The organism is Nostoc sp. TCL26-01, assembly GCF_013393945.1.
Lineage (GTDB): Bacteria > Cyanobacteriota > Cyanobacteriia > Cyanobacteriales > Nostocaceae > Trichormus.
In genome coordinates this window covers 1,978,771-2,033,501 of record NZ_CP040297.1, presented here as the reverse complement: position 1 = coordinate 2,033,501, position 54,731 = coordinate 1,978,771, and the positions used below count along the sequence as shown (strand labels likewise).

The window sequence follows — 54,731 nt, the reverse complement described above, 5'->3', positions numbered from 1 at the left end:
GACAGTTAATTGCCAAGATTTGCAGTACTTGGCTACTTTGATTCGGTTGTTGTAATGCTAAGGTGGCGATCGCTAATGTTAACCCAATTTGCGTGATTATTAACCAACCCCGTCTAGCACTCAACAGTGGTGGGACAAATCTATCTAATAAAGGCGACCACAAAAATTTGAGAGAATAGGGCAAAGCCAATAACCCAAACAATGTAATTTTGCCAATATCCACCTTGGCATCCTGCATCCACAACTGTAATGTTCTACTGGTTAAGAATAAAGGCAGTCCAGACGCAAAACCCAGCAGTAGTAGCGCCCCCATTTTGCGACTTTGAAAGGCTCGTCGCAGTGCTTGCAATTCCCTCATTATTTAAATTAATCCTTCTCACCAGAGCGAATTTATCTTGGCATAATTCGTAATTCTTAATTCGTAATTAAGAAAATCTCTTTTTATCTACGTCTGTGAACATTGAAAATTACTTAATCTTCCTTAATTAAATAAACTTCATGCCCTCTAATTTCTACACCATGAGCAGCTAGGCATTTTTCCCAGCCTGCACGAGTCCCAATTTCACTTTTATCCTGAAGCAATCCTAATTCTTGTTCTTGTTGGGTGAGTTTAGCAAATTGTTCGTAAAGCGGGTAGTTGGTGGTAACAAAAGTTTCTTTACGATGCAGCACGGGGGGATTTGCTCTGGTGCTGTAGTCTCGGTGGGTGACATAGAGAGTTTTTAAGTCAATTGTGATACTTGCTTGCAAGGCTGGATGGGGGTCTGTGTCAAAATCCGGATAAAATAAATAGGATATTTGCGGTTTGTCAGTGTAATATTTAATCAATGTAGCTCCATCTACACGTCCAATCGTCCGGCTAGCGCAACCTTCGTAAATTCGCAGCAAAGGGTCGATAGCAGGTAAGGCGGAAACATGGACGTAAAGTGCGCCACGTGTGAGTTTACCTATTTTGCTTTTTTCGCAAGCAGTTTGTACTACTTTTGGTCTACCTAAACTAAACAGTTTTTGGTCAGCGACGTTACAAGCTTCGTCATAACTACCAAAGAAGGCTTTGATGTCATGGCGAATTTCTGGTGCTAGTTGATGGAATTTGGGACGTTGATCAAAGTGGGTGAGGGCAAGGTAAACTTGGATATCCAATGAACGACGATAGGCGATCGCATCCCATTCTGCTTCATCAGTGGCTTGCAACACAACGGCGAAAGCCCGGCGAAAGTTGCCAAATTCCCCTAGTAATTCTGCTTCATTGGCTAATTCCCCTTTGCTGGGCAGTCTACCGCGCTGGGTGAAAAATTCCATCAGGGGTGTAAGTTGTTCTTGATAGTCGGCAAACCGCTTGCTGGGAATGCGGACTCGCGGTGTAGAGGTGCGAGAAAAAAACCTGATGGCTTTGAAACTTTCTTTTTCAGCTTCATCTCGAAAGACAAAGTAAACTCCCAACGCCACGGGAACTGCATCTACATTTAAGACTTGATCAATATAGGTTTTCAGCTCTGCTTGTTCGTAGTATTTTTGAAAAGTATTCCGGCTGGTAACAATCCCATCGTTGTAGGCTAATTGAGCTTTACTAGGGGCATTAATTAATATTTGAGCTGCCACAATTAAAACTTGACGGGTGATTTCCCACGCTTGGATGAGACTTTGATGGCGTTCTTCTGTATCTTCAATGACATTGAGGACATAACCCAAGTTGACGACATCGGCGGGAGTAATTGCTGCATCCGGATAGTAATAAGGGTCCCAACCTGCGCTAGTGTAGCCAAGATTAGCTACACGCTGAACATCCCCTCCATAACCACAGCCATAGTCAAAAAAACTCTTGTCTGGGTTAAGGATTGCCCATTCTATAGCTAATCGTACAGGACGTGAGATTTCAGTGCGAGCGATCGCTGCTCTATGACGCTCGATTTCTAGCGTTTCGGACATGAGAATAATTCGTAATCCGTAATGCGTAATTAAGAAACCTATTACTAAACATTTTTTCCATCTTTTAGGGCGATGTCGATTAAATCTTCAATTTTCTTGATATTTGGATCACCTGCTAAATAACCAATACCACGATGTAAATGTAGGCGAAATTGAGTTACTAAGGTTTCCTGGTCTGTAGAATAACCATCATTGTGACAGCGTTGCTTGAGGGCGAGGAGGAGAATATCAGACATTTCCCCACCAAAAACACGCCAAGTCATCTCCACATTGCTATCTTGAGGAATTGGTACGGGTGAAGGTGGAGTTTGTTCGGCGAGGGAACGACAAAAAGCCCAACGACAGAGAATATTCCATTGGTCAATTTTGGTGTTACGTCGCAGTTTTAATAATTGGTCTTTAGCCGTTTGAGAAAGTTTAATTCTTTCGATAGGAAATTCCATAGTAATTCGTAATTCGTAATTCGTAATTGGTAATTATTTTTTTTAGAGCAAGACTTTTGTTTTACTTAAGGATTTGGGAAAAATATAAGTTATGACTTAGAAGAAAATTATGGTGACTAACATTAGTATTACTGATATAACTAAAAGTTTTGCCATTAGAATTGTTAAAGCTTGTCATTTTTTAGATGAAAGACCTGGAGTTTATCGCATATTGTCTAAACAGTTGCTTCGTTCTGGGACTTCAATTGATGCAAATGTGCGAGAAGCACAATCTGCACAGTCTCATAAAGATTTTATCAATAAATTGGAAATTGCTTTAAAAGAAGCACGAGAAACCCAATTCTGGTTAGAAATCTTAATTGAATCAGAACTAGTAGAAAAACAAAAATTTCAGCTACTTCTCCAAGAAGCCAACGAGATTGGCAAGATTCTAGTTACATCTACAAAAAAACTCAAATATAGGAATCCGACGTGATAATTCAAATTACTTGATTAAGTAAACAACAGGATCATAAGTGGCAAATCGCACTTAGATTTCATGCGTAAACTCAGTCTAAATTACGAATTACATAGGTGCAAGCCTACTCTTCGAGAACGCCTTACGGCGAACCCGTACGGTATTACGAATTACGAATTACCAAAAGTATTTGTTTTCTACTACCGTTGTTTGACGAGTAGCTGAATTATATTTTAAGAGATACTCACGAGCGATCGCTTCATTTTCTCGGAGTGTTTCTACTTCTTGTTTACCAATTTCAGTGTCGGTGGAAAGGAGAATTACTTGATGACTAGCTGATGGAAAGTAACGTTCTATTAAGTTTTGGCGGTGAGAAGAGTCCAGTCTACCAAGAGGTGTATCGATAGCTACTGGTAAACGCAGTCCAGAAACTTTGGCGAGTCCCCAAAGAAAAGCGATCGCCAAGAGTTGTTTTTCTCCTGCTGACAAACGATGTTTAGGAACTGGTTGACCCTCAAAATCGAATAAAGATAGAGCAAAGGTCTTAGTATCAATAGCAACGCGAAATACTAAGTCAGATTTATGTAGTAAGTAGAGGAAACAATTCTTCACTTCCTCCTCTAATTTATTGAGTTTTCGTAGGGTTAATTTTTCTCGAAAAACTTTAAGTGTTTCTTGGACTTTAGAGGCTGAGTTAATAATATGCTCTCTATTTTTATGGTCTATATTTTTATCAGTAAAATCTTTTAATTCTTTTTTCGTTATTTCAATTGTATCCGTTAATTTTGCTAATTTTTGGTGAGTTATTTCATAATTTGCTTTAGCTTGTACAACTTCATTTTGTGCTGTGTCCACAGCATCGCGCAGCTTTTGATAAGCTTCTGGTTCTGCTGCTGTCTGTACTTGTCTTTCTAAGGTAATAATTTCTTCTTCTAGATTCTTGAGATTATCTAACTTCTGTTTTGCTATATTGCGAGCATTTTGTAAATGATATCTCACATTATCTAATTGACTTAAACTTTCCTCATCAGCTAATAGCCAAGGTGCTTCGGCTTGGGAAGAATCTGTATATAAACTATCAAGATCATCAACTAAAAAAGATTGGATTTTATCAATTTTTGTGGGGGCGATCGCTAATTGCCTCAGCCAACTTAATAAACGTTGATCTCGCTCTAATAAAACATCTCTAGCTAATTGTATCTGTTGATTCCGAAATTCCTTTGTTCCCTGTGCTTGTACCTGACTTAATAAATTAGGAATTAACGCTAAAGGTAAAATATCAGCAGCTAATTCACACAACGACTGCCGAACTATTTCTAATGCAGTAGTTTTTTCCTTTTGTTTTTCTTCTAACTGACTGCGTTCAGCAGCAATTTTACCACCATCAGATACGAATTTATCTAAAGCTACTTGTTGAATAGTCTCTAATTCAGCAATTTGATTTTTAAAATTAGCTAATTTCTTTTCTGTTGACTGATAATCTTCTTGCTGTTGTAATAACTTTTTTTCGATTTCGTCTAAGTTAGCTAAATCTTTAATATCAGCCATCTCTTTCCGCTTGCGATTGACTAAAACCTCCAAATCAATTGCTAATTTATCTGCCAATTCTAGCCCTAAAAGCCCCCGAATAGCTTCAATAACTATTTGTGGTGGTAATTCTTGCTCCGCCAGTTCCTTAACTTGCTCACCATCAAATAAAAATAAATTAGAAATCCCTAAAGGCAGGAGATTTTCTATATAGTCATCCCAAATATTTACTAAAGACTCTGGCCATGTATCATTATCCCCTAAAATTCCTAGTGTATCTTTACCATCTTTAGGATTTTTTTCCCAATAGCGTACAATCCGATATTTAATTGGCTTATCGTTTTCGATATGTTCAAATAGTAATTCAATTCGGGTTTTCTCAGCAGGATTTGCTTTACTGTTAACACATTGATTTAAAAAATCACTATAGCTCAAATTACCACGAGTAGAGCATTGAGCGCGTTGTCCATATAATGCCAGACGAATAGCATCCATCAAAGTAGTTTTTCCGCCACCATTCATACCACCTAACAGAATAATTGGGCGAAGATTTTCCTCGGTTCTTGGGTCAAGATTGATTACTTGTTTGCCACAGTAAGGGCCGAAATTTTCTAATACGAGTTCTAGAAATATCATTTGTCTTTATAGATAAAATATGGGGGCAAAAGGTATACTTCTAACTTGCACATTTTGGAAGTGGGAGGCTCATATGTTGCACTAGGCGACTGGAAGTCGCGGCTACACAGGCAAAACCCGCCTGCGCGGGTTTCAAACCCTTGATTTTGTGTTAGTCCGCGTAGACGGCCTACCCTCCGGGTTCCGCCTTAGCGGTACGTTTGTATAGCCAAGCCACTGCGTTGTGAAGACACTGCGTTGTGGGAGTTCCCCCCATTGTCGCAAGTGGCGTGCGATTTCTAATCGCTAGGGCTAGGTGTAAGATGTGAGTATGGGCAATCATTCCGGGTGAATTTTATTCGCCTTTACGTTGGTGTCAGGTAAATTTAATTCCCATGTAGAAATAACAGATTTTTGTTGATGATGAATAGCCTGATTCCTGATATAGTGAGCAACATTATCAATCGCATCATAACTAACTGTAAAAGCCGCATAACTACCTTGCCATTTAAAAAAATCACTAGTTTTAACTTCATTGTTTATAAAGTGAGAAGAACTGCCCTTAATCTGCTTAATTAAATCAGACACGCTAACAGTTACCGGAAAACCTATTAATAGATGAATATGATCTTCAATGCCACCAATCGCAATAACAGTACATTTTAACTGTTCACATTCTCGAATAATTGCTGCATAAACTAACCTTTGAATCTCAGGTGTGATAAGAGGTAATCTATCCCAAGTTGCCCAGACATAATGTAAATAAAGTTGCGTGAAATTTGCTCTCATTTCTCTTCAATCTCTCAAGATGAGTTTTCAACTCATTTATCTTCAACCCGCGCAGGCGGGTTTTGCCTGTGTAGCCGCGATTTCTAATCGCCAGAATATTAATTGTCCATCGATTTTATCTTCAACCCGCGCAGGCGGGTTTTGCCTGTGTAGCCGCGATTTCTAATCGCCCGGTATATTTGTTGAAATATGACGAATCAAAATACTCATAACTTCACCACGGTTAGAACTAGGTAATAAAGGACTCCATTCATTAACTTCGGCAAAACCAAGTTTGTATAAAGTGAGAATTGTATTGTTAACTCCTCTTTTGGAACCATAAATTACTACTTTCACAGACTCTCTATCTGGCGTTGTTTCTCTGGAATCTTTGCTGGAAACAAGCAGTGCGGTTGTTTGAGAATTCTCTGCTAAAAAGCTTGTACTCATTGAAATCTACCTGTTTGTTGGTAATCTGTGTTGTTACCTATTGGCAACAACACTATCTTACACCTTTAGTTACCGATGGGTAACATTTACTCTGTTATAAGCCTTTGACACAATCAAAGGCATGGGAAAAGCAGGAAAAGCACTCAAACAAGTGTTAGAAATCTACGGCATTAGCCAAAACAAGTTAGCAGTGACAATGGGAACAGGACGGCCAAACGTTCACCGTTGGGTGAATGAAATTAGAGATCCTGTTGCTGATACACTGTTAGAAATTCGTGATGCACTCAAGAAAATTAATCCCGCAGCAGCAGAGGAGTTTATCAGGTTGTACTTAGGAGATGCCAAAGATGATAATGAGCAAGCTTAAAGCTTTGTCTGTTTATTTTTAAATTTCACATTTGCCCACGTCTTTGCATTGTCATCAGATTTTGTAGTATTTTTTGTATCAATTTGTGTATTAGGTGTACTTATTTGTTCCTCTGGGACAACAAAATCTGCTAAAGTTAGCTGTCTAACTTTTTCTCTAACTGTTGTAATATCACCTTGACTAACAGCTTCTCTTAAATCACGTTTTAAATGAGCATTTTTAATTGCTTCTTCAGCAGAACGGGAACTAGTATTAAAACATTTTTCTAAGGTGTCGTAGATTCCTACACGCTTTGTTTTCTTACGAAATTGCCATTCTGTGCTTAAAAGTTTTGACACAAGTTCCAAGTGCATATTATCATCAGCACAGATTTCTTCTAACACAGCCCATTCATCGCTACCCAACAAATTAAGGTCTGCACCGGGACGCGGGTCTTTAAATTTTTCACCAGTTACTTCTTGATAAATGCGTGGTAAGCTGTCATCAAACTCATGTCTTTCTTCTAGCCAGATGCGGCGAATTTCGCTAAGTTCTTCTGTAGAAATCAGAGTAATATCGCGCATATTTTCTGGTGCTGTTTGGCGGATTTGTTTTTCGACTCTCAGTAATTTTCTCAGCCAATCTTCCCGCGCTTCTTTAAGATAGGGGCCAGGAATTGGTTCAATAGATATTTCACTCTCTAAGTTACGTTCATACAGTTGAACATCTCCATTTCTGCGGCGAAAATCACGGCGATCGCGTGTTTCTTCTGCATCTAATTCCTTCCGAAAATCAAGTAGAGGTTGCATCCACTCTTTTTCTTCATCATTTTGAATCATAGCTGCTAGAGATTTATCCTGGCTGACTAGGGTACAAACCCAGCATCCAAAACGAGAGCTACCACAGCTTGGAGTAGAAGTATCAACTACTAAGGGACATTCATTATCAGCAGAAGCACCCCGATAAATAGCAAATAAATCTTTATTGCTATATCCCCAAGGATTTTCCCACTGCATTAAATAAATCCAAACTTCATCATTTTGCCAGTCTTCAATAGGGCTGTAAACTAGAGAGTTTGGCAAATTCATGTTAGGACTTAGGCGATCGCGTACCCGCATAGCTTCTAATTTTTTCATTCTGCTAGCGCGTCTTGTGCTTTCTGCTTTGCGAGTTCCCAGCACAACAATAGCTTCTCCACTAGCTCGAATTACATCACGTATAAAGCGATTCGAGGGATTAATTTTCAGACGTTCTGTACACCAACGGAATTTACCTCTTGGTGCTGGATAACCTTTCCCTATCAAACCCACCCAAAATGTTTCTTTAAAATCTGGCTGTAATAAATGAGGTTCAAATGGTAATCCTTGCGCTTGGGCTTCTAATTTCATTTGTTGTAGAGAATTTCGCACCCAAGCTGCAACAATAGGATTTTCTACCAGTGTGTCTGTAGTAATGACGTAGATTGTTTTAGTCCGTTTTTCTGGTGAGAGTCCAGCGATCGCATTCCAGATCAGCTGTAAAGTCGCCGTGCTATCCTTACCACCGGAATAACCAACAACCCAGGGTATTGCATCTAAACAATACAATTCTTGAATTTCAGTGGTAAGAACTTGGATATACTCTACCAACTCTGCTACAGTACGTGTCTGCTGACCTTTATTTTCTGGTTGTTGTGCTTCAGTCATTGCTTCTTACCTCTGGACATTTGGGCGTTACGGCTTTTTTACCTCAGCGTATGGAATGCGAGGGTTCCCAAAAAGTTTTTAAAAACTGATTTATTAGTATCTAACTTTTTGGATAATATAGCTACCTTACAAGACCAAGTTTTTAAAAATTAATATGAGAGACATTTCATCTGGACCAACTGCTGATATTGCTAGAGAGTACCTAGAGAGAGAAAACACGGAAAAAGAGGTACTAGCTTTACTTTTAGAGAAATTTTTAGAAAAGAAAGACCAAATTCTTGTACAAAAAACTGAGATGGGTGGAAGTGAAGCTTATGTAGGTTCTGTCACCTTAGAATGGTTTGCAGGCCGAGTTCATTTTGCTTCTGGTTTACCTCTGCTACAAAAAAAGTACAATCCTGAGACTGGTAACATCGAAATTGATGCGGATAGTATCGATGAAATTCAACAACGTCCTGTTGACTGGTCGCGTCAAGCACCCTTGGTTCAGTATTTAGCTGCGAGAAAAAATCATAAGTTTCCAGCAGTGCTAGTAGTAATTAACCAACCTTGGGTGGATAACCCTAAAGCATCTGAGTGGGATAGTGAAGAACGCGCCACAAAATCTACTACAGATTTTACACCTCTAGATAAAGATGGTAAGGTCGGCTTACTCAATATTTCTGAAGAAAATGTCACCATTTATGCCCTAGATGGTCAACATCGGCTGATGGGAGTTCAAGGTTTAATGGAGTTAATTAAAACTGGTAAACTCCAGCGATACAAAAAAGATAAAACTGCTGATGATAGTTTTATTACGATGTCAGATTTATTAGAGCAATATCAAGTAGATCCTACTTATTTACAAAGCTTACCTAAAGAAAAAATTGGTATTGAGTTTATTTGTGCAGTGAACGCTGGGGAGACTCGCAACCAAGCTAGAAGAAGAGTCAGGTCGATTTTTGTCCATGTCAACTTGATGGCTGCACCTTTAACTAAAGGTCAGTTAGCACAGTTAAATGAAGATGATGGTTTTGCGATTGTAGCTAGAAAAATTGCTGTGACTCATCCACTTTTGGAACAGCGTGCAAATCGTAACCCGCGTGTTAATTGGAACAGTGCAACTGTCGCGGCAAACTCTACAGTTTTGACGACACTGCAAGCGCTACAAGATATGTCTGAGCGATATTTAGGTCAAAAATTCCCACACTGGAAACCATTGGAAAAAGGTTTAATTCCTATGCGTCCAGAAGATGAAGAAATTGAGCAGGGAATTGAGGAATTTAAAAAGCTTTTTGATAATTTGGCTAATTTGCCTAGTTATAAAATTTTAGAACATGAAGATACCCCTGTTTTGCGAAGATTTAGTTTTGAAAAGGGAGGCGGTGAAGCAAATATACTTTTCCGTCCTGTAGCCCAAGTTGCTTTAGCACAAGCTTTAGGATTTTTAGTATTTAAAAAAGGTTTTTCGATCACCAGTGTTTTTAAAAAGTTGCGAAAGTTTGACCAACAAGGCGGTTTTACTGGTATGGAATATCCTCAATCTCTTTGGTATGGGGTTTTGTATGACCCTAATAAAAAGCGAGTGCAGGTTTCTGGAAAGGATTTGGCAGCAAAGTTATTAATTTATATTTTAGGTGGGATTGAAGATTCAATGGAACGTGCTGAACTTCGTAAGGCTTTAGCTAATGCTAGAACTGTGGAAAATAAAACAATTAGCTTTGATGGTGAATTTGTCGATGCAAAAGTTGTAGGGCTTCCACTGCTGATATGAGTTACAGACTCTAACAAGAAAATTTCATTAGGGTTTTCACTGATTACAAACCGCTTAAAAACAGCATAGTATAATAAATACTTGGCTTAAATTATACAGACGCTTTTATGGTTAACGTAAATCAGGATAGTGCTAATACCGTTTCACCAGAAATTCAAGGTGGATTTACTGCTTCTCTTGAACCTGTTTTTTCTAAATATCATCGTGAGCGCTGCTATCCAGCGCTAATTTTTAGGCAGGGCAAGCGTACTATGTTACAAATAAATGTACCTGCTGGCGATTTTCCAGCGCTTTTAGTAGCAAAACCTGCTACTGACGATGATCCCGAATCAGGTAAACAACGTCCAGAAATTCCAGGCCATGCTGATGACATCAAAAACTATATTATAGAGCAAGTCCAAAAGAACAAAATTCTGAACTTCAAGACAATGATGTAGAAATTTTATCTAATGCTTTAGCTAATTGTCTCAATAAGTTTTTCTTTGAGTGCAATGATACAAGGTATATTTCTGAAGCAGATGTAAATACTTTAACTTCTAGCGAGTTAAAGAGATTTAAAGATGAATGTCTATTAGGTGTAAGTGTTGGACTCGAAGTTCTGGGTCGTTTGCTTCACTTTACTTATGACAAAAATAGAAATTATTTTGATGAAGCAAAAATTTCTCAACTCGCACAGATAGGTTGGACTAAAAATAACGAAATATGGGTAAATAATTTAATTAGGTTAGACCAGAATCCTAAAAATCCGAATAAGCCTTACAAACTTTCTACTGGTGCAAATGCAGTGATTGATGGAGTGAGAAGAGTAAAAGATAAATTAGGATGGGTATAAAAATACTCCTATTAAAAATAGTCTAATTCTAAGAGAGGAATTTTGTGAGATCAAATTCCTCTTCTTTTTCATCTTTGTGAGTTCGTTCATAACTAAGAAATAATAAAATTCGCTCTAAATAATCAACGGCTCCACGTAATTCATTTTGTAATATCTCTAGCCCTCCATTAGCATATTCTTCAAAAACTTGGTTACGTAAAGTTTCATATTCTTCTTCATAAATAGATAAGATATTGATATCCTGAGTTTCTGTCATTCCTAATAATTTAATCACAACATCATTTCCTACTGAAGCAAAATATTCTAGCCTGATTGGCGATGGTTCTCGTTTAGAAATTTCCCCCAAAGATACACGCTTTTTATGCTTTGCGCCTAAAGCTGCGGCAAATACAATCACATCAGCGAAGGTTTGAAAAGGGCCTGTACCACCATCGGAAGAGGTTAACGCTTTCACTAAATCTGCTTTATCTTTAGCAACCCTGATTCTGCCAGTTTCAGCCATTGACTTAAATATATACTTTGTAGTTATGATACCCGAAAGCCGCAAGCGATCGCACCTTTACACCGCATCATTTTATACTAGTAACAACAAACAACTGCACTCTGTTGACTATTCACAGAGTCAACAGGGTAAATAAATAATGCAGTCATCATCAGTAGTAAAATTCTGTGTAGTGGTTCTGAAAACTAACGAGAAAACATGGCGATCGCTCGTAAAAGTTGATAAGATTCACTCTTAATCAGTATGGAGCATCCCAACCAAATTAAAACTAAGGGAAAGACTTTACGACCATAGCGTGCTAAAACGGGAGCCATCAGAGGATTTCGAGTCATATTGTATGACATGAAGCACCATACACCCACTGTCAAATAGCAGACACACAAAATTACACCCAAACTTGGGAGATTGCTACTAGCAAACAATGGTACATAAATCCCAATATTATTACCACCATTGGCAATAGTAACGGCGGATACACGGTAAGTTTGTGGATCGCGTAGAGTTGCCCACAAAGATTTACGATGGCGATAAGATGTCTGAGAACCAGGAAAGTCTACTGTTACCGCTTGTACTGTATCTTCTTCTTGTTCTCGTGTCAGCAGATGATTGATCCCAATAGCGATAGGTAGAAAACCTAGCAACCCCACCCAAGCAGTCGGTAATATTAACCCACCTAAAAAACCAGGCAGGCTAGCAACTACTAATGCAGTGAATCCAATAAACTCACCCAGAATCACATTCATGGGACGAAAGTGACGATTGACTTTGCCAAAAAAAGCAGTCAAATATAAGTTGTCATCAAAAGTAGTGGCAAAAGCTGTAGAGATGCCAATAATAATTGTAGTAGTTAGCCAATTCATGTTCGTTGCTTAAGGTAATAAATGCCCCAATGTCAGGAGAACTCAGAGGGAATTGCCATCAATAAAATTGATGTTGTTTGTTTGCAAGTAAGGTACCTTAGCCGCGCATGAATTAGATATTAATACTGACTACCCAATAAAATCAAATCTTCTTTTTTCTTAAAACGATAAATAAAATTTATGATGCAGAGCAATCAACTCAACTACGAGCATAGACGAAAACTCTATGCTATTTTTAGATGTCATGAACTCGAATGCAGATATTCTTAGCGATCGCCTGCCCATTATTACAACAAACCAAAAATCCCCAGTCAAAAGTAAGAATACTTAATATTATGTACTTTTATTTCATTTCCCAGCATTAAGAAATCGACTACGAGATATCTGCGGTTGAATCATAAATCTAGAGGCTGGTATTTTTACGGTTTAAAACTCCGTGACACTCATCGCATCCATCACTTACCTTTAGAGGGTGTTGGAAAAGTTTCAGTAGGTATAAAAATGTCATTCTGACTGGAGCGGAGCGTCAGGAAGAATCCAGGTTTTGTGGCACATACCGTGATGTTTCATTCCGCTACGCTGCATTCAACATGACAAAGAAACAGACTTTTCCAACGTCCTCTTAGATGGTTTCACAACTCCTGATCATTAATCAAAATTAGGGGGAGTATTTTTGCCTAATACTTTAGATATAAAAGCGAGAAAATCAGAATCCATCTTACGTCTAGATTTATCTCAACATCCTCACAAATTATCAGCAACTTGTGCTTTAAATCAACATTCTCTAGAAATTTAGTGAGATAATAGAATCGTGAGGAAAAGAACGGACGCTAATTAACTAGAAAGGGGAAAAATTATGAAACTCAAGCTATTAGCAGCTCTAGCCTTAGCAACTCCCCTATTTTTGGCTAACTCAGTGAAAGCTGGGAATCCGCAAGACCTACAAAGGTTATTATCAACTGGGGAATGTATTGGGTGTAATCTATCAGGCATGAACCTCAGTGGCGCTCATCTAATTGGTGCTGATTTACGAGGCTCAAATTTGGCTGGGGCTAACCTCTCTGGTGCTAACCTCGAAGGCGCTGACTTAACAGACGCTAACTTAAAACGTGCTAACTTAACTTCAGCCTACCTAACCAACGTCAACTTTAAAAAAGCTAATCTGAATGGGGCAAACTTGACTCGCGCCCATGTATACGACTCCAACGTTTATGGTGCATCAATGGAGGATCTCAACATCACCGATGCAGAAATTTACAACACTGCAATTGGTATTGGTGGCGAAGATGGTCAACAAATCCCTGACTGGGATTAGGCTGAACTAATTAAGCTCTCTTTGAGAAACACAAATGGGGTGGGTAAGTTTTAGTGATCAAAAGTTGGGTATTAACACCCACCCCAAAAAATATTGAGATAGCACCTGATTTGTAAAAAGTTTAAAGATGAAAAACCCCGACTCCTCGCTGAAGTCGGGGTTTTGCTTTCTTACCTGAGGATGATAGGAGATGATTATTCTGCATACCTATTGAGATATCAAAAAATGTAAAGTAATATTTACAACGATTCTCATACCTGACTCAACAAAAGTGACATCTCAACAAATTTTCATCTGGAGTAAAAAGTTTAAAACTTCACAACTACCAATTCTCTTAACAGATAGCCTCACTATTTTTTGGGGAGATTGGTTAGATTTACGGGTGCGAGTAGCCCAAGTAGCTGCTTCTGGATTAATATCTCCACTGATATATATATTGGCTTTCGGTCTAGGTTTGGGTAACTCAATTAGACCTGGTTCTGCTATCAGTGGGAATTACGATAACTATTTAGAATTTATCCTACCGGGTATGGTAGCATTATCATCCATGACCATTAGCTTTGGTGGGACGACATTCTCCATTTGTGGAGATAGATTATTTAGCAAAACCTTTGAAGAATTATTACTCACACCCATACATCCTTTAGCGCTGCACATTGGGAAAATGCTGGCGGGAGTTGTCAGAGGGTTAATGACTTCAGGTTCAGTAATTTTAGTAGCCCTACTATTAACAGGCAATTGGCACTTTCTTCATCCCTTGTTTTTACTTTTACTAGTATTAAACTGTGCAGTATTTGCCGGATTAGGTGTAATTGTTGGGTTATCAGTGCGATCGCTCGAATCAGTGGGACTGTACAATAACTTTGTGATTATCCCTATGTCCTTTTTAGGCGCGACATTCTTTGACCCCAGTACACTACCACCAGTATTCAAAGTCGTAGTTTACTTATTGCCACTAACTTACACCAGTATAGGCTTACGTGCTGTCGCACATTTACCCTTATCTCAATTTCCTTGGTATAGCATACCTATATTGTTAATTGTAGCGATCGCCCTTTCTTTATGGGGTAGCGATAAATTTGCCCACCAACAAGACTAGCAACAAACAAAGATTTTCAAAGTTTCTCTCTTCCTCGTCCCACAAAACGTTAATCTGACTGGGTAAGTGGATAAAAACCAACAATGACTCAGACTTCTAACATTCGCCAGTTGTTAACCGATGTCAAACTAGGGTTACTACCTCATCTCGACCAACGCTTAAAAGACATCGAAGCCACCCTTAAACAGCAAGGAAATCTCCAACTACTGCCTTATGATGTCCAATTTGGCGACTGTAATACTGTAGCAGCCAACGAACCCAGACCAGCAATTACCCAGTCAATCTCTCTGAGATTTTTTCTCATTGGTAGTATTCAAGATAAATTAGAACTTTTACTTATCGCTTCCGAACTCCAAAACGACATCGATGCCATAATTTTCGGCTGGAGTAACCGCGAATGGCATCAGTTTGAGAAACCCTTAAAGCGTCCAGTCACAAAAATTACAGGCGGCTCAAATTATGCAGTCCTAGAAGATCCTGTTGATTCCTGTCGTATTACTCTTTACCGAGAATTTGACTTAATCTACCCAGTCAGCTTTTGAAAAGTAAATAAGTAGTTGGACATAATTAAATTCTTATGTAGAGATAGGGAACAGGTTACAGGTTACAGGAAATAACTTGTGTAATTAATTCTGTCTGATTACTTATAGCAATTCCCAATTACAGATGTCTACTCTAGCTTTTCCTTGCGTTTCCAGAACTTATGCTGATTCGTTCTGCTACACCAGCTGATGTCCCCGCAGTATTACCAATGGTTGCTAAAATTTGTGCATTACATGAATCTTGGGATGCTGCCAAGTATGGTTTTCTCACTCATCCAGAGAAACGTTATGAAAATTGGTTAACAAGATTAGCAAATCAAGAACGCAGTGTATTTCTAGTCGCTGACAATCAAGGACAACTAGTAGCTTTTGTCGCGGCGACAGTCGAGCAAGAAATACCCATTTATCGGACAAAAGAATTTGGATTTATCCACGATATTTGGGTTGAACCGGAATATCGTCAACAAGGAATTGCCAAGCAAATAGTAGAAATGACAATCACTCGCTTTGAAGACATAGGAGTTCAGCAAATTCGTTTAGATACGGCTGCTGCTAACGAAGCCGCCCGTAAATTATTTACAGCTTGTGGTTTCCGACTCAGTACGATGGAAATGCTCATCGAATTACCAAACTAACTTTTGGCGTATTCAATCAAAAAATTAGACGATCGCCCCTTGCTAAAAATTTCGCCAAAGCGATCGCCTAAAATTGAGTAATGAGTCATGAGTGCTGAGTGCTGAGTTGTGATTTTTCTTCTCTCCCCAGTCCCAAGTCCCCAAACTACACAGCCTGATATGTAGCCGAGAGAGTAGCTGTAAGCGGTTGCCAACGGAAAGTGCGATCGCCGCCTCTTTCCACTACTACTTTCACTTTTGGTTCTAAGCTAGGTAAGTTGGTCAAAAACTCAACTTCTTGATCAGACAAGATATGTCCTTCAATAATCCACAACACCAACCCTTTAGACTTGGGTGGTAATTGTGCTAGCTGATAGCTAACAATTGGGGGTAAATAATACACTTCACCCACAGCTGCGCCACTACCAGTACTTTTTTTACCCAAATGGGGAGGTCTTACACCATGAACTCCTGTGAGATAAGCCGCAACATCGCCTAGTCCTCTAGCAGTGAATTGCACAGTTGTATAACCAGCCGCCCGCAACCGCCGCCGATATCGACCTTCAAAACCCCCTTCCAGAGGTACAAAAACGCCTAAAGATCCAAATTTCTCTAGATCGCGAATCAACCCGTTACCAGTGGTAATTAGTGCCATAGATTTTTTTGGATTTTTGTCCTATCCCACTTCGATATCTCTATTATTGACCCTGGAGTGATAGATTAAGTTAGCTCAAGATACTTATGCTTGAGATAAACTCTACTCAATCGTGCCAAATTCAGCATCTATCACAAAAGCCCAAAATTATTCTCTAGATATTATAGACAGCTACTACTAGATGGTTTATAATTTTAGATTGTGACCAAAATAGCTGATTAGCATATAGACCAGCACCTCAGTTGGTGTCAGCCTCAAGAACTGACAAACTAATTTCTAGCAAGAAATTAATTTAACTGAAACTGTGCAAACACTGCTAAACTAGAAAAGCTTTTTGGTCAAACAAGTGTTGATGGACAAAACAAGAGTCCATCATCCCGTGGCTATAATCACTCCTATAGTCGTGAAAAAGCAATTCAAGCCTGAGAACAATCGGTTTGACTTGTAGAGTGAAGTAGAAACTGAGCAGTGATGTTGGTTTAATAGCATTGAACTAGCCTCGGTTACAGGATACTGAGTAGCAAGAGCTGCTTAAGTCCACTACAATATGGCAGTAACCCAGAATCGGGATACCCGTTAGCGTTATTGCTACCAGAAAGTGCCTAAGCGATCGCTTGGACGAAGCGACGTTGCACAAAGCGCAAAGCTCTAAAGCATTGCCTTAACAGCAAAAGTTATTCCTTCAACAGAAGGTACTTATAGCTGTTCTGGTGACTAAGTGAGTCCAACTAAATAGATTCACAAAACAGTAAAGACACCGCCTGTTGTGTCCGGTATATCTGTGAGTGGCTATTTCCGCTTGCAGATTCCAGGTTTCGTCCGTACTTCACCGGAATTACGCAGTGTGTCACAAAAGCCCATTTCCAGGTCAGCAAGTAGAAAGGAGAGCCAGTTATTGTGTCTGTAGGCATTCTCGGCACCAAGCTGGGCATGACCCAAGTCTTCGATGAAGCAGGAGTCGCCATTCCTGTCACAGTCGTCCAAATAGGGCCATGCGTTGTTACACAAGTCAAAACAAAGCAAACCGACGGTTACGCCGCCATCCAAGTTGGTTATGGCACAGTCAAACCAAAAGCGCTCAACAAGCCCTCACTTGGTCACTTAGCCAAATCATCAGCGCCCCCACTGAAGCATTTGCAAGAGTATCGCACAGCTAGTTCTGGCGATTACACTCTCGGTCAAGAGATTAAAGTAGATATTTTTAGTGCAGGTGAACTGGTAGACGTAGTCGGTACAAGTATCGGTCGTGGCTTTGCAGGTAACCAAAAACGCAACAACTTCGGACGTGGGCCGATGTCACATGGTTCCAAAAACCATAGAGCGCCCGGTTCCATCGGTGCAGGGACAACACCAGGTCGTGTCTATCCAGGTAAGCGGATGGCAGGGCGTTTGGGTGGTACTCGTGTCACCATTCGCAAATTAACCGTAGTCCGTGTCGATGCGGAACGTAACTTATTACTAATTAAAGGAGCTGTTCCTGGTAAACCAGGGGCATTACTCAGTATTGTACCTGCCAAAAAAGTTGGAAAGTAGTCAAAAGTCACCAGTTAATACTCCAGTGTTACTGACAAATGACAACCGACAACTAACAACTGACAAAGGACAAAAAAATGGTTGAGAGTGTAGTAAAAAATTGGCAAGGAGAGCAAGTCGGACAAAAGCAGTTCGAGTTGAAAGTTGCCAGAGAAGAAACGGCGGCGCATATTGTACACCGCGCCCTAGTTAGACAGCAGACAAACGCTCGTCAAGGAACTGCCAGCACCAAAACTCGTTCAGAAGTGAGAGGTGGTGGACGTAAACCTTGGAGACAAAAAGGTACTGGTCGCGCCCGTGCGGGTTCCATTCGTTCACCCCTATGGCGTGGTGGTGGTGTGATCTTTGGCCCCAAACCCAGAGATTTTAATTTAAAACTGAACCGCAAAGAAAGACGTTTAGCACTGCGGACAGCATTTGTCAGCCGGATAGACGACTTAATTGTGGTAGAAGAATTTACCAACGAGCTAGCCCGTCCCAAAACTAAAGACTTAGTTGCAGCCATGACTCGTTGGGGCGTTGAACCAGAAAGTAAAGCGCTGTTAATTTTGGCAGAGTTTCCCGAAAACGTGTATTTATCAGCCCGTAACATCGAGAAACTCAAACTGATTGCGGCTGACCAACTCAACGTTTACGATTTGCTCCACGCTGACAAAATTATCGTCACCACATCAGCCCTAGAAAAAATTCAGGAGGTCTACAGTGACTAGGTTTGACCCCCGCAACCTGCCCGATTTAATCCGTCGCCCCATCTTGACAGAAAAAGCGACAATCCTGATGGAGCAAAACAAATACACATTTGAAGTCACTCCCAAGTCTAGCAAACCGCAAATTAAAGCGGCCATTGAAGACTTATTTCAGGTGAAAGTTGTCAAAGTCAATACAGCCTTACCACCACGTCGCAAAAAGCGTGTCGGTAAATTCATTGGCTTTAAGCCCCAATATAAAAAAGCGATCGTCACCATCGCCCCTGGGGATGTAGAGAAAGTCAGACAAGTCCTATTCCCAGAGGTATAAAATATCATGGGTACTCGTTCTTATCGCCCTTATACCCCCAGTACTCGCCAGGTTACCATTTCTGACTTCGCAGAAATTACCAAAACCGAGCCAGAAAAGTCACTGACGGTATACAAACACAGGGCCAAAGGTCGCAACAACCAAGGTAGAATCACCAGCCGCCGTCGTGGTGGTGGTCATAAGCGACTGTATCGGATTATTGACTTTAAAAGAGATAAACGCAGTATTCCCGCAGTAGTCACTGCCATAGAATACGATCCGAACCGCAATGCGCGGATTGCCTTACTGACCTATGAAGATGGGGAAAAACGGTACATCCTCCATCCCAATGGCATCAAGGTAGGAGCCAAGATTCTGGCTGGACCAGAATCGCCCATTGAAGATGGTAATGCCTTGCCCCTAGCAAATATTCCCTTGGGTACAAGCGTCCACAACGTAGAATTAACTGCTGGTAAAGGCGGTCAAATTGTGCGGGCTGCTGGTGCAACCGCCCAAGTTGTCGCCAAAGAAGGTAATTACGTCACCCTGAAGTTACCTTCCGGAGAAGTGCGGATGATCCGCCGGGAATGCTACGCCACCATCGGTCAAGTCGGCAACACTGAATTCAGAAACTTGAGTGCAGGTAAAGCCGGTAGAAATCGCTGGAAAGGTCGCCGCCCCAAAGTTAGAGGTAGCGTCATGAACCCAGTAGACCATCCCCACGGTGGTGGTGAGGGTAGAGCGCCCATTGGGAGATCCGGGCCTGTCACACCTTGGGGTAAACCAACTTTGGGTGCGAAAACACGCAAACCCAAGAAAGCTAGCAGCAGGTTAATTGTGCGCCGTCGTCGTAAATCTTCTAAACGTGGACGTGGTGGACGGGAGTCTTAATTAGTGATGAGTGATGAGTGATGAGTAATGAGTAGCATGACTAAACTTAAAGCTCGAAACTCCCAACTTCAACTCAAAATGTAAACTCAAAACTTTCTGAATTATGGGTCGTTCTCTAAAAAAAGGTCCTTTTGTAGCCGATCATTTACTCAGCAAAATTGAAAAGTTAAACGAAAGAAACGAGAAGCAAGTGATTAAAACTTGGTCACGAGCTTCGACAATTTTGCCTCAAATGGTGGGTCATACTATTGCCGTTCACAACGGCAGACAACACGTGCCAGTTTTTGTCAGCGACCAAATGGTAGGACATAAGCTGGGAGAATTTGCTCCTACGCGCACCTACAGAGGCCATGGCAAATCTGATAAGAAAGCAGGTAGATAGTCAACAGTCCAAAGTCAAGAGTCAACAGTCTCAAGTAACAACTAATGACTAATGACTATTGACTATTGACTAAAGGAGAAAATTATGGCTACTGACACTAAAGAAGTAAAAGCGATCGCTCGGTTTATCCGGATGTCTCCCTTTAAAGTGCGTCGTGTACTTGACCAAATCCGGGGGCGTTCCTACCGTGAAGCGCTCATAATCTTGGAATTTATGCCCTATCGATCCACTGAACCAGTTTTAACTTTACTCCGCAGTGCTGCGGCTAACGCCGAGCATAACGCGGGTTTAGATCGGACTGAATTAGTGATTACTCAAGCCTTTGCTGATCAAGGTCCCGTCCTCAAACGGTTCCAACCCAGAGCGCAAGGTAGAGCCTACCAAATTCGCAAACCAACGTGTCATATCACCTTGGCTGTGGCTGCTAGTGCCGACGCTAAATAAGTCCTAGACAAAAAATTACGTAAAGTAAGAAATTTTAGAGGCAGCATTTGTGGGACAGAAAATTCACCCAGTAGGCTTTCGCCTGGGAATTACACAAGAACATCAATCGCGTTGGTTTGCCGAACCTAGCCGCTATCCAGAACTACTACAAGAAGATCACAAACTTCGTCAATATATAGAACAAAAACTGGGTAGACTCGCGCAAAATAACGCAGGTATTTCCGAAGTCCGCATTGAGCGTAAAGCAGACCAAATCGATCTAGAAGTCCGCACGGCTCGCCCTGGTGTCGTTGTCGGTCGGGGTGGACAAGGTATTGAAGCCTTACGTACAGGACTACAAACGCTTTTGGGTGGGACTCGCCAAATCCGCATCAACGTAGTTGAAGTGCAACGAGTTGATGCTGATGCCTACTTAATTGCTGAGTATATTGCTCAACAATTAGAACGCCGGGTTTCTTTCCGGCGAGTTGTCCGACAAGCAATTCAACGCGCCCAAAAAGCTGGTATCCAAGGTATCAAAATCCAAGTTAGCGGTCGCCTCAACGGTGCAGAAATTGCCCGGACAGAGTGGACAAGAGAAGGTAGAGTACCTCTACACACCTTACGAGCTGACATTGACTACTCTTACTGCACAGCCAAAACCGTTTACGGCATTCTGGGGATTAAAGTTTGGGTATTCAAAGGAGAAATCATTCCTGGACAGGAAGTGGCTACACCCCAACCTACAGGACGTGAACGTGAACCACGTCGTCGTCAACAACAACGCCGCCGTCAGCAGTTTGAAGACCGTTCTAATGAAGGGTAATAGCTCATGGGTAATGGGTAATAGGAAAAAACACTAATTACCAATTACCAATTACCAATTACCAATTACCAATGACAAACCATGTTAAGTCCTAGAAGAACTAAATTCCGCAAACAACAACGCGGACGGATGGGTGGACTCGCCCATCGTGGCAGCACCCTCAACTTTGGAGATTTTGCCCTCCAAGCCCAAGAGCCAGCTTGGATTACCTCCCGCCAAATCGAGGCTTCCCGTCGGGCTATGACTCGTTATATCCGCCGGGGTGGCAAAATCTGGATTCGGATTTTCCCAGATAAGCCAGTCACCATGCGCCCAGCAGAAACTCGGATGGGTTCTGGTAAAGGTTCCCCAGAGTTTTGGGTAGCTGTGGTTAAGCCAGGCCGGATTTTATTTGAAATCGCTGGTGTAACCGAAGAAATTGCGCGAGAAGCGATGCGTCTTGCAGCATTCAAGCTGCCGATCAAAACCAAGTTTGTTGTACGTTCTCAAGTAGAGGAGCAAGAGTAGATTATGCCTCTTCCCAAAATTTCAGAAGCAAGAGAACTAACTGACGAGAAACTAGTTGAGGAAATAGTTGCTGTCAAAAAACAACTGTTTCAGTTGCGCTTGCAAAAAGCCACTAGACAATTAGAAAAACCTCACCTATTCCGTCACGCCCGTCATCGCCTAGCCCAACTATTAACAGTAGAAGGAGAACGGAAACGGGCAGCAAGTCAACAGCCTCAAGAAGAAAAGTAGGAGCTTATGGCAATCAAAGAACGAGTTGGCTTGGTAGTGAGCGACAAAATGCAAAAAACTGTGGTAGTTGCCATAGAAAATCGCTCTCCCCATCCCAAATACGGCAAGATTGTAGTTAAAACTCGGCGCTATAAAGCCCACGATGAAGAGAATAAATGCAAAGTGGGCGATCGCGTCCGCATTCAGGAAACTAGACCCCTGAGTAAAACTAAGCGCTGGCAAGTTGCAGAAATTCTCAACACCAAAGCCACAATTAAATAGTTGTTATTTTTGTAACAACTGTACAAGGGAGACCAATTGTGATTCAACCCCAAACCTATCTCAATGTCGCTGATAATAGCGGCGCTCGTAAACTGATGTGTATCCGTGTCTTAGGTGCGGGTAATAGACGGTACGGTTTCATTGGCGACAGAATTATTGCTGTTGTCAAAGATGCTACCCCCAACATGGCTGTAAAAAAATCCGATGTTGTGGAAGCTGTGATTGTCCGCACCCGCCATCACATCGGTCGTGATAGCGGTATGAGTATCCGCTTTGATGATAACGCCGCCGTCATCATCAACAAAGACGGTAACCCCAGAGGCACACGGGTATTTGGCCCAGTAGCCCGGGAACTGCGCGACAAAAACTTCACCAAAATCGTTTCTCTGGCTCCGGAGGTGCTGTAATGGCAGGCAAAAAGGACGAACCCAAATTTTACAAAATGCACGTCAAAACTGGTGACACAGTGCAGATTATTGCTGGCAAAGACAAAGGGAAAGTTGGTGAAATCATCAAAGCTTTACCCCAACTAAGCAAAGTCATTGTCAAAGGTGTCAACATTAAAACTAAGCACGTCAAACCCCGTCAAGAAGGGGAATCTGGACAAATTGTGACCCAGGAAGCTCCCATTCACAGTTCCAACGTCATGCTTTACTCCACCAAGCAAAACGTCGCTAGTCGTGTCTGCTACACCTTCACCGCAGAAGGGAAGAAAGTCAGGAAACTCAAGAAAACTGGGGAAATTCTTGATAGTTAAATGAAAAAGCAAAAGGCAAAAGGCAAAAGTAAAAGTAAAAAATTATTTTTGGATTTTGAACTTTGAATGGAAAATAAAGTTTCCCTGACCAAGACCAGGGAGGATCAGGACTAAAAACTATGGCGACAACAAGACTCAAAAGCTTATATCAAGAGACCATCGTCCCCAAACTGATCAATCAGTTCCAGTACACTAACGTGCATCAAGTGCCGAAAGTGGTGAAAGTAACTGTGAACCGAGGTTTGGGAGAAGCGGCTCAAAATGCTAAAGCCTTAGAAGCATCCTTAAACGAAATTGCCGTGATCACTGGTCAAAAGCCAGTAGTAACACGGGCGAAAAAGGCGATCGCTGGCTTTAAAATCCGTCAGGGTATGCCAGTTGGCATCATGGTCACTCTGAGAGGAGAGAGGATGTATGCCTTCCTTGACCGATTAATTAGCCTCGCACTACCGAGAATTAGAGACTTCCGTGGCATCAGCCCTAAGAGCTTTGATGGTCGCGGTAACTATACTCTTGGTGTGAGAGAACAGTTAATTTTTCCAGAAATCGAGTACGACAGCATCGATCAAATTCGTGGTTTAGATATTTCCATTATCACCACAGCAAAAAACGACGAAGAGGGCCGCGCCTTACTCAAAGAATTGGGAATGCCCTTTCGCGATCAATAAGTTCATCTAAAGAGGGAACGATGGCGGCTAACGACACAATTGCAGATATGCTGACGCGCATCCGCAATGCCAATATGGCAAGGCATCAAACAACACAAGTGCCAGCCACAAAAATGACTCGCAGTATTGCTAGAGTACTTCAGGAAGAAGGCTTTATTGCTGAATTCTCTGAGGACGGAGAAGGTATAAAACGTAACTTGGTTATTTCCCTGAAATATAAGGGTAAAAATCATCAGCCCCTAATTACAGCTCTCAAACGAGTTAGTAAGCCTGGTTTGCGTGTTTACGCCAACAGAAAAGAATTACCAAGGGTACTGGGCGGTATTGGCATTGCCATTATTTCCACATCTGGTGGGATCATGACCGACCGCGAAGCACGGCGGCAGAACCTGGGTGGTGAAGTACTTTGCTACGTCTGGTAGTTGTCAAGAGTCAGCAGTCAACAGTGAGATAGTGCGTTCCTGTCGCCTTGCGTCGGAAAGCAACTATTGAACCCGCAAGGGTCAACAGTCAACAGACTATGGACTATTGACTATGAACTTTAGACAAATAACAAAGGATAAAAACTTATGTCTCGTATTGGTAAACGTCCAATTACTATCCCTACCAAAGTGCAAGTGACAATCGATGGCACAAAGGTTGTGGTGAAAGGCCCCAAAGGCGAACTGTCCAGGGATCTCCCCCCTAACGTTTTAGTTTCTCAAGAGGGAGAAATTTTGCAAGTCACCCGGCGGGATGAGACTCGCACATCTAGGCAATTACACGGTTTAAGCCGGACTTTGGTTGCCAACATGGTGGAAGGAGTGTCTCAAGGTTTTCAACGTCGGTTGGAAATCCAAGGTGTAGGTTATCGGGCGCAAGTGCAAGGGCGGAACCTCGTTTTAAATATGGGTTATAGCCATCAAGTCCAAATTGAACCACCCGAAGGCATTCAATTTGCAGTGGAAAATAACACTAACGTCATCGTCAGTGGCTATGACAAAGAAATAGTAGGTAACACAGCAGCCAAAATTCGTGCCGTTCGTCCACCAGAACCCTACAAAGGCAAAGGTATCCGCTATGCCGGTGAGGTGGTCAGACGTAAAGCTGGTAAGACTGGTAAGGGTGGTAAGAAATAAACATGAAACTTACTCGTAGAGAATCAAAACAGCGTCGTCGTAAACGCATTCGTGGTAAAGTTTTCGGTTCCTCAGACCGTCCACGTTTGGCTGTGTTCCGTTCTAATGAGCATATTTATGCTCAAATCATCGACGATACACAGCATCACACATTGGTCGCGGCATCGACTCTAGAGCCAGATTTGAAATCTACTTTAGCTTCTGGGGCTAACTGCGAAGCATCAGCACAAGTTGGCAAATTAATCGCCGCGCGATCGCTAGAAAAAGGCATCACGAAAGTCGTGTTTGATCGCGGTGGTAACTTATACCACGGTCGCATCAAAGCCTTAGCTGAAGCCGCACGCGAAGGTGGTTTAGATTTTTAAACAGTCAACAGTCCCAAGTCAAAAGTCAAAAGTAATTGACTATTGACTATTGACTACTGACTACTGACTATTGACAAACAGAGAAGAAGATTATGGCAACTGGTCGTCGTAAAGCTAACCGGACAAAAAAAGAAGAAACCAACTGGCAAGAGCGCGTCATTCAAATCCGACGAGTCAGCAAGGTGGTAAAAGGTGGGAAAAAACTCAGCTTCCGAGCGATCGTTGTTGTCGGTAACGAACGCGGTCAAGTTGGTGTAGGAGTAGGCAAAGCCTCTGATGTTATTGGCGCTGTGAAAAAAGGTGTCGCTGATGGTAAAAAGCACCTGATTGATATCCCCATCACCAAATCTAACTCCATTCCCCATCCCATTGATGGTGTCGGTGGCGGAGCTAAAGTAATTATGCGTCCAGCCGCACCCGGTACTGGGGTAATTGCTGGTGGTGCTGTGCGGACTGTCTTGGAATTAGCAGGAGTCCGTAACGTTTTAGCCAAACAACTTGGCTCTAACAACCCTCTGAATAATGCCAGAGCAGCCGTCAATGCCTTATCCACACTGCGTACCTTTGCTGAAGTCGCTGAGGACAGGGGTATTGCCATAGAAAAACTTTATATCTAAGTAGTCATGAGTTCAACTCACAACTGACTACTCACAAATTACACCCTGTAACTTTTAGCTTATGAGACTCAACGATGTTAAGCCCCAAAAAGGCTCAAAAAAACGCCGCCGCCGTGTAGGTAGAGGTATCTCGGCTGGTCAAGGTGCTAGTGCTGGTTTAGGGATGAGAGGTCAAAAATCTCGTTCTGGTAGCGGTACTAGACCGGGTTTTGAAGGTGGTCAGCAGCCATTGTACCGCCGCGTACCCAAGCTCAAGGGCTTTCCTGTAGTTAATCGGAAAATTTACACTACGATTAATGTAGAGAAGTTATCCTCTCTTCCTGCCAATACAGAAGTCACATTGGAATCTTTGAGAACAGCAGGTATTTTGACTGCTGTCAAGGGCCCATTGAAAATTTTAGGTAATGGGGAATTAGGGGTGGCGCTCAATGTCAAAGCGGCAGCTTTCACCGGACAAGCTCGGAGCAAAATTGAGGCCGCTGGAGGCAGTTGTCAAGTTTTAGAGTGAGAGCCACGACAGCGCACTTAAATGCCAGCCAACTTGCTTTCAGCGCCTGGTTCACGATAAAGGTAGCACTCTATGATCAGTCGAGATAAAGCCCCAACGGCTCAAGAAACTTTTATGCAGATGGCACAAGCAGCTGGCCTCAGAGGTAGGCTGCTTGTTACTGTCGGTATTTTAATTTTGGTTCGCCTGGGCATTTTTTTACCAGTACCAGGGATTGATAGAACTAGATTTGCCGAAGCCATTTCGGGCAATAATTCCATATTCGGTTTGTTGGATATATTTTCCGGGCGGGGTCTTTCCACTTTGGGGATCTTTGCTCTAGGGATTTTGCCCTTTATTAATGCGTCAATTATCATCCAATTGCTGACGGCAGCAATACCATCTTTAGAAAATTTACAAAAAAACGAGGGTGAAGCTGGTCGGCGGAAAATTTCCCAAATTACCCGCTATGTGTCCTTGGGTTGGGCCATTCTTCAGAGTGTGGCTTTTTCGGCTTTGTTCCTGCAACAATTTGCCTTAGAGCCAGGGCCAATATTTGTGGCAGAAACAGCGATCGCTCTCACGGCTGGTTCTATGTTTGTGATGTGGGCATCGGAACTGATCACAGAACGAGGTATTGGCAACGGTGCATCTTTGTTGATTTTTGTCAACATTGTCGCGTCCTTACCCAAATCCTTGGGTGACACCATTGACTTGGTGCAAGTAGGCGGTCGAGAAATCGTAGGTCGTGTGATCGTCCTAGTGCTGGTATTTCTCGCCACAATTGTCGGGATTGTTTTTGTTCAGGAAGGTATCAGACGCATTCCCATCATTTCGGCGCGTCGCCAAGTTGGTCGGCGGGTGTTAGCAGAGCAACGCAGCTACTTACCACTACGGCTGATTTCTGGTGGTGTCATGCCGATCATTTTTGCTGCTGCCATCCTGAGTTTGCCACTTTTGATTGCTAACTTCACCAAAAACCCAGAATTGGCGAACATCGTCAATACTTATTTAAGTCCTGGTGGTTCTGGTTCTTGGGTGTATGCCTTAGTCTACCTAATTTCTATTGTTTTCTTCAGCTACTTCTATTCTTCCTTGATTGTTAACCCCGTGGATGTAGCCCAGAACTTGAAGAAAATGGGTTCTAGCATCCCCGGTATTCGTCCAGGCAAGGCAACTAGTGAGTACATCGAACGAGTCATCAATCGCTTGACTTTTTTAGGAGCCGTCTTTTTGGGACTGGTGGCAATTATCCCCACCGCAGTGGAAAGGACTTTGAATGTACCGACTTTTAAAGGATTGGGTGCTACTTCATTGTTGATTCTGGTGGGTGTGGCGATTGAGACAGCCAAACAAGTCCAAACTTATGTTATTTCTCAGCGCTATGAAGGAATGGTGAAACAATAGTGACGCGACTAATCTTCTTGGGGCCACCGGGAGCAGGTAAAGGAACACAAGCTCAAATTTTGGCAGAACATTTGCATATTCCCCACATATCTACGGGAGAAATATTGCGCCAAGCCATGAAAGAGCAAACTCCTTTAGGAATCAAAGCTCAAAGCTATGTTGATAGCGGGGATTTGGTTCCTGACCAGTTAGTACAAGACTTGGTAGAGGAACGTTTGGGTCAACCAGATGCTAAGTCTGGCTGGATATTAGACGGTTTTCCTCGGAAAGTTACCCAAGCAGCTTTTTTAGAAGCATTGCTGGAAACAACTGGTCAAGGTGGTGAAAGAGTAGTCAACTTGGATGCACCTGATGATGTTGTGGTGACACGTCTACTCTCTAGAGGACGGAAAGACGATACGGAAGAGGTAATTCGTCGTCGCCTGGAAGTATACCGCAACGAAACAGCACCCTTAATTGATTACTATGGCGATCGCCAAAAACTTCTGACCATTAACGGTGATCAATCCCCAGAAGCAGTCACTCACGAATTGAAAGAAACTCTAGTTTCATAGTCTCGGTCAGGGGATAGGGAGACAAAGAGCCAACAGAGCAGGGAGATATCAGAAAACTCATGACTCACCACTCACTACTCCCCACTCCCTGCTTTAAATAAGATATATTAATAAACTGTTGATATATTTATCCAAATATGTTCTCTTGCAGATGAGTGCTGTAACTGAACAAAAAGCTGTTGAATTGAGGAAAAAACTTGTCTAAGCAAGATTTGATTGAAATGGAAGGCACAGTTACAGAATCTTTGCCTAACGCCATGTTTCGCGTTGATCTAGATAATGGCTTTAACGTTTTGGCACACATCTCCGGCAAGATTCGCCGTAACTATATTAAGATTTTGCCTGGCGATCGCGTCAAAGTAGAATTAACCCCCTACGACTTGACGAAAGGTCGCATCACCTACCGTTTGCGGAAAAAGTGAGTATATGTAAGGAAGTCTACCATAAAACAATTTATTTGGGTGTTGCCCATTTAATTAATTGCATAAAATTTCCTAAAAATGCTATAATTTAATATTTGGAGTCAATTGTAAAAGGCATGAAAGTTAGAGCCTCAGTCAAAAAAATCTGTGAAAAATGTAACGTGATTAAACGTCGCGGTCGCGTTATGGTAATTTGCGTCAATCCCAAGCACAAACAACGTCAGGGATAATCCTCCTCAACATTGAGAGTGCAGCCCCAGCAAATTCATCACTAGCAAAATTACAGGCGTATTGAACCGCCTTTTCAGTCAGCAACTGCGAAAACATAGGGAGAAATAGATTGTGGCACGGATAGCCGGAGTAGACCTTCCACGCGATAAGCGCGTTGAAATTGGTCTGACCTACATTTACGGAATTGGGTTATCGAGGTCGCAGGCAATCTTAGCGGCTACAGGAGTTAACCCAGACACTCGGATTAAAGACCTCAGCGATGCCGATATTACGGCTCTCCGGGGAGAAGTAGAAAGCAACTATCAAGTTGAAGGGGACTTACGACGTTTAGAGGCGATGAACATCAAGCGCCTCATTGACATTGGGACTTTTAGAGGTCGTCGTCATCGCATGGGCTTACCTGTCAGAGGGCAAAGAACTCGCACCAATGCTAGAACCCGCCGTGGGAGAAGACAAACAGTGGCTGGGAAGAAGAAAGCTCCCGGTAAATAATATTTTTCTGCTTGCTCTTAAGAGCAAGTTTTACCTGAGATTAACTGAAATAATATGGCGAGACAACCAACAAAAAAATCTGGGAGTAAGAAGCAGAAACGGAACGTTCCTAACGGAATGGCCTACATCCAGTCTACTTTCAACAATAGCATTGTCACCATCACCGATCAAAATGGCGATGTCATCTCCTGGGCCAGTGCTGGTTCTAGCGGTTTCAAAGGAGCGAAAAAAGGCACTCCCTTTGCAGCTCAAACCGCAGCTGAAAGCGCAGCCCGGCGAGCCATTGACCAAGGAATGCGGCAGATTGAGGTGATGGTTAGTGGCCCTGGAGCTGGTAGAGAAACCGCAATTCGGGCTTTGCAAGGTGCAGGACTGGAGATTACACTCATTCGGGATATTACCCCCATTCCTCATAATGGATGCCGTCCACCCAAGCGCCGCCGAGTTTAGACTCAAACTTTTGACCAGTGGGAAAAAGACGTTTCAGTTGATGGCGATCGCTATTTGGCAGTTTTGTGAACAAGCTACCAAAAGCAACAAACGGGAACGAAATAAAGCGTGTCAGCTCTTCCACGAGGGAGGGCTGCTATACTCCAAATCACCCAAATATAATGAATGTCCGTCAGCTCCATTGGGGCATTAAACTCCACTACCGCAAGATATTGGCAGTTTGATACACCTAAAGGTAGCCCAGGACAATAAAGTAAATTCCAAAGGCAATGATTTTGCCTGCTAGCAGCACCTTAAATAAGGGAGGCTACTCCGTGGCGCAGTTTCAAATTGAATGTGTAGAGTCTAATACAGAGGAAAGTCGGAATCATTACAGTAAGTTTATCTTAGAACCTCTAGAGCGCGGTCAAGGAACAACCGTTGGCAACGCACTCAGACGGGTTTTACTGTCTAACCTAGAAGGTACAGCAGTTACAGCCGTCAGAATTGCCGGGGTTTCTCACGAGTTTGCCACAGTTCCAGGTGTACGAGAAGATGTCCTAGAAATCCTCATGCGGATGAAGGAAGTAATTCTGAAAAGTTATTCTTCTCAACCCCAGATTGGCAGATTATTAGTCAACGGCCCAACCACAATCACCGCCGCACATTTTGATTTGCCTAGTGAAGTGGAAGTAATTGATCCTACTCAGTATGTTGCTACCATAGCTGAAGGCGGCAAACTGGAAATGGAATTTCGCATTGAGCGTGGCAAAGGCTATCGCACTGTCGAAAGAGGACGAGAAGAAGCCACATCTTTAGACTTTCTGCAAATTGACTCGGTATTTATGCCAGTCCGGAAAGTCAACTACAGCGTTGAAGAAGCCCGTGGAGATGGGTCGATTACCAAAGACAGACTCCTCATAGAAGTTTGGACAAATGGTAGTCTCTCTCCCCAAGAAGCACTATCTTCAGCCGCCGGCATTCTAGTAGAGCTATTCAATCCCCTGAAAGACATCTCACTAGAACCTACAGACACAAGCTCTGATATTCCAGACGATCCCACAGCGCAAATTCCCATTGAAGAGTTGCAGCTTTCTGTACGAGCATACAACTGTCTCAAACGGGCGCAAGTTAACTCTGTAGCGGACTTATTGGATTACACCCAAGAAGACTTGTTAGAAATTAAAAACTTCGGTCAGAAGTCAGCAGAAGAAGTCGTTGAAGCTTTACAACGACGTTTAGGCATTACCTTGCCACAAGAAAGAAGTTCTAAACACAATTAGAGCAAAACCGTTCATAGTTCACAATAGATTCCTATGCGTCACCGTTGTCGAGTCAAAAAACTGGGTAAACCAGCAGATCAACGTCGCGCCTTATTACGAGCGTTGACAACTGAGTTAGTCCGTCATGGGCGGATTACAACTACTTTAGTGCGAGCAAAAGTGCTGCGAAGTGAAGTAGAAAAAATGATTACCCTCGCCAAAGACGGCTCATTAGCATCCCGTCGAACAGCGCTAGGTTACATTTACGACAAACAACTAGTTCATGCTCTGTTTGAGCAAGCACCAACTAGGTATGCTAATCGTCAAGGTGGTTATACGCGCATTCTGCACACCATTCCTCGCCGAGGAGATAATGCGGAAATGGCGATAATTGAACTAGTGTAAGTAGGAGGCTAGGGAGCAGGGGAGCAGGGGAGCAGGGGAGAGAAGAAAAATCACAACTCAGCACTCATAACTCAGCACTCAGCACTCAAATTCTATGTTAGATAGCCACCAGCCTACAGAAACTCAGCGAGTAGCCTTAGTAATTCAATACCTGGGTACTGATTTTCACGGCTGGCAAAGACAAAAGCAGCACCGCACAGTCCAGGAAGAGATCGAAATAGCGATCGCCAAAATCCTCGGACATCATGTAACATTACATGGCGCTGGCCGCACTGATAGCGGCGTTCACGCGGCTGCTCAAGTGGCTCATTTTGATGCCACAGGAGCAATCCCAGCACACAAGTGGGCTTCAGTTCTTAATAGCTATCTACCAAAGGATATATTAATCAAAGCTTCAGCAGGTGTAGGCAACCGTTGGCACGCACGCTTTAGCGCCGCTTACCGACGGTATCGCTACACCATCTACACTGAAGATCGCCCAAACTTGTTCGTACAACCCTTCAGTTGGCATTATTATTATGCACCCCTGGATGAATCCCTCATCCAAGCTGCCCTCAAACCCCTCCTGGGAAAACATCACTTAGCTGCTTTTCACCGAGCAGGGTCAAAGCGATCGCATTCTTGGGTAGAGGTGCAAGCAGCAGAGTGTCATCGCAGTGGGCCGTTTATCCATATTGAAATTCAAGCAGATGGATTTTTATATGGCATGGTGCGACTGTTGGTAGGGATGCTAACACAGGTAGGTTCTGGGCAAAGAACTCTGGCTGAATTTACCGAACTCTGGCAACAGCAACGCCGAGAAGAAGTAAAACACGCTGCTCCCTCACAAGGTTTATGCCTGTTGCGGGTCGGCTATCCAGATTTTCCCTTTACACCCGATGTTTGGTATGACACCATGCCAAAGTTAGTTATTAATCAAGAGTCAATAGTCAAGGGTCAACAGTCAAATGCTTTGGCTATGGACTACGAAAAAAAGTGACAAAGGACAAATACAAATGAGTAAAACATACCTACCGCCTCAAGCATCCCTTGAGCATGATTGGTACATAGTAGATGCTACAGACCTCCGCCTGGGTCGCCTAGCCAGCGAAATTGCCATGATTTTAAGAGGCAAAAACAAGCCTCACTACACTCCCCACATGGATACAGGTGACTTCGTTATCGTTGTCAACGCCGAAAAAGTAGCAGTTACAGGTAAAAAACGTACCCAAAAACTCTACCGTCGTCACTCCGGTCGTCCTGGTGGGATGAAAACAGAAACCTTCGCTAAACTACAACAGCGTTTACCAGAAAGAATTCTCGAACACGCTATCAAAGGTATGTTGCCGAAAAATAGCTTAGGTAAACATTTGTTCACCAAACTGAAAGTTTACGCCGGGCCAACTCATCCCCATGCAGCCCAACAACCCAAAGAACTGAAAATTAATACAATTCCTGGAGCAGAAAGTTAATGGTAGTAGCAGAAGCAAATAGCGGGCGTGCTGTGTACTGGGGTACTGGTCGCCGTAAGTCAGCAGTGGCCAGAGTACGTTTAGTTCCTGGGACTGGTCAATTTACTGTCAATGGCAAGCCGGGAGATTTGTACTTCCAGTTCAACGCCAATTATCTGGGAGTCATCAAAGCTCCCCTAGAAACTCTGGGACTAGAAAACGAATACGACATTTTGGTCAAAGCAGAAGGCGGCGGTTTGACTGGACAAGCTGATTCTGTGCGCTTGGGAGTAGCCCGTGCTTTATGCCAACTAGACCCAGAAAATCGCCCTCCTTTAAAAGTGGAAGGTTACTTAACTCGTGATCCCAGGGCTAAAGAGCGCAAAAAATATGGTTTGCACAAAGCCCGCAAAGCACCCCAGTACTCGAAACGATAAGCTATTGGCGATCGGGGATTGGGGATTGGTTATGGGAAAATACTTTTGGATTGAGCAATCTAAAATTTTAAATTCCTAGTCGCCAGTTCCTAATACTCAGTCTCTAATGACAAGCAAAAAGTTATAATTTGTATAGATTCACCACAAAAGGAACAATGGCTAAACCTGATATTCATCCCAAGTGGTATCCAGACGCAAAAGTTTACTGCAATGGTCAAGTTGTGATGACCATTGGTTCTACCAAACCAGAATTACACGTAGACCTTTGGTCAGGAAACCACCCCTTCTACACTGGTACTCAGAAGATTATTGATACCGAAGGTCGCGTAGAGCGCTTCCTGCGGAAGTATGGTATGAGCAGTACTCAAAGTTCTGGCGAACAAAAGAAAAAGTAGCGGTTTGGCTCTGCTGTTAACGACGACCCTGCGTTTGCTGGGTCGATTGTCATTTAATGCCTGAGCCAACTAGTTATTTTTTTAAGGAGCGTCAAACTTATCATGGCTGAAACATACCTGCTGGAGAAACTTAAATCCGTTGAACAAACTTTTAATGAATTAACTCGTCGTCTCGCTGATCCTGATACAGCAAAGAACCCCGATGAGTATCAAACAATTGCTAAGTCTCGTTCTTCTTTAGAAGAAGTTGTGGATACTTACGAAACTTGGAAAATATCTCAAGAAGAATTAATCGGGGCGCGTCAGGTACTCAAAGAATCAAATACAGATCCAGAGTTGCAAGAAATGGCAGCGATGGAAGTGAATGAATTAGAAGAAAAAATTGCATATTTAGAGACTCGCTTAAAGGTGCTGTTATTACCTCGTGATCCTAATGATGACAAAAACATCATGTTGGAAATTCGCGCTGGTACTGGTGGTGATGAAGCGAGTATTTGGGCTGGAGATTTACTAAGAATGTATTCTCGCTACGCTGATACTCAAGGTTGGCGAGTGAAATTAGTCAGCGAATCTTTGGGTGAAATGGGTGGCTTCAAGGAAGTAATTCTGGAAATTCAAGGTGAGAGCGTTTACAGTAAGCTGAAGTTTGAAGCCGGAGTACATCGCGTACAGCGTGTACCAGCAACAGAAGCTGGGGGACGGGTACATACATCTACAGCCACAATCGCTATTATGCCGGAAGTGGATGAGGTGGAAATTCACATTGACCCGAAAGATATTGAAATGACTACAGCTCGTTCTGGTGGTGCAGGTGGACAAAACGTCAACAAGGTGGAAACAGCAGTTGACTTGATGCACAAACCCACAGGAATCAGAATTTTCTGTACAGAAGAACGTAGCCAGTTACAAAACAAAGAACGGGCGATGCAAATTTTGCGGGCGAAACTTTATGAAATCAAGCTGCGCGAACAACAAGAAGAAGTGACTTCCATGAGGCGATCGCAAGTTGGTACAGGATCGCGATCAGAAAAAATTCGCACTTACAATTATAAAGATAATCGCGTCACCGATCACCGTTTGGGGCAAAATTTTGCGCTTAACCCTGCACTGGAAGGAGAGATAGAAGCATTAATCCAATCTTGTATTTCTCAAGACCAGCAGGAACGTTTAGCAGAGTTAGCTGCTTCTGGTGCTAGCAACTAAATATTCACTGTTAAATAACTGAAAAACCAGCTTGTTGTGCTATTTTTTTGAACACACACAGGCTGTTTTTTATGAAGTGTAGATTGATATAATTTTCGAGAAATTGATGGCTTGGGGTTAATTATAAAAATACAGGTTGACTCAAAGGAGCGGTAGAAACGAAATTTGTTACAATCAAAGCCTAAAAATATTAGAAATAGGAGTATAAAACTATGCCATTAATCAAAATACCAAAAAATTACGTTCTATATCAAGATGAAGATTCAATTACAGTAGATATACCAGAGTCAATGCTATTAAACTGGCAAAAAGACTATGAAAAAATTTCTCAAGCTAAAGGTATTTTAAAGCACAAAAAAGCAGCAATGCTGGCTCACTTAAATAATTTGCGTCAGGAATGGGACGCATGAAATATCTTTATGATACAAATATTTTTATTTACTATCTTGCTGATGAGCCAATAGTTAGTGCATGGTTTACAGAAAAATTTCTGAATTTACATGAGATTCTATTTTCACCGATTATTCGGATTGAATTACTGAGTTTTGCAGGTTTATTAAAGGAAGAAGAGCAAGCAATTGAAGATTTACTGTCACAGTTTAACTCAGTTCCATTATTACAAGAAATTGAAAATCAGACAATTAAATTAAAACGAAATTATAAGATTAAACTTCCTGATGCAATTATTGCAGCTACAGCACTATATAAAGACGCATTTTTAGTAACACGAAATGTTCAGGATTTTCAAGAAATTGCTGAATTAAAGATAGAAAATCCTTTCGTTAACTAAGACTTGAATTAGATGTACAAACCAGATTCCCGATTTCTTCAAGAAGTCGGAGATATTAGACTATAAGTTATTTATCCCAAATTTTACTCATGGCAACCTAGTATAAATTATCCTAAGATGGTTGCATCAAATTTTAACAGGTTTAGCAATGTCGCTACGTAATGAACCTTTAGATTGGCAAGTTGAATCTGACGAAACTTATGTGCCTGTTTACCATAAGGGTGATTTAGTTGGTTTCTTTAAACAAGAATATGCTAATCAAATTACTCAATCTTTGAATGAAGATGAGGTTTTAAAAAAAGCACTGAGAATTGCTTGCACTGATTTACTCAAAAAAACAGGTGGCGACAGCAGTAAAGTTAACAATTTAATTAAAAAATATATAAAAATTAGTGAACGTCCGAAGTTTGGTAGTAGAGCGATCGCACTTTTACTCAATGAAAGACAGAAGGAACTTGATTTGAGCGATCAAGAGTTTAGTAAATTCTGCGATACCTTTAAAGTCTCTCCCACAGAATTGAATAATATCTATGCTGGTGCATCTATTGATGATAATTTATTATTACCACTTACCCGCATATTGGGAATTACAAAAGAGCGATTATTGGAAGTAAGAGATGGGGCAAAGGTGGTAAGCGATCAATGAGCAACAAATTTGATTTTATGCAAAAAAGTGAAAACAGATAGTATTTTTTATCGCCTGTTTCAAGAATTTCCCGATATCTTGTTTGAACTGATTGGGAATTCTGCTGATATGGCTATTGCTTACCAATTTTCATCCATTGAAATCAAACAAACAGCATTTAGAGGGTGTTTGAAAAGTTTCAGTAGGTATAAAAATGTCATTCTTCCTTACGCGAAGCGTAAGGAAGAATCTAGGTTTTGTGGCACATACCGAGATGTTTCATTCCGCTACGCTGCATTCAACATGACAAAGAAACAGACTTTTCAAACGTCCTCTTAGAATTGATGGTGTGTTTCCATAGTTGAAAGTGAGCAGCCAATATATTTTGTCGAAGTACAATTTCAAGCAGATGCAAGTATTTACTCACGACTGTTTGCTGAAATCTGCTGAATACAAATAATTTCTCCTCTGCTCCTTTGCCCCTCCGCTTCCTCGCTTGCCTAAATGTATCAACCTTAAAATGAAACGCTATTAGTGCCGGAATTTTGTAAATAATTTGTTAGATTAGCTAGATTTCACGCTCTTAGAGTGAACTATAGCATCATCAGTAATATCAGCATCTGCGAATGCTAAAACTATGACCACAAGATGTTTATTACCATTAATCGCCGCAACTCTGATTAGTAGCGTTTCTCTGATTGCTGAAGCACGTCAGCCCAAACGCCCGACTTTACCAACTAAAGCGGCAGTGTCTCAAAAAAAACCCATAGTTGCTCAACCAGTACAACCAAAATGGCAGCTATTCACTGCCCCAGATGGACGTTTTTCTGTGTTGATGCCTGGAAAACCTAAACAGGATACCCAAGTTCAAAAAACTTACATGGGGGAAATTGATTTAGAGGTATTCTTAGCCCAACCACCAAAACAGGAAGTAGCTTATCTAGTGGTTGCCAATGAATTTCCTCATAGTTATGGGCAAATGACTAGCCCCCAAGAAATCTTAAATAACGTGCAGTATATGGCGTTAAAAACTACCCAAAGTAATTTAATTAGTCAGCGTAGTATTCGCAGCTCCAATGGTCATCCAGGGAAAGAAATTGCCTATATCAACGCTGGGGGTAAAATTACTAGAAGTAGGATTTATGTTGCAGATGGAAGATTATATCAAGTAATGGCGATAACCACTAAAAAACAGCAAAAGAATTTAGCTAAAACCATTACAGGATATCTCAATTCTTTTCAGTTAGTCTTGAAGAAGTGAGACAGTTTTAGGGGTTTAGGGGTGGAATAAAAAGGAGTCAGAATACAAAGTACTCTACCCATAAAGGAATAGAGTTTCAAGGCGAGAATATTTTCATTTTTTGGACGTAGTACGGTTTTAAACCAAGATTCACCCACCAGTCAGACTCCAATTCATGCTGAATTCTGACTCCTGACTCCTGAATTCTGTTTGATAAAACTCAAATAGTCAAGAGATTTTAACTTTGTTCCCTGTCCCCTGTTCCCTGCCATAGCTACTTATTCCTTAGAATAATCAAAGCATTTGTTTTATTTTTTCAACTGGCCGAAAACTTCTATGAATCCGCAGGAAAGTGATACTAAACAAGCCTCTCATCAGTCAAAAACATGGCGTGGTTGGCAGGAAAATTTAACGCTGATAGCGATCGCTTTATGTTTAGCGCTATTGATTCGGACTTTTATCGCCGAACCCCGCTACATACCTTCTGAGTCGATGGTTCCTACTTTATATGAAGGCGATCGCCTGGTGGTAGAAAAAGTCTCTTACCATTTTCAGCCACCCACAACTGGAGATATTGTCGTTTTTCAGCCACCCACAGAACTTCAACGACGAGGCTACCCCAAAGACCAAGCTTTCATCAAACGAGTCATTGGCACACCCGGCGAAGTCGTCAGCGTTGCTAATGGTAGAGTTTACCTCAATGGGCAGCCATTACTAGAAGACTACATCGCTGAACCACCCAATCAACCCTTTTTACCAGTGAAAGTCCCAGAAAACCAGTTTTTTGTCATGGGAGACAACCGCAACAATAGTAACGACTCTCGCTACTGGGGCTTTTTACCCAAAGAAAACATCATCGGTAGAGCAGTATTCCGCTTCTGGCCTCTTGAGCGTGTGGGGACAATTTAGGGGAGTGAGGGAGTGAGGGAGTGCTGAGTGCTGAGTGCTGAGTGCTGAGTGCTGACTATTGACTATTGACCATTGACTATTGACCATTGACTATTGACTATTGACCAATGACTAATGACCATTGACTAACGATATGATGGGATGGTAGCTTGTTGTGCTTTCCGAGGGTGCTATCTCGTGTTATCTACACTGCGTGCTGACTTTCGTATCATATTTGAACGTGACCCGGCTGCTCGTAACCTGTTGGAGGTCTTGTTTTGTTACCCAGGTTTGCAAGCTCTGCTTTTCCATCGGGTAGCAAACTGGCTGTATCGTCTGGGTCTTCCGTTTATCCCTCGCTTGATTTCTCACATTGCCCGGTTTTTAACAGGTATTGAAATTCACCCTGGTGCAACAATCGGACAGGGTGTATTTATCGATCATGGTATGGGTGTCGTTATTGGTGAAACGGCGATCGTTGGTGATTATGCGCTGATTTATCAAGGTGTTACCCTGGGGGGGACTGGTAAAGAAAGTGGTAAGCGCCACCCTACTTTAGGTGAAAATGTTGTTGTTGGTGCTGGTGCTAAGGTACTGGGAAATATTGAAATCGGTAGTAATGTGCGGATTGGTGCGGGTTCTGTTGTTCTCAGGGATGTACCCTCAAATTGCACGGTTGTGGGTATCCCTGGTCGCATTGTCTACCGTTCAGGAGCGCGAGTTGCACCCCTAGAACATAATAATTTACCAGATTCGGAAGCTGAAGTAATTCGAGCTTTGGTAGACCGCATTGAATCAATGGAACAACAAATACAAGCTTTACAAAATCGCCAATCTTCACACAACCCTGCTTTAATGGTTGCTGCACCCTCGCAGGAAAGTGATCTACCCAAGGAAACACAATGGTGCAACCTCAGAGATAAGGCTATTCAAGAGTTTCTCGATGGTGCGGGTATTTAGCTAATCTGGGTTATCAAACAGAATTCAGGAGTCAGGAGTCAGAATAAAGCCATGAATTTTGTACGACTGGTGAGGCAGTTGCAATCTTGGCGGTTTCCGTCGATTGCAAACTGCCGAACCCGGAGGGCGAATGAATTATCCGTTTCGGAAAGGGAGAAGTTCATCGAACTAATGTTAAGTTAAACAAGTTGTTCTGGCACAGTATACTTGTTCATGGTTCAAAATATGACATTCTGCCCAGCAGACCTATTAGAGTAGATTATGTCAATTCCAGAGTTAACTCAAAAGCTTCTCACTGCCAAAAAAATCAAAGGAATAAGCTTTGCAGATTTAGAACAAGTTTTAGGGCGTGATGAAGTCTGGATTGCGGCTTTATTTTATCGTCAAGCAACTGCTTCCCTGGAGGAAGCCGAGAAACTTGCACAGTTGTTGGATCTCAATTCTGAAGACGTTGCTGAACTGACAAGTTATCCCACTAAAGGTTTAGGCGCTGTTGTCCCTACCGATCCCTTGATTTACCGCTTCTACGAAATCATGCAGGTATACGGTATGCCGATGAAAGAAATTATCCAAGAAAAATTCGGCGACGGGATTATGAGTGCAATTGATTTTACTTTGGACATTGACAAAGTGGAAGATCCCAAAGGCGATCGCGTCAAAGTCACCATGAATGGTAAGTTTTTGCCATACAAGAAGTGGTGAGGGAATAGTCAATGGTCAATAGTCAATGGTCAATGGTCAATAGTCATTAGTCATTAGTCAATGGCTATTGGTCATCACTCAGTACTCTTTACTCAGCACGGGCTAAACGCCCCGCTTCCGCTAACAGCACTTCCTCACTCAGCACATATTCACTCTCTGCTTCTTAAGGATTAACTTCTCTACAAAACCACTGTTGATTTTCATCAAGTTGATAAATGCTGCGATTTTGTGGTTCGCCTCGCAACTCTAAATGATCAACTTGTATGGGATCAAGTAATAGCAAGCAAAAGTTTGACACTGGTTGCAAAGAGTCTGGTGCTGGGTGTGTAAAGGCTGCTGGTGCTGTATCTCTTTGTTTACCAGGATGAGGCCAGGCAAATTGTAGGCGTGCAGAATCGCTGAGTTCTTGCCACATAGCAATCCGGGCTGGTTGGAGATGGGGCTGGGATTCATCGCTTGTGACTAAGTTTAAATGACCAGTGAGGCGAAATTGTTCTCTTGTCTTGGGAAAGTACCAGCACGCCTCTGCCCAGGGTTGTTGCTGTATCTGGTCTACTTTATCACTACGGGCATCAGTAACAAATTTTAACTGGTTAGTATCAGCTAAAAAGCCCCGAAATACTACAGTCCGGTTGGCAGGATGACCGTTGGCTTTGACTGTTGCTAGTTGGAGGTAACGAGCATAAACTAGACTGCGGTTGCGATGGAGGGCGTGGGCGATCGCACTTCGCCAAGGAGCTAAAAACATGATAATTCGTAATACTCGCTAAAGGCAAGAAGCTAGTTACGTGATTGATAATTTGTGATTTATATCACTTTTTTTCTGGAGTGAATTAAGTTTTATTGCTGCTATGCAATTGTCGATGGATAACAAAGTCAGAGATTGAGGAATCTGAGTCTTTTATACACATTACTTATAGCTCAAATTTGTTATTTGAATTTCTATCTAGTTCACGCTAAATTTGCTCATATCCCATCACCTTTACAGAGTAATACTGTTAATAATTGCGACTCAGTATATAATTTTTCTGTGTAGAAAAAGATATTATACACTATAAATTTGTGTGGCAATTTTAACGGTGATGGCATAGCGTAAAGTGGATATTTTGGCAATCTTTTATCCTCAATCTACTTGGCGTATAGTCATAATCTGTTAGCAAGAACAAGACTTGATTTATGGTTCGAGAGCTTGAAAGAAAACGTCAGAGTGCAAGGTTTCCAGAGACAGCCCCAGCTGCTAATCCTGTATTTTTTAGAACCTATAGCCGTCGTACAGAAGCGGGTTTAAGAGAAACATGGGATGAGGTATGCGATCGCACCCTCCGAGATTTAATTGAGTTAGGTAAACTCACTTCCGAAGAAGTAGCCATTTTAGAAAAGACACAGCGTAACCTCACCGCCTTACCCAGTGGACGTTGGTTGTGGGTTGGTGGCACAGATTGGATCAATAAATCAAAAAACTTTTCGGGTGCGTACAACTGCACATCAACCAACCTCAAGGACTGGCAAGCCTTTGGGTTGATGATGAATTTAGCAATGATGGGCTGTGGTACGGGAGCCGTGATCGAACCACAATACATTAATCAGCTACCTCCCATCCGCAATCATCTAAATGTCACTGTTACAGGAGAACTTGGTGCTACTCCCAAACACCTACGTCGTGAATATACACAAACCGATATAGAAGGCAACAAAGTTACTATCCACGTCGGAGATAGTCGTGAAGGTTGGGTTGGTTCTTATCAAAGCCTGTTGGAACTCTCCACCGATGAAAGATTTACAGACGAAGTGCAGGTAATCGTTGATGTAAGTGATGTTCGTCAAGCCAGGGAAACCCTCAAAGGCTTTGGTGGCGTTGCTAACCCGGTGAAGCTACCGGGACTATATCAACGTTGTGCGGACATTCTCAACAAGGCTGTAGGCAGACAATTAAATTCGGTCGAGTGTTGCTTGTTAATTGATGAAGGTGCTGTAACAATTGTTGCAGGCAATATCAGAAGAAGTGCGGGTATTCGTCAGTTTACCTCTGATGATCAATTGGGAGCAGCAGCCAAAGATAACCTCTGGCAACAAGACAGCAATGGTAACTGGCGCATAGATCCTGAGCGTGATGCTTTGCGGATGGCAAACCATACAAGAGTGTTTCATCGCAAGCCCACACTAGAAGAATGTATTGATGCTGTACGTAAACAATATTACAGTGGCGAAGGGGCGATTCAGTGGGCAGGTGAAGCTGTAGCCAGGGCTAATTGTGATTTGCTAACCACACAAGATTTAAAAGTTGATTTCTTGAAAGCTTACTCACAAGGAACAGCTAAAGAGTGGTTGCAAGCACGCCATCCTCATCTTGATGCTAATGAAATAGAGCATCGCTTGGCTCGATATGCGCTTAATCCTTGTGTTACTGCTGATACTTGGATTCACACTGAACAAGGCGCACAACAAGTTAAAGACTTGATTGGCAAACAGTTGAGTGTATATGTCAATGGGGAATTGTTCAGTACTACAACTGATGGCTTTTGGTTTACTGGAGTGAAACCTATTTTTAAAGTTCTCACTCAAGAAGGCTATGAATTGCGTTTGACTGGCAATCATCAGCTACTCAAAGTGACTGCCCAAACTCAGAATAAGCAATACACTGATTGGGTAGAAACTCAAGATTTGCAACCTGGGGACTATATCTTGGTTCATAACCATCGTGGAGTACAACCTTGGGATAGTTTTGGTACTTTTGATGAGGGTTGGTTAATTGGTAATTTAATTGGTGATGGCAGCATTGCATCAACACAATGGGGAAAAACTGCCTATCTAAGATATTGGCAAGATAGCCAAGAGGAGATGGGAAGATATGCAGTTGCGTCACTCAAAAATGCTGTAAATTTTTCCAGTTCTACAGACTCTGGTTGCTACCATCAACAGCTAAAACACCGGGTTATTAACTCATCAGGCTTGGCTAAATTGGCAGATGATTATGGTGTCACTTTAAAACACAAAATGCCAACAGAAAAAATTGAGCAAGCCAGCTATGAATTTTACCGTGGTTTCTTACGTGGTTTGTTTGATGCTGATGGCAGTGTCCAAGGTAATCAACAAAAAGGTGTTAGTGTCAGACTAGCGCAGAGTAGTCTTGAATCTTTGAAGATTGTTCAAAGAATGTTGGCAAGATTGGGGATTATTTCCACGATTTATCAAGAGCGTCGTCCTGAAGGCGATCGCCATCTGCCTGATAGTAATCGGGAATTAGCATTGTATGCTTGTAAAGCACAGCATGAGCTTGTGATCTCTAATGATAATCTCTATTATTTTCAACAAATTGTAGGATTTCAAGAGCCACAAAAAGCGATACGCTTACAAGAATTACTATCTGGGTACAGGCGAAAACTCAATAGTGAGAGATTTGCTGTTAAAGTTAAGCAAATTGTATCTGATGGTTTTGAAGCTGTTTATGACTGTACTGTACCAGGAGCTTCTCAGTTTGATGCTAATGGCATCGTTGCTCACAATTGTGGTGAAATAATTGGCTCTGACTTCCATTGTGTGAGTGGTGATACCTTGCTCATCACTAAAGATGGCATACACAAAATCAAAGATGTTATCGGCAGTGAAATTGAAATTTGGAATGGTCAAAAATGGAGCCAAGTAACACCTTTTAAAACTGGTAGCGAACGCAAGCTGTATCGAGTCAGATTTGCAGATGGTACTTACTTGGATGCAACCGAATATCATCGCTTCTTTGTTAAAGATAGATTTGCTCAAGAATACAAAGAAGTGCAAACTAAGGATTTGATGGATGTTAGTAGATATGCCATTCATACTGAGCCTTTTACTATTCAGTATGAAGATGGATTAGATATCAATCCTAGTTATGCCTATACTTTGGGGATAGCTGTAGGAGATGGAACTACAGATAAAAATGGTCATGCCAAAATTAGACTCTATGAACACAAAGCAGCTTTATCTGTAATCGGTAGTAAGTCTCCTGAAAGAAATTATGACTACTTACCGACTTTTACAGATGTCACAGACTTAGGTTTTTCTGGAGAATTTTTAAAGAGTTTAAAAACAAATCCAGAGGGGCTAAATGTAATTGCTAGCTGGAATCGCCAAGCAATTTTGCACTTTATTGCTGGTTTAGCAGATACAGACGGCACAAATACACATAGCAATGGCATTAGGATTTACATCTCTGATTACGAACGTGCATATCGAGTGCAGTTATTACTAACTAAATGCGGTATCCGTTCTTCTGTAAATCTTTGCGCTCATCAAGGATCAGTAACTAATTATGGTGTTCGCACTCAAGACTTGTATTACTTGCAAATAACTGACTGTGGGCAAATTCCTTGCCAGCGTTTGGATGTAAGCAAAGGCTGTGATGCCAAATACAAAGGTAAATGGCAAATAGTCAGAGGGGTGGAAGAATTACTAGGTTTACACGATACTTATTGCTTCAACGAACCAGAACATCATAAAGGAGTATTTGGTAACACCCTAACAGGTAACTGCAATCTATCAGAGGTTCATCTCAATCAAATTGACCCATTTGATCACAAAGAACAAGAGGAGGCTTTCACGGCTGGAGCTTTATCTGTAGCGACACTTTTAAATCATCAATTCCAAGAACCACGTTATCAATATAGTCGGGAATTAGACCCAATTGTGGGGGTTTCTTTTACTGGTTTATTTGATTTCTTTGTTCATGCTTTTGGTGTGGACTGGCTGCGCTGGTGGGCAGAGGGAAGACCTGCGACACCACAAGGGTTAGCATTTAAACATCAGGAAGCCGAATATCTCAGTTCTTGGCGAGATATTGTCCATCGGGTTGTGGCTGATTATTGCGATCGCCATCATATCAAACGCCCGAATCGTTGCACTACAGTCCAACCCAGTGGCACAAAATCACTATTAACTGGTGCAAGTCCCGGATGGCATCCCCCCAAGGCGCAAAGGTTTATCCGCCGCATTACTTTCCGCAAAAATGATCCCGTGGCGTTGGCTTGTATCGACTATGGCTATAACGTCATTCCCTCTCAATCAGATAAGGATGAACAAGGTAATTTGCTCAACGATCCTTTTGATCCCCGTGTGAGTGAATGGTTGGTGGAAATTCCTGTGGCTGTGCCTTGGGCTGATATCCCAGGGGCTGATACAATTGATATCAGCAAATTTGGTGCGATCGCTCAGATGGATTTCTATATGCAGGTGCAGAAGTTCTATGTCACTCACAACACCTCTGCAACCATCGAGCTACGAGAACACGAAGTCGAAGCTTTAGGCAATTTGATCTGGCAAGCTATTGAGCATGACGAAGGCTACATTAGTGCGGCACTTCTAGCCAGATTTGATGATCATCAAACTTTCCCTCGTTTGCCTTTCGAGCCAATCTCCAAAGAGGAGTATGAGCAGATGATGCAAGCAGTCAGTCTCCGTTCTAAAACCGATGATTTTTACGCAGTCTTAAGTCGCTATGATTTCGGTGAATTAATGGAAGTAGGCCCAGCAGGTTGTGACTCTGATAAGTGCATGATGCCTGAACAAAGCCCCACATAATTTCCGCAAATTTCAGGAGTCAAAATATTATGACTTCTGAATTTTTCTCACATCATCACCAAAGTCATCTGTAGAATGCTCTCAACCCAAAGCGAATTTACACGTTACGATTAATTAAGAATTAATACTTTTTGCAACAGTATCAGGAGTTTTTAATGTTCATTGATGAATTGTCACCAATATTTAAACAACTCACCCAACACCCAATATCGTTTTTGGGTGGATTTGCCTCTGGTGTCCTCAAGCTTAACTTAGCAGATGACCCAGTTAAAAGCTGGCTAGATCAGCAAATAGGTACTAATTACTCTTCCCCAGCGACTGAAGCGCACAATGGCAAAGCCACCGGCCCCCAATCAATATCCATTGATTAATAGAAAATAACGTAGAGACGTAGCAGTAGAGACGTAGCATTGCTACGTCTCTACAAAGATTCTCGGTAACGCTATTGTAGGTGTATTTTAATTTTTTTGGACGTAGTACGGTTTTAAACCAATATTCATTACCCAGTCACACAGAATTTATACTGAATTCTGGCTCCTGACGCCTGAATTCTGTTCAGTAAATTCAGGCGATAATAGCTTCTATTTTCCAGACAACAAATTTATGACAACCGAAACTAATATTACAGATTTATCTAGCTTAGAATATATTCCTTATATTGATGATGATGGTCAATTACCCGAATATCTTCAAGGAAAAATAGGAGTATATGCCATCTTTAATCAAGAGAAAATATTACAATTTGTCGGATATTCTCGTGATGTTTATCTAAGTCTCAGACAACATTTAGTCCGGCAACCACAACAATGTTATTGGCTAAAAGTACAAACTATTGATCGCCCGAATCGTACAGTTTTAGAAAACATTGAAAAAGCTTGGATAGCTGAAAATAGTGATATTCCGCCAGGAAACGGAGAACTTAAAGAAAAATGGACGCAACCCATAGACGCTAAAGCAGAAATGACTGTAGAAGAACAAACAAATTATCAAAATCCGATCCATGATGATCTGGCACAAATTAAAATTATCAAAAATGTCGCCAGACGAGTAGAAGCAGAAATTTTAGCAGCTTTAGAATTACGTGGTTTGAAAACCCAGTTGCGTTTCCATCCTAAATTAAAAGAAGAAGGATTACTAGATTTGAAATAAAACTATAGTAATCCGATTTAATTTCTGAATCACTCATAGAGGTAAGGGACTGGGGAACTCGGGGCCCCCTCTGGGGATAAGGGGCAATGGGGACTGGGAAGAAAGAATAAAGGTGTACTGAGTTTTGTATGCGTAAGCGCAGGCTACGCATACAAAAATCAAGTATGAGTCCTATAGGAACTTCTACTAGTTTGGGGATGTAAGGATCAGGTGTTGAGAATTAAACTCACTCAACCACCACCGCCACCACCGCCACCACCACCACCACCACCACCGCCACCACCACCACCACCGCCACCACCACCGTCGAAATAGCTATAGCTACTGCCACTGCTGTAATAGCTAGTTCTATTTCTACGGAAAATCCTACTCAAGAAGATAACAAGCAAAAATGGCAAACACATCAACATCAATAGGACGATACTAAGAGACCAAAACGATGAATTTTGCCATTGAGGAGTTGTGAGATTAGTACCTGCGCGGTTAAAGGTGACTTGAACTTCTAACTCATTCTGTGGTTGGATGGGTGCTTGTGCTAAAAACTCAATAGTTCGGCTATTCACTTGGCGGATGTTTGCGGTTACGCCGTAGCTCCGGAAATCTTTGATACCAGTAGCAAATACCTCTGGAAGTTCTACTGTAACTTTTGCTTGCTTGACAGGAGCTAGGCGATCGCTAAAAATAGCTTTCCAGTATACTTGTGCATCATCACTATTCACGTGTAACCCACCGATAACACGGTATTTCAACACAAAAGTATGACTCTCTGGTGGTTTGATCTGATGTTCCCAGCGAATCCAGAGTTGATTATTTTCAATACCTGTTGTAATCGGCAGAACTTGACCATTTTCTGATACTGAAACTTCTGTAATTTCGTCTACTTTATCTAGAGGAATATAGCGATAACGTTGATTTTTATAGTCTCCAGTAAATGTATATTTCTGGGTTTCAGTCACTAACATATCACCGTTAGTTTGGACAGCCAGATCAACATTAATAAAATCCCAATAAAATGGTGGTGATTGTGCCGTGGCATGATTGATAGTAAGACCCAGACTCAGAAATAAAGCAACGCAAAACAGACACAATCTTTGAATGATTTTAGTCCACATAATTTCTACTATCCTGATATATTGCCAGAATTACTTGTATGAAAGTCCAGAAAAAGCAAGTTTCACATCCCAACATGAAAGATGCTTTTTCCCCACACCCTCTTTTAGAGATTGTTTGAAAAGTTTTGGGCGATTAGAAATCGCCACTACACAAACAAAGTCCACCTCCGTGGACTAACACAAAATCAAGTATTTCAAACCTGCGGAGGCAGGTTTCGTCTGTGTAGCCGCGATTTATAATCGCCGGGGCTGGTATTAATTTAGACTTTTCAAACACCCTCCTTTAAATCAGCAGGTTGCTCAAGAATTATTTTTAATATCATCGATTGAGCAGGAGTATTCTAGTTAAGTTTCAGTTCACTGCCTGACTGATCTAAAATTGAGCTTGACGAATTTGATACACTTTCCCACTAATGCCCAATGCCTAGCCTCAAACTCTCGCAGACTGGACTGGAAATAGTTAAACAAGCTCGTAAGGAAAGAGGCTGGACGATTGATAACCCATCTTGGTTAGAGGCAGCTAGTCAAATTATTGAACCTGAGCTTAACTGGGAAAATGCGGAAGTATTTGCAGCAGGCGTATCTTTACCAACATGGAAGCGTTTTCTGCGAGGCGATGGCATTGATGCTTCGGTATTTAAAGCCTTCTGTCAAGTTTTGGATTTGAATTGGTCAGAAGTCATTGAACGTACCTTCAACTCACCCCTAGCTAGCACAACTCAAATTCCCCATATTCCTTTGTTTTTTGGACGAGGTTACGAGCTGGCGACACTCACCCAGGCGGTTGAAGGTGGAACTCGCCTAGTAGCGATTACAGGAATTGGTGGTATTGGGAAAACGGCTGTAGCTGCTAAACTGGCTCAAACTTTGCAAGGGCGATTTCAACAAACTTTGTGGTTTTCGTTTCATATCACACCACCAGCGACAAATGCACCCCTAACCTTACCACCGCAAACCTTGCTAGTTTTTGATGGTTGGGATGGAATTTTAGGAGGCGATGTCTACGACGGACTACGGCAACGGGCTGGGCAATATCGTTTAGGATATGAACCATACGCCGAATTTCTGCGGACAGTGGTACAGACGGCTCACACTAGTTGCGTAATTTTGACGAGTCGAGAACAACCAGAAGGATTAAATACCTGGAGAGGCGCTGCGGGTGTAGTAATTTTCCCCCTCGGTGGACTTATGGAGGGTGCTATTGAGCTTTTGCAGCATCATCAACTTACCTTCGATGCTCAACAGTGGGTGACATTGGTAAACCAATATGGCGGTAATCCATTGTTTCTCAATATGGCAGCTAATTTCATTCACGAACTATTTGCTGGGGATGTGGGAGAATTTTTAGCCTCTGGAACTATAGTAGCTGGTGAATTTGAGCCGCTTGTCAGGCAATGGTTGCAGCATATTTCCTCTGTGGAACAAATCCTCATCAAGTTTTTGGCAACCAAAGCACAAGGATTCACTCGTGAAGAAATTCTCTCATACCTGGGAAGTGATGTTGCCAATGGGGATATTTTTGCGGCACTCTTATCCTTAAAACGCAGAGCATTGTTAGAAACTATCAAAGATGGTGAGCAGGAACGCTTTTTTTTACAACCTGTGATTCTCAAATGTGTACAGCGCTTGTTTAGGTAGAAAGTCAATAGTCAATAGTCATTAGTCATTAGTCATTAGTCAATAGTCATTAGTCATTAGTCATTAGTCATTAGCATTTATTCTTCTCCCCTGCCTCCCCTACCTCCCCTGCTCACCAGCTCTTAGGAATGTAAATATCAAGAAATGTAAACAATATTCTCTAGAAATTTGAGGAGACATAGCTTGTGCTGCAAATTACGCCGAAAGCAAAAAACTTTGGTTGTATTTCTACCTGCAAAGGTCTGATTCCTGTATAATTTATAGCGATTATTTGCTCGGATTGTATATCATTTCCAGCATAAATCAGCTTTTAAGACTTTTTGTAGTTGATGAGATTGGTAACTGTTTATGTGCATATTTTTATGAAAAAATGACATTTATGATACATTGTTCATCCAAATTCTCCGCAAGACTATAGTCAGCAAGCTGGTAATTTTCACTGGTTATCCTCACTGATAATAGGCTAGTATTTGGTCAAGCCTAGACAAATAATTATTCCTAAAATCAATATCTTATGAAATCTTCAGTGTATCGTAACGCTGCGGCGACAGCTTGTGTCTTGGGACTGCTAGTGTTACTAGCAGGTTGCTGGGAAATGACAGTATCATTTGAAGCTGCCAATCCAGAAACATCTTCTCAGTCATCTCATGATTTACCGCAGTTAAAAGACAACAGAACATCAACAGTTTCATCAAACAATAGTAATTATACAGAAAATAAGAATTTAAATAATACATCAATTAATTCTATACAGCAGAAACAAGCACAAACAAATTCTATCTTGGCAACTCGTCAGCAATTAGCTGAAGGTGGCAAGCTACAAGGAAATTTGCGCATGAGCAATCAAACAGACCAACCTGTACGACTAGCTTTACTAGCACGTCAATCAGTCAAAAAAGGCTCGAATGTCAAAAAAACAGATGTTCCTGCTCATTGGGATTTTGATCCCCAAGAAGGGAGTGAAAAAGGTTTAGTCCTCTCTCTGCCAAATGGTAAATTGCAACTGGAGAAAGGTGATATTCTTGTAGCCTTTGCCCAAGATGGTTCCCGACGCTACTGGGGGCCTTATGTTGTCGGAGAAACACCCCAACCAAGCTGGAATGCTCGAATTAAAGAATGGTCACTTGTGCTTGGGCAATAGTCATTGGTCAATAGTCAATAGTCAATAGTCAATAGTCAATAGTCATTGGTCATTAGCACTCTTTTATTATGCTTGTGAAATGAAAATTATGTAATTATTCCCAATTTTTCTCAAAATTCAGTTTTTTCTGTACATGAATTCAAATTTACCTGTAGTAGCTGTAAAACCATAGCGTTGATAAAACGGGATCATTTCTGGTAAACAATAAAGAGTTAAATGTTCAACTGTAATCAATTGCGGATGATTGATAATTGCATCAATTAATTTAGCACCAAGTCCTTTGTTTCTGTGGCTAGGTTTAATAATGACATCATAAATAGTTGCTCTGTAAACAAAGTCAGTTAAGACACGAGTAAAACCAATTAATTGTTCGCGCTGATCAATCAAACCAATAATAACATCAGACGTGGTCAACATTTTGACAACATCTTGATATTGTCTATTTTTACTCCAAAATTCATTTTGGTATAAGTCTACTAATTCTACTATTTGATTGTCGGTCAATTGGTTAACAACTTGGTATTGCATAGTCAGTGTTATCAAATCATCCATTCTCAATATAAACTCAGATACCTGACTTCTTCGAGAAATTGGGTATCTAAATCGTTAAATTATGCGTTAATATGTGGATTTAGCTAAACTATAAAAATCAAAATCTTTCAGCATTTCCAGAAATTTAAACACAGAGGGAATGTGGAGAGATTGAGAGCGAATAGCCACACCCATAACTCTTTCTAACGGTTTTGGTAAACGATAAACTTGCACTGCTGAAGGAATGGGTACAGCTGCTAACCGGGGTAAAATGGCTGCGCTCAATCCTTGATTAACCATGCTGACAATAGTGGAGTCTTCCTGAATATTACTAATAGTATTCATCGTCGGCACTAACTGCTTAAGATGATGATGGAGAGGTTTTCCACAAGGTAAACAAGAAAGTATCACAGGTGAATGTGTAGCTATATCTTCCCAAGTAATTTGCTTACTATTCACTTTAGCTTTTGGTGGTAGCAAAGCTACATATTCATCTCTGAGAATTTCCCAAGCTGTAAAGTCGTTGCTAGTTGGTAAATAAGTAATGCCAATATCTGCCCTTCCTTCTCGCAAACATTGTTCAGCTTCCAGATAAGAAAGACACTCAATAATTGTGACACCAACTTCCGGAAATTGTTCATGAAATTGAGCGATCGCTTTTGGTAATAAGTGAGTCGCCACACTGCGAAAAGCCGCTACCCGCACATGACCACCGTGTAAACCTTTATGTAGGTTTGCTTCTAACTGCATCATTTCCAGATGTTGCATGGCTTGGCGCACATGATGCAGGATGCGTTCCCCGGCCGGTGTCAAAATAGCGCCATGACGACCTCTAGCGAATAAAGGTACACCCAATTCTTCTTCTAGAGTAGCGATCGCATGACTCACTGCTGGTTGAGTAAGCTGCAAATCTAAAGCTGCTTCACTAAAATTACCACGCTCTGCTACTGCAACTACGGCGCGAAGTTGGGAAATTTTCATGGGCAATTTCACAGTTAAACACTAAAGATTTTAAACTTTATATAAATATGATTTATAGAAACTATGCAAGCCATAATTTGATTCTTAATTGAGACGTTGTTAAAGTTTTATTTATCCAGCAAATCTTGTGAGTAATTTTATGCAAGATGATATCAGATGTCTAGAATCTAAAGGCATAAAAACACCAGCCAGCATACTATTCAGACAAAATTTCTCTTGGGGATTTTTACAGAATATCTGGCAAAAATTCGTAAAAATCATACTAGTGGACACGCAGGAAATCCAAGTCCGGCAAAAGGTTGATCGCCACGGTAATCAATACTGGTTTGTGTATGATCCTGTTACAGGTAGGTCTTTTGCTTCTGGTTCAGAAGCAGATGTATCGATGTGGATAGAACAAACTTATAGGTACTAAAATCATGTCTGAACTGACTTTAATAATTGGCAATAAAAATTATTCATCCTGGTCACTGCGTCCTTGGCTAGCGATGAAACAATTGGGTGTAGAATTTCAAGAGATTTGCATACCTCTTTACACTCCCGACGCTCCAGCGAAAATTAGCCAATACTCTCCAGCCGGCAAAGTACCTATACTGTTGCATGATCAGCAAACAATTTGGGATTCCCTGGCAATTTGTGAATACTTAGCCGAAACTTTCCCAACACTCCACTGGTGGCCAGAGGATAAATCTGCTAGAGCAACTGCTCGTGCTGTTAGTTGCGAAATGCACTCAGGCTTTCAACACCTGCGGCAAAATATGAGCATGAATTGCCGTGCTAAATATCCTGGTCAAGGTTTAACACCAGAAGTACAAAAAGATATTGACCGCATCACAAAAATTTGGCAAGATGCACGCCAAAATTTTGGAGTTGGAGATAATTTTTTATTTGGTCAATTCACCATTGCTGATGCGTTTTTTGCCCCTGTTGTTTTGCGCTTTATTACCTATGATGTGCAACTCGATCATATTTCTCAAGATTACGCCCAAACAATTTTAGCGCTACCAGCTTTGCAAGAATGGATAGAAGCAGCAAAACAAGAGACAGAAGTTATCCCGCAGTATGAAAAGTCAAGCAAAAAAGTTGGAACTTAGACCTCATAATCAATTGAGTCCATATTTAGAAGCTTGTTGTCTGCAAGTTAGCGCGTCTGTGTTGTATCAACGTGCAGCAGAAGATATTGAATATTTAACTGGTGTAGAAGTGTCAAAAAGTGTACAGCAAAGACTGGTACATCTGTTTTTTAAATCAATTTACTATAACAATTCCTGATGTCTACGACGAGCTGTTCGGTGACGCACTTTTGATGATGGGGTTGATGTAGGCGATGTCTACGAAAAGCTCGCCTACGCATTTCTGATGATGGAGGTGTCTGGAAGCGAATGCAATAAAATAAAGACAACACACTTAACTTAATTTTATGGATTTGCAATCCCGAATTACTATAGATCCTAACGTCCTTGTCGGCAAACCAATTATTAAAGGCACTCGTCTTGCTGTTGAGTTTATTATTGACCTTCTTGCTCAAGGCTGGACAAATGAAGAAATTCTCCGCAACTACCCTGGTATTACCCTTGAAGATATTCAAGCTTGTTTAGGCTATGCTAGTGCCAGTCTTAAAGCTGAAAAAGTTTACGCTTTTCCTGGGTAGATTATGCGCTTTCTAGCCAATGAAAATTTCCCAGCAGATGCTGTAATGTAATAAAAAACACAGAGGGTAGTAGGCGATCGCTCTTTTATCAAGTATGTCTCATAAGCAATGTCTACGACGATGCTCCACCTACGCACTTCTGGTGATGAGATTGATGTGGGCAATGGCGTAATACCAATTTCCTTTAAATGTGAAACAGTAGAGACGTTGCAATGCAACGTCTCTACATAATTTATGTGTATCATGATTAACGTCAAATGGCGTAACCGCCCAGCGTAGCTGACCGCCAGAAAATATCCGTATCGATCAGCTTGAGAGAATTTTGGCAAATCTGCAACGACTTTTGCTCCAAGCAATAGTTGTTATAAATACGTGAATTACTGAAATGAGAAAGCATTTTGACTAAATGAGTTAACAAACTGCGGTTTGCTTGGGGAAAACACCAAAATGAGAAAACATTTTGGCTAAATGAGTTAACAAACTGCGGTTTGCTTACTCAATTCACTAAAATGAGAAAACATTTTGGCTAAATGAGTTAACAAACTGCGGTTTGCTTACTCAATTTACTAAAATGAGAAAGTAATTAGGCATTTTGAGCAAGATTTTGCGATCGCTCTTATGGTGATGGAGTGATGAGACGATGGCGTAACCA

72 protein-coding genes and 3 pseudogenes (2 of these 75 only partly in view) are annotated in these 54,731 nt (G+C 41.7%); 60 read left to right on the top strand and 15 right to left on the bottom strand.

Annotation, left to right across the window (positions count from 1 at the left end):
- From FD725_RS08785 to dndE, 3 genes are all read right to left on the bottom strand, one after another.
- Positions 1-358: the start of an AmpG family muropeptide MFS transporter gene (locus FD725_RS08785; RefSeq protein ID WP_179047769.1), read on the bottom strand. 1,148 nt of this gene lie to the left of the window's left edge; only the first 358 of its 1,506 coding nucleotides appear in the window; its start codon is at positions 356-358; the stop codon falls past the left edge of the window.
- A gap of 113 nt (positions 359-471) precedes the next feature.
- A complete protein-coding gene (locus tag FD725_RS08780; protein WP_179047768.1) occupies positions 472-1,929 on the bottom strand; it encodes a DNA phosphorothioation-associated putative methyltransferase in 1,458 nt (485 codons plus the stop codon).
- 44 nt (positions 1,930-1,973) lie between these two features.
- Complete coding sequence (gene dndE / locus FD725_RS08775; RefSeq protein WP_179047767.1) at positions 1,974-2,372, bottom strand: DNA sulfur modification protein DndE; 399 nt, start codon at positions 2,370-2,372, stop codon at positions 1,974-1,976.
- A gap of 109 nt (positions 2,373-2,481) precedes the next feature.
- On the opposite strand from dndE, the gene FD725_RS08770 reads away from it, so the two are divergent.
- Positions 2,482-2,847, top strand: coding sequence for a four helix bundle protein (locus tag FD725_RS08770; protein ID WP_179047766.1), 366 nt, complete (start codon positions 2,482-2,484; stop codon positions 2,845-2,847).
- 159 nt (positions 2,848-3,006) lie between these two features.
- Here the strand turns inward: FD725_RS08770 and dndD are convergent, their stop codons facing one another.
- The 3 genes from dndD to FD725_RS08755 all read right to left on the bottom strand — a co-directional run bounded on the left by dndD (position 3,007) and on the right by FD725_RS08755 (position 6,189).
- Complete coding sequence (gene dndD, locus FD725_RS08765) at positions 3,007-4,992, bottom strand: DNA sulfur modification protein DndD (RefSeq protein ID WP_179047765.1); 1,986 nt, start codon at positions 4,990-4,992, stop codon at positions 3,007-3,009.
- Between the two features lie 318 nt (positions 4,993-5,310).
- On the bottom strand, positions 5,311-5,760 hold the full coding sequence (gene tnpA, locus FD725_RS08760) for an IS200/IS605 family transposase (RefSeq protein ID WP_179047764.1): 450 nt from the start codon (positions 5,758-5,760) through the stop codon (positions 5,311-5,313).
- Between the two features lie 162 nt (positions 5,761-5,922).
- Entirely contained in the window at positions 5,923-6,189 is a 267-nt protein-coding gene (locus tag FD725_RS08755; protein WP_179047763.1) for a hypothetical protein, read from the bottom strand.
- 121 nt (positions 6,190-6,310) lie between these two features.
- Here FD725_RS08755 and FD725_RS08750 point away from each other — a divergent pair, with 121 nt between their 5' ends.
- Positions 6,311-6,556, top strand: a complete 246-nt coding sequence (locus FD725_RS08750) for a helix-turn-helix transcriptional regulator (RefSeq protein WP_179047762.1) — start codon at positions 6,311-6,313, stop codon at positions 6,554-6,556.
- On the opposite strand, the gene dndC is transcribed toward FD725_RS08750, so the two are convergent.
- Complete coding sequence (dndC, locus tag FD725_RS08745) at positions 6,553-8,220, bottom strand: DNA phosphorothioation system sulfurtransferase DndC (RefSeq protein WP_179047761.1); 1,668 nt, start codon at positions 8,218-8,220, stop codon at positions 6,553-6,555. The two genes, FD725_RS08750 and dndC, sit on opposite strands and share 4 nt — an antisense overlap.
- Before the next feature lie 154 nt (positions 8,221-8,374).
- On the opposite strand from dndC, the gene FD725_RS08740 reads away from it, so the two are divergent.
- From FD725_RS08740 to FD725_RS32410, 3 genes are all read left to right on the top strand, one after another.
- Positions 8,375-9,973, top strand: coding sequence for a DGQHR domain-containing protein (locus tag FD725_RS08740; protein WP_179047760.1), 1,599 nt, complete (start codon positions 8,375-8,377; stop codon positions 9,971-9,973).
- A 107-nt stretch (positions 9,974-10,080) separates the two neighbouring features.
- Positions 10,081-10,410, top strand: a complete 330-nt coding sequence (locus tag FD725_RS32415; protein WP_256871877.1) for a DNA sulfur modification protein DndB — start codon at positions 10,081-10,083, stop codon at positions 10,408-10,410.
- A gap of 2 nt (positions 10,411-10,412) precedes the next feature.
- Positions 10,413-10,805 (top strand): DNA sulfur modification protein DndB, encoded by a 393-nt coding sequence (locus FD725_RS32410; RefSeq protein WP_256871949.1) that lies wholly within the window; start codon positions 10,413-10,415, stop codon positions 10,803-10,805.
- Positions 10,806-10,833: 28 nt separating this feature from the next.
- Here the strand turns inward: FD725_RS32410 and FD725_RS08730 are convergent, their stop codons facing one another.
- Entirely contained in the window at positions 10,834-11,307 is a 474-nt protein-coding gene (locus tag FD725_RS08730) for a DNA phosphorothioation-associated protein 4 (RefSeq protein WP_179047759.1), read from the bottom strand.
- Positions 11,308-11,492: 185 nt separating this feature from the next.
- Positions 11,493-12,167: a cadmium resistance transporter gene (locus tag FD725_RS08725; RefSeq protein WP_179047758.1), complete on the bottom strand. Its 675-nt coding sequence runs from the start codon at positions 12,165-12,167 to the stop codon at positions 11,493-11,495.
- 673 nt (positions 12,168-12,840) lie between these two features.
- On the opposite strand from FD725_RS08725, the gene FD725_RS32405 reads away from it, so the two are divergent.
- The 5 genes from FD725_RS32405 (at position 12,841) to FD725_RS08705 (ending at position 15,758) form a co-directional block, all read left to right on the top strand.
- Positions 12,841-12,963 (top strand): hypothetical protein, encoded by a 123-nt coding sequence (locus FD725_RS32405; RefSeq protein ID WP_256871876.1) that lies wholly within the window; start codon positions 12,841-12,843, stop codon positions 12,961-12,963.
- 60 nt (positions 12,964-13,023) lie between these two features.
- Entirely contained in the window at positions 13,024-13,482 is a 459-nt protein-coding gene (locus tag FD725_RS08720; protein WP_179047757.1) for a pentapeptide repeat-containing protein, read from the top strand.
- 271 nt (positions 13,483-13,753) lie between these two features.
- Positions 13,754-14,581: an ABC transporter permease gene (locus FD725_RS08715; RefSeq protein WP_179047756.1), complete on the top strand. Its 828-nt coding sequence runs from the start codon at positions 13,754-13,756 to the stop codon at positions 14,579-14,581.
- 83 nt (positions 14,582-14,664) lie between these two features.
- The gene (locus FD725_RS08710; protein WP_179047755.1) at positions 14,665-15,123 is read left to right on the top strand and encodes a hypothetical protein; all 459 of its coding nucleotides are present in this window, start codon (positions 14,665-14,667) and stop codon (positions 15,121-15,123) included.
- A 161-nt stretch (positions 15,124-15,284) separates the two neighbouring features.
- The gene (locus tag FD725_RS08705; RefSeq protein ID WP_179047754.1) at positions 15,285-15,758 is read left to right on the top strand and encodes a GNAT family N-acetyltransferase; all 474 of its coding nucleotides are present in this window, start codon (positions 15,285-15,287) and stop codon (positions 15,756-15,758) included.
- A gap of 145 nt (positions 15,759-15,903) precedes the next feature.
- On the opposite strand, the gene FD725_RS08700 is transcribed toward FD725_RS08705, so the two are convergent.
- Positions 15,904-16,392, bottom strand: coding sequence for an NAD(P)H-quinone oxidoreductase subunit N (locus FD725_RS08700; RefSeq protein ID WP_179047753.1), 489 nt, complete (start codon positions 16,390-16,392; stop codon positions 15,904-15,906).
- Positions 16,393-17,289: 897 nt separating this feature from the next.
- Here FD725_RS08700 and rplC point away from each other — a divergent pair.
- The 40 genes and pseudogenes from rplC to cynS all read left to right on the top strand — a co-directional run bounded on the left by rplC (position 17,290) and on the right by cynS (position 40,326).
- Positions 17,290-17,925: a 50S ribosomal protein L3 gene (rplC, locus tag FD725_RS08695; RefSeq protein WP_179047752.1), complete on the top strand. Its 636-nt coding sequence runs from the start codon at positions 17,290-17,292 to the stop codon at positions 17,923-17,925.
- Positions 17,926-18,002: 77 nt separating this feature from the next.
- Positions 18,003-18,635: a 50S ribosomal protein L4 gene (gene rplD, locus FD725_RS08690; RefSeq protein WP_179047751.1), complete on the top strand. Its 633-nt coding sequence runs from the start codon at positions 18,003-18,005 to the stop codon at positions 18,633-18,635.
- A complete protein-coding gene (locus FD725_RS08685) occupies positions 18,628-18,942 on the top strand; it encodes a 50S ribosomal protein L23 (protein ID WP_179047750.1) in 315 nt (104 codons plus the stop codon). The genes rplD and FD725_RS08685 overlap by 8 nt, the downstream gene beginning before the upstream one ends.
- A gap of 6 nt (positions 18,943-18,948) precedes the next feature.
- Complete coding sequence (gene rplB / locus FD725_RS08680) at positions 18,949-19,812, top strand: 50S ribosomal protein L2 (RefSeq protein ID WP_179047749.1); 864 nt, start codon at positions 18,949-18,951, stop codon at positions 19,810-19,812.
- 103 nt (positions 19,813-19,915) lie between these two features.
- A complete protein-coding gene (gene rpsS / locus FD725_RS08675) occupies positions 19,916-20,194 on the top strand; it encodes a 30S ribosomal protein S19 (RefSeq protein ID WP_179047748.1) in 279 nt (92 codons plus the stop codon).
- Between the two features lie 84 nt (positions 20,195-20,278).
- Positions 20,279-20,638 carry a 50S ribosomal protein L22 gene (rplV, locus tag FD725_RS08670; RefSeq protein ID WP_179047747.1) on the top strand — a complete coding sequence of 120 codons (360 nt, stop codon included), beginning with the start codon at positions 20,279-20,281 and terminating at the stop codon, positions 20,636-20,638.
- Positions 20,639-20,687: 49 nt separating this feature from the next.
- A complete protein-coding gene (gene rpsC / locus FD725_RS08665; RefSeq protein ID WP_179047746.1) occupies positions 20,688-21,443 on the top strand; it encodes a 30S ribosomal protein S3 in 756 nt (251 codons plus the stop codon).
- 81 nt (positions 21,444-21,524) lie between these two features.
- Positions 21,525-21,950 (top strand): 50S ribosomal protein L16, encoded by a 426-nt coding sequence (rplP, locus tag FD725_RS08660; RefSeq protein WP_179047745.1) that lies wholly within the window; start codon positions 21,525-21,527, stop codon positions 21,948-21,950.
- A 3-nt stretch (positions 21,951-21,953) separates the two neighbouring features.
- Entirely contained in the window at positions 21,954-22,181 is a 228-nt protein-coding gene (rpmC, locus tag FD725_RS08655) for a 50S ribosomal protein L29 (RefSeq protein WP_179047744.1), read from the top strand.
- 6 nt (positions 22,182-22,187) lie between these two features.
- On the top strand, positions 22,188-22,442 hold the full coding sequence (gene rpsQ / locus FD725_RS08650; protein ID WP_179047743.1) for a 30S ribosomal protein S17: 255 nt from the start codon (positions 22,188-22,190) through the stop codon (positions 22,440-22,442).
- A gap of 38 nt (positions 22,443-22,480) precedes the next feature.
- A complete protein-coding gene (gene rplN / locus FD725_RS08645) occupies positions 22,481-22,849 on the top strand; it encodes a 50S ribosomal protein L14 (protein WP_179047742.1) in 369 nt (122 codons plus the stop codon).
- Entirely contained in the window at positions 22,849-23,199 is a 351-nt protein-coding gene (rplX, locus tag FD725_RS08640) for a 50S ribosomal protein L24 (protein ID WP_179047741.1), read from the top strand. The genes rplN and rplX overlap by 1 nt, the downstream gene beginning before the upstream one ends.
- 119 nt (positions 23,200-23,318) lie before the next feature.
- Positions 23,319-23,867 carry a 50S ribosomal protein L5 gene (gene rplE / locus FD725_RS08635; protein ID WP_179047740.1) on the top strand — a complete coding sequence of 183 codons (549 nt, stop codon included), beginning with the start codon at positions 23,319-23,321 and terminating at the stop codon, positions 23,865-23,867.
- 20 nt (positions 23,868-23,887) lie between these two features.
- Positions 23,888-24,289, top strand: a complete 402-nt coding sequence (gene rpsH, locus FD725_RS08630; RefSeq protein ID WP_179047739.1) for a 30S ribosomal protein S8 — start codon at positions 23,888-23,890, stop codon at positions 24,287-24,289.
- A 147-nt stretch (positions 24,290-24,436) separates the two neighbouring features.
- Positions 24,437-24,985 carry a 50S ribosomal protein L6 gene (rplF, locus tag FD725_RS08625; protein ID WP_179047738.1) on the top strand — a complete coding sequence of 183 codons (549 nt, stop codon included), beginning with the start codon at positions 24,437-24,439 and terminating at the stop codon, positions 24,983-24,985.
- A 2-nt stretch (positions 24,986-24,987) separates the two neighbouring features.
- Positions 24,988-25,350, top strand: a complete 363-nt coding sequence (gene rplR / locus FD725_RS08620; RefSeq protein ID WP_179047737.1) for a 50S ribosomal protein L18 — start codon at positions 24,988-24,990, stop codon at positions 25,348-25,350.
- Between the two features lie 92 nt (positions 25,351-25,442).
- Positions 25,443-25,967 carry a 30S ribosomal protein S5 gene (rpsE, locus tag FD725_RS08615; protein ID WP_179047736.1) on the top strand — a complete coding sequence of 175 codons (525 nt, stop codon included), beginning with the start codon at positions 25,443-25,445 and terminating at the stop codon, positions 25,965-25,967.
- A 61-nt stretch (positions 25,968-26,028) separates the two neighbouring features.
- Positions 26,029-26,475 (top strand): 50S ribosomal protein L15, encoded by a 447-nt coding sequence (gene rplO / locus FD725_RS08610; protein WP_179047735.1) that lies wholly within the window; start codon positions 26,029-26,031, stop codon positions 26,473-26,475.
- Between the two features lie 72 nt (positions 26,476-26,547).
- Positions 26,548-27,861 (top strand): preprotein translocase subunit SecY, encoded by a 1,314-nt coding sequence (secY, locus tag FD725_RS08605; protein WP_179047734.1) that lies wholly within the window; start codon positions 26,548-26,550, stop codon positions 27,859-27,861.
- Positions 27,861-28,415, top strand: coding sequence for an adenylate kinase (locus FD725_RS08600; protein ID WP_179047733.1), 555 nt, complete (start codon positions 27,861-27,863; stop codon positions 28,413-28,415). Before secY ends, FD725_RS08600 begins: the two co-directional genes overlap by 1 nt.
- A 197-nt stretch (positions 28,416-28,612) precedes the next feature.
- Entirely contained in the window at positions 28,613-28,837 is a 225-nt protein-coding gene (gene infA / locus FD725_RS08595) for a translation initiation factor IF-1 (protein ID WP_006276978.1), read from the top strand.
- A 116-nt stretch (positions 28,838-28,953) separates the two neighbouring features.
- Positions 28,954-29,067, top strand: coding sequence for a 50S ribosomal protein L36 (gene rpmJ / locus FD725_RS08590; RefSeq protein ID WP_015129703.1), 114 nt, complete (start codon positions 28,954-28,956; stop codon positions 29,065-29,067).
- A gap of 112 nt (positions 29,068-29,179) precedes the next feature.
- Positions 29,180-29,560 (top strand): 30S ribosomal protein S13, encoded by a 381-nt coding sequence (rpsM, locus tag FD725_RS08585; protein WP_179047732.1) that lies wholly within the window; start codon positions 29,180-29,182, stop codon positions 29,558-29,560.
- Positions 29,561-29,614: 54 nt separating this feature from the next.
- Positions 29,615-30,010: a 30S ribosomal protein S11 gene (gene rpsK, locus FD725_RS08580; protein ID WP_010998331.1), complete on the top strand. Its 396-nt coding sequence runs from the start codon at positions 29,615-29,617 to the stop codon at positions 30,008-30,010.
- 314 nt (positions 30,011-30,324) lie between these two features.
- The gene (locus tag FD725_RS08575) at positions 30,325-31,272 is read left to right on the top strand and encodes a DNA-directed RNA polymerase subunit alpha (protein WP_179051480.1); all 948 of its coding nucleotides are present in this window, start codon (positions 30,325-30,327) and stop codon (positions 31,270-31,272) included.
- 33 nt (positions 31,273-31,305) lie between these two features.
- On the top strand, positions 31,306-31,656 hold the full coding sequence (rplQ, locus tag FD725_RS08570; RefSeq protein WP_179047731.1) for a 50S ribosomal protein L17: 351 nt from the start codon (positions 31,306-31,308) through the stop codon (positions 31,654-31,656).
- Positions 31,657-31,750: 94 nt separating this feature from the next.
- Entirely contained in the window at positions 31,751-32,635 is an 885-nt protein-coding gene (gene truA / locus FD725_RS08565) for a tRNA pseudouridine(38-40) synthase TruA (protein ID WP_179047730.1), read from the top strand.
- A 16-nt stretch (positions 32,636-32,651) separates the two neighbouring features.
- Positions 32,652-33,107, top strand: a complete 456-nt coding sequence (rplM, locus tag FD725_RS08560; RefSeq protein ID WP_179047729.1) for a 50S ribosomal protein L13 — start codon at positions 32,652-32,654, stop codon at positions 33,105-33,107.
- Positions 33,107-33,523: a 30S ribosomal protein S9 gene (gene rpsI, locus FD725_RS08555; RefSeq protein ID WP_179047728.1), complete on the top strand. Its 417-nt coding sequence runs from the start codon at positions 33,107-33,109 to the stop codon at positions 33,521-33,523. Before rplM ends, rpsI begins: the two co-directional genes overlap by 1 nt.
- A 155-nt stretch (positions 33,524-33,678) precedes the next feature.
- Positions 33,679-33,918 carry a 50S ribosomal protein L31 gene (rpmE, locus tag FD725_RS08550; protein WP_179047727.1) on the top strand — a complete coding sequence of 80 codons (240 nt, stop codon included), beginning with the start codon at positions 33,679-33,681 and terminating at the stop codon, positions 33,916-33,918.
- A gap of 102 nt (positions 33,919-34,020) precedes the next feature.
- Positions 34,021-35,121, top strand: coding sequence for a peptide chain release factor 1 (gene prfA / locus FD725_RS08545; protein ID WP_179047726.1), 1,101 nt, complete (start codon positions 34,021-34,023; stop codon positions 35,119-35,121).
- A 212-nt stretch (positions 35,122-35,333) separates the two neighbouring features.
- Entirely contained in the window at positions 35,334-35,531 is a 198-nt protein-coding gene (locus FD725_RS08540; RefSeq protein WP_179047725.1) for a hypothetical protein, read from the top strand.
- Positions 35,528-35,911 (top strand): type II toxin-antitoxin system VapC family toxin, encoded by a 384-nt coding sequence (locus tag FD725_RS08535; protein WP_179047724.1) that lies wholly within the window; start codon positions 35,528-35,530, stop codon positions 35,909-35,911. The genes FD725_RS08540 and FD725_RS08535 overlap by 4 nt, the downstream gene beginning before the upstream one ends.
- 148 nt (positions 35,912-36,059) lie before the next feature.
- Entirely contained in the window at positions 36,060-36,557 is a 498-nt protein-coding gene (locus FD725_RS08530) for a hypothetical protein (protein ID WP_179047723.1), read from the top strand.
- Positions 36,558-36,584: 27 nt separating this feature from the next.
- Positions 36,585-36,716 (top strand): annotated as a pseudogene (locus FD725_RS08525) (DUF2887 domain-containing protein); the annotation flags it as partial.
- A gap of 157 nt (positions 36,717-36,873) precedes the next feature.
- Positions 36,874-36,980, top strand: a pseudogene (locus FD725_RS08520) (DUF2887 domain-containing protein); the annotation flags it as partial.
- Between the two features lie 193 nt (positions 36,981-37,173).
- Positions 37,174-37,797: a hypothetical protein gene (locus FD725_RS08515; RefSeq protein WP_179047722.1), complete on the top strand. Its 624-nt coding sequence runs from the start codon at positions 37,174-37,176 to the stop codon at positions 37,795-37,797.
- Between the two features lie 315 nt (positions 37,798-38,112).
- The gene (gene lepB, locus FD725_RS08510) at positions 38,113-38,685 is read left to right on the top strand and encodes a signal peptidase I (protein ID WP_179047721.1); all 573 of its coding nucleotides are present in this window, start codon (positions 38,113-38,115) and stop codon (positions 38,683-38,685) included.
- 177 nt (positions 38,686-38,862) lie between these two features.
- Positions 38,863-39,624, top strand: a complete 762-nt coding sequence (cysE, locus tag FD725_RS08505) for a serine O-acetyltransferase (protein WP_179047720.1) — start codon at positions 38,863-38,865, stop codon at positions 39,622-39,624.
- A gap of 261 nt (positions 39,625-39,885) precedes the next feature.
- The gene (cynS, locus tag FD725_RS08500) at positions 39,886-40,326 is read left to right on the top strand and encodes a cyanase (protein WP_179047719.1); all 441 of its coding nucleotides are present in this window, start codon (positions 39,886-39,888) and stop codon (positions 40,324-40,326) included.
- 163 nt (positions 40,327-40,489) lie between these two features.
- Here cynS and FD725_RS08495 read toward each other — a convergent pair whose 3' ends face one another.
- Positions 40,490-41,074, bottom strand: a complete 585-nt coding sequence (locus FD725_RS08495) for an Npun_F5749 family FMN-dependent PPOX-type flavoprotein (RefSeq protein ID WP_179047718.1) — start codon at positions 41,072-41,074, stop codon at positions 40,490-40,492.
- Between the two features lie 428 nt (positions 41,075-41,502).
- On the opposite strand from FD725_RS08495, the gene nrdJ reads away from it, so the two are divergent.
- The 3 genes from nrdJ to FD725_RS08480 all read left to right on the top strand — a co-directional run bounded on the left by nrdJ (position 41,503) and on the right by FD725_RS08480 (position 47,025).
- Complete coding sequence (gene nrdJ, locus FD725_RS08490; RefSeq protein WP_179047717.1) at positions 41,503-45,876, top strand: ribonucleoside-triphosphate reductase, adenosylcobalamin-dependent; 4,374 nt, start codon at positions 41,503-41,505, stop codon at positions 45,874-45,876.
- Positions 45,877-46,031: 155 nt separating this feature from the next.
- A complete protein-coding gene (locus FD725_RS08485; protein ID WP_179047716.1) occupies positions 46,032-46,247 on the top strand; it encodes a hypothetical protein in 216 nt (71 codons plus the stop codon).
- Between the two features lie 232 nt (positions 46,248-46,479).
- Positions 46,480-47,025: a GIY-YIG nuclease family protein gene (locus tag FD725_RS08480; protein ID WP_179047715.1), complete on the top strand. Its 546-nt coding sequence runs from the start codon at positions 46,480-46,482 to the stop codon at positions 47,023-47,025.
- 230 nt (positions 47,026-47,255) lie between these two features.
- Here FD725_RS08480 and FD725_RS08475 read toward each other — a convergent pair whose 3' ends face one another.
- Positions 47,256-48,137, bottom strand: coding sequence for a DUF2207 domain-containing protein (locus FD725_RS08475; protein WP_179047714.1), 882 nt, complete (start codon positions 48,135-48,137; stop codon positions 47,256-47,258).
- Between the two features lie 420 nt (positions 48,138-48,557).
- Here FD725_RS08475 and FD725_RS08470 point away from each other — a divergent pair, with 420 nt between their 5' ends.
- Both FD725_RS08470 and FD725_RS08465 read left to right on the top strand, forming a co-directional pair.
- Complete coding sequence (locus tag FD725_RS08470; protein ID WP_179047713.1) at positions 48,558-49,775, top strand: ATP-binding protein; 1,218 nt, start codon at positions 48,558-48,560, stop codon at positions 49,773-49,775.
- Between the two features lie 514 nt (positions 49,776-50,289).
- Positions 50,290-50,916 carry a hypothetical protein gene (locus FD725_RS08465; protein WP_179047712.1) on the top strand — a complete coding sequence of 209 codons (627 nt, stop codon included), beginning with the start codon at positions 50,290-50,292 and terminating at the stop codon, positions 50,914-50,916.
- A gap of 117 nt (positions 50,917-51,033) precedes the next feature.
- Here the strand turns inward: FD725_RS08465 and FD725_RS08460 are convergent, their stop codons facing one another.
- Complete coding sequence (locus tag FD725_RS08460) at positions 51,034-51,444, bottom strand: GNAT family N-acetyltransferase (protein WP_179047711.1); 411 nt, start codon at positions 51,442-51,444, stop codon at positions 51,034-51,036.
- Positions 51,445-51,534: 90 nt separating this feature from the next.
- Positions 51,535-52,428, bottom strand: a complete 894-nt coding sequence (locus tag FD725_RS08455; RefSeq protein ID WP_179047710.1) for a LysR family transcriptional regulator — start codon at positions 52,426-52,428, stop codon at positions 51,535-51,537.
- Positions 52,429-52,567: 139 nt separating this feature from the next.
- Between FD725_RS08455 and FD725_RS08450 the strand changes: the two genes are divergently transcribed.
- The 5 genes and pseudogenes from FD725_RS08450 to FD725_RS32400 all read left to right on the top strand — a co-directional run bounded on the left by FD725_RS08450 (position 52,568) and on the right by FD725_RS32400 (position 54,310).
- The gene (locus tag FD725_RS08450) at positions 52,568-52,843 is read left to right on the top strand and encodes a hypothetical protein (protein WP_179047709.1); all 276 of its coding nucleotides are present in this window, start codon (positions 52,568-52,570) and stop codon (positions 52,841-52,843) included.
- Positions 52,844-52,847: 4 nt separating this feature from the next.
- Complete coding sequence (locus tag FD725_RS08445; protein WP_179047708.1) at positions 52,848-53,522, top strand: glutathione S-transferase family protein; 675 nt, start codon at positions 52,848-52,850, stop codon at positions 53,520-53,522.
- Positions 53,497-53,664: pseudogene (locus tag FD725_RS08440) on the top strand (ISKra4 family transposase); the annotation flags it as partial. The gene FD725_RS08445 and the pseudogene FD725_RS08440, both read left to right, overlap by 26 nt.
- A gap of 184 nt (positions 53,665-53,848) precedes the next feature.
- On the top strand, positions 53,849-54,079 hold the full coding sequence (locus FD725_RS08435; RefSeq protein WP_179047707.1) for a DUF433 domain-containing protein: 231 nt from the start codon (positions 53,849-53,851) through the stop codon (positions 54,077-54,079).
- 108 nt (positions 54,080-54,187) lie between these two features.
- On the top strand, positions 54,188-54,310 hold the full coding sequence (locus FD725_RS32400) for a hypothetical protein (protein ID WP_256871875.1): 123 nt from the start codon (positions 54,188-54,190) through the stop codon (positions 54,308-54,310).
- 327 nt (positions 54,311-54,637) lie between these two features.
- Here FD725_RS32400 and FD725_RS08430 read toward each other — a convergent pair whose 3' ends face one another.
- Positions 54,638-54,731, bottom strand: partial view of a hypothetical protein gene (locus FD725_RS08430; protein WP_179047706.1) — the 3' portion only. Its footprint extends 68 nt past the window's final position; only the last 94 of its 162 coding nucleotides appear in the window; its start codon lies beyond the right edge, outside the window; it ends in the stop codon at positions 54,638-54,640.

Excerpts from the sequence above, each read along its gene's own strand:
- secY (WP_179047734.1), top strand. The coding sequence starts at position 26,548 with ATGATCAGTCGAGATAAAGCCCCAACGGCTCAAGAAACTTTTATGCAG.
- rpsS (WP_179047748.1), top strand. The coding sequence starts at position 19,916 with ATGGGTCGTTCTCTAAAAAAAGGTCCTTTTGTAGCCGATCATTTACTC.
- FD725_RS08540 (WP_179047725.1), top strand. The coding sequence starts at position 35,334 with ATGCCATTAATCAAAATACCAAAAAATTACGTTCTATATCAAGATGAA.
- FD725_RS32400 (WP_256871875.1), top strand. The coding sequence starts at position 54,188 with ATGTCTACGACGATGCTCCACCTACGCACTTCTGGTGATGAGATTGAT.
- FD725_RS08770 (WP_179047766.1), top strand. The coding sequence starts at position 2,482 with ATGGTGACTAACATTAGTATTACTGATATAACTAAAAGTTTTGCCATT.
- FD725_RS08740 (WP_179047760.1), top strand. The coding sequence starts at position 8,375 with ATGAGAGACATTTCATCTGGACCAACTGCTGATATTGCTAGAGAGTAC.
- FD725_RS08535 (WP_179047724.1), top strand. The coding sequence starts at position 35,528 with ATGAAATATCTTTATGATACAAATATTTTTATTTACTATCTTGCTGAT.
- nrdJ (WP_179047717.1), top strand. The coding sequence starts at position 41,503 with ATGGTTCGAGAGCTTGAAAGAAAACGTCAGAGTGCAAGGTTTCCAGAG.
- FD725_RS32415 (WP_256871877.1), top strand. The coding sequence starts at position 10,081 with ATGGTTAACGTAAATCAGGATAGTGCTAATACCGTTTCACCAGAAATT.
- FD725_RS08750 (WP_179047762.1), top strand. The coding sequence starts at position 6,311 with ATGGGAAAAGCAGGAAAAGCACTCAAACAAGTGTTAGAAATCTACGGC.
- rplO (WP_179047735.1), top strand. The coding sequence starts at position 26,029 with ATGAGACTCAACGATGTTAAGCCCCAAAAAGGCTCAAAAAAACGCCGC.
- rplD (WP_179047751.1), top strand. The coding sequence starts at position 18,003 with ATGGTTGAGAGTGTAGTAAAAAATTGGCAAGGAGAGCAAGTCGGACAA.
- FD725_RS08480 (WP_179047715.1), top strand. The coding sequence starts at position 46,480 with ATGACAACCGAAACTAATATTACAGATTTATCTAGCTTAGAATATATT.
- FD725_RS08720 (WP_179047757.1), top strand. The coding sequence starts at position 13,024 with ATGAAACTCAAGCTATTAGCAGCTCTAGCCTTAGCAACTCCCCTATTT.
- rpsQ (WP_179047743.1), top strand. The coding sequence starts at position 22,188 with ATGGCAATCAAAGAACGAGTTGGCTTGGTAGTGAGCGACAAAATGCAA.
- FD725_RS08780 (WP_179047768.1), bottom strand. The coding sequence starts at position 1,929 with ATGTCCGAAACGCTAGAAATCGAGCGTCATAGAGCAGCGATCGCTCGC.
- rpsH (WP_179047739.1), top strand. The coding sequence starts at position 23,888 with ATGGCGGCTAACGACACAATTGCAGATATGCTGACGCGCATCCGCAAT.
- FD725_RS08700 (WP_179047753.1), bottom strand. The coding sequence starts at position 16,392 with ATGGCACTAATTACCACTGGTAACGGGTTGATTCGCGATCTAGAGAAA.
- rpsE (WP_179047736.1), top strand. The coding sequence starts at position 25,443 with ATGGCAACTGGTCGTCGTAAAGCTAACCGGACAAAAAAAGAAGAAACC.
- rplR (WP_179047737.1), top strand. The coding sequence starts at position 24,988 with ATGAAACTTACTCGTAGAGAATCAAAACAGCGTCGTCGTAAACGCATT.
- FD725_RS08445 (WP_179047708.1), top strand. The coding sequence starts at position 52,848 with ATGTCTGAACTGACTTTAATAATTGGCAATAAAAATTATTCATCCTGG.
- rplM (WP_179047729.1), top strand. The coding sequence starts at position 32,652 with ATGAGTAAAACATACCTACCGCCTCAAGCATCCCTTGAGCATGATTGG.
- FD725_RS08450 (WP_179047709.1), top strand. The coding sequence starts at position 52,568 with ATGCAAGATGATATCAGATGTCTAGAATCTAAAGGCATAAAAACACCA.
- rplE (WP_179047740.1), top strand. The coding sequence starts at position 23,319 with ATGGCGACAACAAGACTCAAAAGCTTATATCAAGAGACCATCGTCCCC.
- FD725_RS08470 (WP_179047713.1), top strand. The coding sequence starts at position 48,558 with ATGCCTAGCCTCAAACTCTCGCAGACTGGACTGGAAATAGTTAAACAA.
- rpsK (WP_010998331.1), top strand. The coding sequence starts at position 29,615 with ATGGCGAGACAACCAACAAAAAAATCTGGGAGTAAGAAGCAGAAACGG.
- FD725_RS08485 (WP_179047716.1), top strand. The coding sequence starts at position 46,032 with ATGTTCATTGATGAATTGTCACCAATATTTAAACAACTCACCCAACAC.
- rplX (WP_179047741.1), top strand. The coding sequence starts at position 22,849 with ATGGCAGGCAAAAAGGACGAACCCAAATTTTACAAAATGCACGTCAAA.
- FD725_RS08455 (WP_179047710.1), bottom strand. The coding sequence starts at position 52,428 with ATGAAAATTTCCCAACTTCGCGCCGTAGTTGCAGTAGCAGAGCGTGGT.
- prfA (WP_179047726.1), top strand. The coding sequence starts at position 34,021 with ATGGCTGAAACATACCTGCTGGAGAAACTTAAATCCGTTGAACAAACT.
- rpmC (WP_179047744.1), top strand. The coding sequence starts at position 21,954 with ATGCCTCTTCCCAAAATTTCAGAAGCAAGAGAACTAACTGACGAGAAA.
- cynS (WP_179047719.1), top strand. The coding sequence starts at position 39,886 with ATGTCAATTCCAGAGTTAACTCAAAAGCTTCTCACTGCCAAAAAAATC.
- FD725_RS08465 (WP_179047712.1), top strand. The coding sequence starts at position 50,290 with ATGAAATCTTCAGTGTATCGTAACGCTGCGGCGACAGCTTGTGTCTTG.
- FD725_RS08710 (WP_179047755.1), top strand. The coding sequence starts at position 14,665 with ATGACTCAGACTTCTAACATTCGCCAGTTGTTAACCGATGTCAAACTA.
- lepB (WP_179047721.1), top strand. The coding sequence starts at position 38,113 with ATGAATCCGCAGGAAAGTGATACTAAACAAGCCTCTCATCAGTCAAAA.
- FD725_RS08705 (WP_179047754.1), top strand. The coding sequence starts at position 15,285 with ATGCTGATTCGTTCTGCTACACCAGCTGATGTCCCCGCAGTATTACCA.
- rpmJ (WP_015129703.1), top strand. The coding sequence starts at position 28,954 with ATGAAAGTTAGAGCCTCAGTCAAAAAAATCTGTGAAAAATGTAACGTG.
- rplP (WP_179047745.1), top strand. The coding sequence starts at position 21,525 with ATGTTAAGTCCTAGAAGAACTAAATTCCGCAAACAACAACGCGGACGG.
- dndD (WP_179047765.1), bottom strand. The coding sequence starts at position 4,992 with ATGATATTTCTAGAACTCGTATTAGAAAATTTCGGCCCTTACTGTGGC.
- FD725_RS08435 (WP_179047707.1), top strand. The coding sequence starts at position 53,849 with ATGGATTTGCAATCCCGAATTACTATAGATCCTAACGTCCTTGTCGGC.
- rpmE (WP_179047727.1), top strand. The coding sequence starts at position 33,679 with ATGGCTAAACCTGATATTCATCCCAAGTGGTATCCAGACGCAAAAGTT.
- FD725_RS08530 (WP_179047723.1), top strand. The coding sequence starts at position 36,060 with ATGTCGCTACGTAATGAACCTTTAGATTGGCAAGTTGAATCTGACGAA.
- truA (WP_179047730.1), top strand. The coding sequence starts at position 31,751 with ATGTTAGATAGCCACCAGCCTACAGAAACTCAGCGAGTAGCCTTAGTA.
- FD725_RS08495 (WP_179047718.1), bottom strand. The coding sequence starts at position 41,074 with ATGTTTTTAGCTCCTTGGCGAAGTGCGATCGCCCACGCCCTCCATCGC.
- FD725_RS08725 (WP_179047758.1), bottom strand. The coding sequence starts at position 12,167 with ATGAATTGGCTAACTACTACAATTATTATTGGCATCTCTACAGCTTTT.
- FD725_RS08730 (WP_179047759.1), bottom strand. The coding sequence starts at position 11,307 with ATGGCTGAAACTGGCAGAATCAGGGTTGCTAAAGATAAAGCAGATTTA.
- FD725_RS08460 (WP_179047711.1), bottom strand. The coding sequence starts at position 51,444 with ATGCAATACCAAGTTGTTAACCAATTGACCGACAATCAAATAGTAGAA.
- dndC (WP_179047761.1), bottom strand. The coding sequence starts at position 8,220 with ATGACTGAAGCACAACAACCAGAAAATAAAGGTCAGCAGACACGTACT.
- dndE (WP_179047767.1), bottom strand. The coding sequence starts at position 2,372 with ATGGAATTTCCTATCGAAAGAATTAAACTTTCTCAAACGGCTAAAGAC.
- rplB (WP_179047749.1), top strand. The coding sequence starts at position 18,949 with ATGGGTACTCGTTCTTATCGCCCTTATACCCCCAGTACTCGCCAGGTT.
- tnpA (WP_179047764.1), bottom strand. The coding sequence starts at position 5,760 with ATGAGAGCAAATTTCACGCAACTTTATTTACATTATGTCTGGGCAACT.
- rplQ (WP_179047731.1), top strand. The coding sequence starts at position 31,306 with ATGCGTCACCGTTGTCGAGTCAAAAAACTGGGTAAACCAGCAGATCAA.
- rplV (WP_179047747.1), top strand. The coding sequence starts at position 20,279 with ATGGCTACTGACACTAAAGAAGTAAAAGCGATCGCTCGGTTTATCCGG.
- FD725_RS08475 (WP_179047714.1), bottom strand. The coding sequence starts at position 48,137 with ATGTGGACTAAAATCATTCAAAGATTGTGTCTGTTTTGCGTTGCTTTA.
- rplF (WP_179047738.1), top strand. The coding sequence starts at position 24,437 with ATGTCTCGTATTGGTAAACGTCCAATTACTATCCCTACCAAAGTGCAA.
- FD725_RS08515 (WP_179047722.1), top strand. The coding sequence starts at position 37,174 with ATGACCACAAGATGTTTATTACCATTAATCGCCGCAACTCTGATTAGT.
- FD725_RS08755 (WP_179047763.1), bottom strand. The coding sequence starts at position 6,189 with ATGAGTACAAGCTTTTTAGCAGAGAATTCTCAAACAACCGCACTGCTT.
- rpsI (WP_179047728.1), top strand. The coding sequence starts at position 33,107 with ATGGTAGTAGCAGAAGCAAATAGCGGGCGTGCTGTGTACTGGGGTACT.